The 56,166-nt window shown below is 72.9% G+C and carries 47 protein-coding genes and 1 tRNA gene (2 of these 48 only partly in view); 35 read left to right on the top strand and 13 right to left on the bottom strand.

Annotated elements, in window-relative coordinates:
• A protein-coding gene (locus ACFFIC_RS18100) for a GlxA family transcriptional regulator (RefSeq protein ID WP_377052882.1) crosses the window boundary here: on the bottom strand, positions 1–549 show its 5' portion. It extends 510 nt beyond the left edge of the window; the window shows 549 of its 1,059 coding nt (coding positions 1–549); it begins with the start codon at positions 547–549; its stop codon lies off the left edge, out of view.
• Positions 550–715: 166 nt separating this feature from the next.
• Between ACFFIC_RS18100 and ACFFIC_RS18095 the strand changes: the two genes are divergently transcribed.
• Positions 716–1,690, top strand: coding sequence for a Bug family tripartite tricarboxylate transporter substrate binding protein (locus ACFFIC_RS18095; protein WP_377052880.1), 975 nt, complete (start codon positions 716–718; stop codon positions 1,688–1,690).
• A gap of 248 nt (positions 1,691–1,938) precedes the next feature.
• Here ACFFIC_RS18095 and ACFFIC_RS18090 read toward each other — a convergent pair.
• Together ACFFIC_RS18090 and ACFFIC_RS18085 are read right to left on the bottom strand one after the other, a co-directional pair.
• A tRNA-Arg gene (locus ACFFIC_RS18090) sits at positions 1,939–2,015 on the bottom strand.
• A 59-nt stretch (positions 2,016–2,074) separates the two neighbouring features.
• Positions 2,075–3,304, bottom strand: a complete 1,230-nt coding sequence (locus ACFFIC_RS18085; RefSeq protein ID WP_377052878.1) for a glycoside hydrolase family 108 protein — start codon at positions 3,302–3,304, stop codon at positions 2,075–2,077.
• A 142-nt stretch (positions 3,305–3,446) separates the two neighbouring features.
• Here ACFFIC_RS18085 and ACFFIC_RS18080 point away from each other — a divergent pair, with 142 nt between their 5' ends.
• Genes ACFFIC_RS18080 through ACFFIC_RS18070 form a run of 3 tightly spaced genes read left to right on the top strand, consistent with a single transcriptional unit; the run spans position 3,447 to position 7,786 of the window.
• Positions 3,447–4,772, top strand: coding sequence for an aminotransferase class III-fold pyridoxal phosphate-dependent enzyme (locus ACFFIC_RS18080; RefSeq protein ID WP_456306943.1), 1,326 nt, complete (start codon positions 3,447–3,449; stop codon positions 4,770–4,772).
• A gap of 35 nt (positions 4,773–4,807) precedes the next feature.
• Positions 4,808–6,358 carry an ABC transporter substrate-binding protein gene (locus ACFFIC_RS18075; protein WP_377052876.1) on the top strand — a complete coding sequence of 517 codons (1,551 nt, stop codon included), beginning with the start codon at positions 4,808–4,810 and terminating at the stop codon, positions 6,356–6,358.
• 27 nt (positions 6,359–6,385) lie between these two features.
• Positions 6,386–7,786 (top strand): M20/M25/M40 family metallo-hydrolase, encoded by a 1,401-nt coding sequence (locus ACFFIC_RS18070; RefSeq protein WP_377052874.1) that lies wholly within the window; start codon positions 6,386–6,388, stop codon positions 7,784–7,786.
• On the opposite strand, the gene ACFFIC_RS18065 is transcribed toward ACFFIC_RS18070, so the two are convergent.
• Complete coding sequence (locus tag ACFFIC_RS18065) at positions 7,787–8,149, bottom strand: plasmid stabilization protein (RefSeq protein WP_377052872.1); 363 nt, start codon at positions 8,147–8,149, stop codon at positions 7,787–7,789.
• A 141-nt stretch (positions 8,150–8,290) separates the two neighbouring features.
• Here ACFFIC_RS18065 and ACFFIC_RS18060 point away from each other — a divergent pair, with 141 nt between their 5' ends.
• From ACFFIC_RS18060 to ACFFIC_RS18050, 3 genes are read left to right on the top strand one after another with little or no spacing between them, the layout of a single operon-like run.
• Entirely contained in the window at positions 8,291–9,262 is a 972-nt protein-coding gene (locus ACFFIC_RS18060) for a CobW family GTP-binding protein (protein ID WP_377052870.1), read from the top strand.
• A gap of 1 nt (position 9,263) precedes the next feature.
• Positions 9,264–10,304: a WD40 repeat domain-containing protein gene (locus tag ACFFIC_RS18055; RefSeq protein WP_377052868.1), complete on the top strand. Its 1,041-nt coding sequence runs from the start codon at positions 9,264–9,266 to the stop codon at positions 10,302–10,304.
• Positions 10,305–10,326: 22 nt separating this feature from the next.
• Complete coding sequence (locus ACFFIC_RS18050; RefSeq protein WP_377052866.1) at positions 10,327–11,148, top strand: aldo/keto reductase; 822 nt, start codon at positions 10,327–10,329, stop codon at positions 11,146–11,148.
• 80 nt (positions 11,149–11,228) lie between these two features.
• On the opposite strand, the gene ACFFIC_RS18045 is transcribed toward ACFFIC_RS18050, so the two are convergent.
• Positions 11,229–11,588 carry a hypothetical protein gene (locus tag ACFFIC_RS18045; protein WP_377052864.1) on the bottom strand — a complete coding sequence of 120 codons (360 nt, stop codon included), beginning with the start codon at positions 11,586–11,588 and terminating at the stop codon, positions 11,229–11,231.
• 164 nt (positions 11,589–11,752) lie between these two features.
• Here ACFFIC_RS18045 and ACFFIC_RS18040 point away from each other — a divergent pair, with 164 nt between their 5' ends.
• Positions 11,753–12,172, top strand: coding sequence for a DUF3775 domain-containing protein (locus ACFFIC_RS18040; RefSeq protein ID WP_377052862.1), 420 nt, complete (start codon positions 11,753–11,755; stop codon positions 12,170–12,172).
• Positions 12,173–12,175: 3 nt separating this feature from the next.
• Here ACFFIC_RS18040 and ACFFIC_RS18035 read toward each other — a convergent pair whose 3' ends face one another.
• Positions 12,176–12,892, bottom strand: coding sequence for a DUF1194 domain-containing protein (locus ACFFIC_RS18035; protein ID WP_377052860.1), 717 nt, complete (start codon positions 12,890–12,892; stop codon positions 12,176–12,178).
• A 72-nt stretch (positions 12,893–12,964) separates the two neighbouring features.
• Positions 12,965–13,711 carry a phosphoribosyltransferase gene (locus tag ACFFIC_RS18030; RefSeq protein ID WP_377052858.1) on the bottom strand — a complete coding sequence of 249 codons (747 nt, stop codon included), beginning with the start codon at positions 13,709–13,711 and terminating at the stop codon, positions 12,965–12,967.
• Between the two features lie 56 nt (positions 13,712–13,767).
• Between ACFFIC_RS18030 and ACFFIC_RS18025 the strand changes: the two genes are divergently transcribed.
• From ACFFIC_RS18025 to ACFFIC_RS18005, 5 genes are read left to right on the top strand one after another with little or no spacing between them, the layout of a single operon-like run.
• Positions 13,768–15,366, top strand: a complete 1,599-nt coding sequence (locus tag ACFFIC_RS18025) for an ABC transporter substrate-binding protein (RefSeq protein ID WP_377052856.1) — start codon at positions 13,768–13,770, stop codon at positions 15,364–15,366.
• Positions 15,366–16,379 carry an ABC transporter permease gene (locus ACFFIC_RS18020; protein ID WP_377052854.1) on the top strand — a complete coding sequence of 338 codons (1,014 nt, stop codon included), beginning with the start codon at positions 15,366–15,368 and terminating at the stop codon, positions 16,377–16,379. The genes ACFFIC_RS18025 and ACFFIC_RS18020 overlap by 1 nt, the downstream gene beginning before the upstream one ends.
• Positions 16,376–17,392, top strand: coding sequence for an ABC transporter permease (locus ACFFIC_RS18015; RefSeq protein ID WP_377052852.1), 1,017 nt, complete (start codon positions 16,376–16,378; stop codon positions 17,390–17,392). Before ACFFIC_RS18020 ends, ACFFIC_RS18015 begins: the two co-directional genes overlap by 4 nt.
• The gene (locus ACFFIC_RS18010) at positions 17,389–18,252 is read left to right on the top strand and encodes an ABC transporter ATP-binding protein (RefSeq protein ID WP_377052850.1); all 864 of its coding nucleotides are present in this window, start codon (positions 17,389–17,391) and stop codon (positions 18,250–18,252) included. Before ACFFIC_RS18015 ends, ACFFIC_RS18010 begins: the two co-directional genes overlap by 4 nt.
• Positions 18,249–18,986, top strand: coding sequence for an ABC transporter ATP-binding protein (locus ACFFIC_RS18005; RefSeq protein ID WP_377052848.1), 738 nt, complete (start codon positions 18,249–18,251; stop codon positions 18,984–18,986). Before ACFFIC_RS18010 ends, ACFFIC_RS18005 begins: the two co-directional genes overlap by 4 nt.
• Before the next feature lie 91 nt (positions 18,987–19,077).
• Here ACFFIC_RS18005 and ACFFIC_RS18000 read toward each other — a convergent pair whose 3' ends face one another.
• On the bottom strand, positions 19,078–19,647 hold the full coding sequence (locus ACFFIC_RS18000) for a sugar O-acetyltransferase (RefSeq protein ID WP_377052846.1): 570 nt from the start codon (positions 19,645–19,647) through the stop codon (positions 19,078–19,080).
• Between the two features lie 110 nt (positions 19,648–19,757).
• On the opposite strand from ACFFIC_RS18000, the gene dctP reads away from it, so the two are divergent.
• From dctP to ACFFIC_RS17955, 9 genes are all read left to right on the top strand, one after another.
• Positions 19,758–20,801, top strand: coding sequence for a TRAP transporter substrate-binding protein DctP (gene dctP / locus ACFFIC_RS17995; protein ID WP_377052844.1), 1,044 nt, complete (start codon positions 19,758–19,760; stop codon positions 20,799–20,801).
• Positions 20,802–20,818: 17 nt separating this feature from the next.
• Positions 20,819–21,331, top strand: a complete 513-nt coding sequence (locus tag ACFFIC_RS17990) for a TRAP transporter small permease (RefSeq protein WP_377052842.1) — start codon at positions 20,819–20,821, stop codon at positions 21,329–21,331.
• Positions 21,328–22,623 carry a TRAP transporter large permease gene (locus ACFFIC_RS17985; RefSeq protein ID WP_377052840.1) on the top strand — a complete coding sequence of 432 codons (1,296 nt, stop codon included), beginning with the start codon at positions 21,328–21,330 and terminating at the stop codon, positions 22,621–22,623. The genes ACFFIC_RS17990 and ACFFIC_RS17985 overlap by 4 nt, the downstream gene beginning before the upstream one ends.
• A 190-nt stretch (positions 22,624–22,813) precedes the next feature.
• Positions 22,814–24,049 carry an urea ABC transporter substrate-binding protein gene (gene urtA, locus ACFFIC_RS17980; protein ID WP_377052838.1) on the top strand — a complete coding sequence of 412 codons (1,236 nt, stop codon included), beginning with the start codon at positions 22,814–22,816 and terminating at the stop codon, positions 24,047–24,049.
• A gap of 47 nt (positions 24,050–24,096) precedes the next feature.
• Positions 24,097–25,650: an urea ABC transporter permease subunit UrtB gene (gene urtB / locus ACFFIC_RS17975; RefSeq protein ID WP_377052836.1), complete on the top strand. Its 1,554-nt coding sequence runs from the start codon at positions 24,097–24,099 to the stop codon at positions 25,648–25,650.
• Positions 25,647–26,744: an urea ABC transporter permease subunit UrtC gene (gene urtC, locus ACFFIC_RS17970; protein WP_377052834.1), complete on the top strand. Its 1,098-nt coding sequence runs from the start codon at positions 25,647–25,649 to the stop codon at positions 26,742–26,744. The genes urtB and urtC overlap by 4 nt, the downstream gene beginning before the upstream one ends.
• Entirely contained in the window at positions 26,741–27,478 is a 738-nt protein-coding gene (gene urtD, locus ACFFIC_RS17965; RefSeq protein WP_377052832.1) for an urea ABC transporter ATP-binding protein UrtD, read from the top strand. The genes urtC and urtD overlap by 4 nt, the downstream gene beginning before the upstream one ends.
• A 3-nt stretch (positions 27,479–27,481) precedes the next feature.
• A complete protein-coding gene (gene urtE, locus ACFFIC_RS17960) occupies positions 27,482–28,174 on the top strand; it encodes an urea ABC transporter ATP-binding subunit UrtE (protein WP_377052830.1) in 693 nt (230 codons plus the stop codon).
• A gap of 105 nt (positions 28,175–28,279) precedes the next feature.
• Positions 28,280–28,987 carry an SDR family oxidoreductase gene (locus ACFFIC_RS17955; protein WP_377052828.1) on the top strand — a complete coding sequence of 236 codons (708 nt, stop codon included), beginning with the start codon at positions 28,280–28,282 and terminating at the stop codon, positions 28,985–28,987.
• Here the strand turns inward: ACFFIC_RS17955 and ACFFIC_RS17950 are convergent.
• Positions 28,975–29,781, bottom strand: a complete 807-nt coding sequence (locus ACFFIC_RS17950; protein ID WP_377052826.1) for an enoyl-CoA hydratase/isomerase family protein — start codon at positions 29,779–29,781, stop codon at positions 28,975–28,977. The genes ACFFIC_RS17955 and ACFFIC_RS17950 overlap by 13 nt on opposite strands.
• Positions 29,782–29,923: 142 nt before the next feature.
• Between ACFFIC_RS17950 and ACFFIC_RS17945 the strand changes: the two genes are divergently transcribed.
• Positions 29,924–31,111, top strand: a complete 1,188-nt coding sequence (locus ACFFIC_RS17945) for a 4-hydroxybenzoate 3-monooxygenase (protein ID WP_377052824.1) — start codon at positions 29,924–29,926, stop codon at positions 31,109–31,111.
• A gap of 19 nt (positions 31,112–31,130) precedes the next feature.
• Here ACFFIC_RS17945 and ACFFIC_RS17940 read toward each other — a convergent pair whose 3' ends face one another.
• Positions 31,131–31,892 carry an SDR family NAD(P)-dependent oxidoreductase gene (locus ACFFIC_RS17940; protein WP_377052822.1) on the bottom strand — a complete coding sequence of 254 codons (762 nt, stop codon included), beginning with the start codon at positions 31,890–31,892 and terminating at the stop codon, positions 31,131–31,133.
• Positions 31,893–31,987: 95 nt separating this feature from the next.
• On the opposite strand from ACFFIC_RS17940, the gene ACFFIC_RS17935 reads away from it, so the two are divergent.
• The 6 genes from ACFFIC_RS17935 to ACFFIC_RS17910 all read left to right on the top strand — a co-directional run bounded on the left by ACFFIC_RS17935 (position 31,988) and on the right by ACFFIC_RS17910 (position 45,639).
• Positions 31,988–32,998 carry an NAD(P)-dependent oxidoreductase gene (locus tag ACFFIC_RS17935; RefSeq protein WP_377052820.1) on the top strand — a complete coding sequence of 337 codons (1,011 nt, stop codon included), beginning with the start codon at positions 31,988–31,990 and terminating at the stop codon, positions 32,996–32,998.
• A gap of 179 nt (positions 32,999–33,177) precedes the next feature.
• Positions 33,178–34,521 carry a glycosyltransferase family 4 protein gene (locus ACFFIC_RS17930; protein ID WP_377052818.1) on the top strand — a complete coding sequence of 448 codons (1,344 nt, stop codon included), beginning with the start codon at positions 33,178–33,180 and terminating at the stop codon, positions 34,519–34,521.
• A gap of 16 nt (positions 34,522–34,537) precedes the next feature.
• Positions 34,538–42,031 (top strand): SDR family NAD(P)-dependent oxidoreductase, encoded by a 7,494-nt coding sequence (locus tag ACFFIC_RS17925; protein WP_377052816.1) that lies wholly within the window; start codon positions 34,538–34,540, stop codon positions 42,029–42,031.
• On the top strand, positions 42,028–43,347 hold the full coding sequence (locus ACFFIC_RS17920; protein ID WP_377052814.1) for an aminotransferase class I/II-fold pyridoxal phosphate-dependent enzyme: 1,320 nt from the start codon (positions 42,028–42,030) through the stop codon (positions 43,345–43,347). Before ACFFIC_RS17925 ends, ACFFIC_RS17920 begins: the two co-directional genes overlap by 4 nt.
• Positions 43,348–43,415: 68 nt before the next feature.
• Positions 43,416–44,168: a formyltransferase family protein gene (locus tag ACFFIC_RS17915; RefSeq protein ID WP_377052812.1), complete on the top strand. Its 753-nt coding sequence runs from the start codon at positions 43,416–43,418 to the stop codon at positions 44,166–44,168.
• Positions 44,169–44,379: 211 nt separating this feature from the next.
• Positions 44,380–45,639 carry a capsule biosynthesis protein gene (locus tag ACFFIC_RS17910; protein ID WP_377052810.1) on the top strand — a complete coding sequence of 420 codons (1,260 nt, stop codon included), beginning with the start codon at positions 44,380–44,382 and terminating at the stop codon, positions 45,637–45,639.
• Here the strand turns inward: ACFFIC_RS17910 and ACFFIC_RS17905 are convergent.
• Together ACFFIC_RS17905 and ACFFIC_RS17900 are read right to left on the bottom strand one after the other, a co-directional pair.
• Positions 45,624–46,427, bottom strand: coding sequence for an SDR family NAD(P)-dependent oxidoreductase (locus ACFFIC_RS17905; RefSeq protein ID WP_377052808.1), 804 nt, complete (start codon positions 46,425–46,427; stop codon positions 45,624–45,626). The two genes, ACFFIC_RS17910 and ACFFIC_RS17905, sit on opposite strands and share 16 nt — an antisense overlap.
• Entirely contained in the window at positions 46,424–48,229 is a 1,806-nt protein-coding gene (locus tag ACFFIC_RS17900; protein WP_377052806.1) for a capsular polysaccharide export protein, LipB/KpsS family, read from the bottom strand. Before ACFFIC_RS17900 ends, ACFFIC_RS17905 begins: the two co-directional genes overlap by 4 nt.
• Before the next feature lie 120 nt (positions 48,230–48,349).
• Here ACFFIC_RS17900 and ACFFIC_RS17895 point away from each other — a divergent pair, with 120 nt between their 5' ends.
• The 5 genes from ACFFIC_RS17895 to ACFFIC_RS17875 are packed head-to-tail and all read left to right on the top strand — an operon-like array spanning position 48,350 to position 53,265.
• On the top strand, positions 48,350–48,763 hold the full coding sequence (locus ACFFIC_RS17895) for a hypothetical protein (RefSeq protein WP_377052804.1): 414 nt from the start codon (positions 48,350–48,352) through the stop codon (positions 48,761–48,763).
• Positions 48,760–49,587, top strand: coding sequence for an ABC transporter permease (locus ACFFIC_RS17890; protein ID WP_377052802.1), 828 nt, complete (start codon positions 48,760–48,762; stop codon positions 49,585–49,587). The genes ACFFIC_RS17895 and ACFFIC_RS17890 overlap by 4 nt, the downstream gene beginning before the upstream one ends.
• Before the next feature lie 16 nt (positions 49,588–49,603).
• Positions 49,604–50,254, top strand: coding sequence for an ABC transporter ATP-binding protein (locus ACFFIC_RS17885; RefSeq protein ID WP_377052800.1), 651 nt, complete (start codon positions 49,604–49,606; stop codon positions 50,252–50,254).
• Positions 50,223–51,398, top strand: coding sequence for a capsule biosynthesis protein (locus tag ACFFIC_RS17880; protein ID WP_377052798.1), 1,176 nt, complete (start codon positions 50,223–50,225; stop codon positions 51,396–51,398). The genes ACFFIC_RS17885 and ACFFIC_RS17880 overlap by 32 nt, the downstream gene beginning before the upstream one ends.
• Before the next feature lie 4 nt (positions 51,399–51,402).
• Positions 51,403–53,265, top strand: coding sequence for a polysaccharide biosynthesis/export family protein (locus tag ACFFIC_RS17875; protein ID WP_377052796.1), 1,863 nt, complete (start codon positions 51,403–51,405; stop codon positions 53,263–53,265).
• Between the two features lie 39 nt (positions 53,266–53,304).
• Here ACFFIC_RS17875 and ACFFIC_RS17870 read toward each other — a convergent pair whose 3' ends face one another.
• On the bottom strand, positions 53,305–55,653 hold the full coding sequence (locus ACFFIC_RS17870; protein WP_377052794.1) for a glycosyltransferase: 2,349 nt from the start codon (positions 55,651–55,653) through the stop codon (positions 53,305–53,307).
• Here ACFFIC_RS17870 and ACFFIC_RS17865 point away from each other — a divergent pair.
• Positions 55,652–56,166, top strand: the beginning of a protein-coding gene (locus ACFFIC_RS17865) for a glycosyltransferase family 4 protein (RefSeq protein WP_377052792.1). The gene runs 871 nt beyond the window's last position; the window shows 515 of its 1,386 coding nt (coding positions 1–515); its start codon is at positions 55,652–55,654; its stop codon lies off the right edge, out of view. The two genes, ACFFIC_RS17870 and ACFFIC_RS17865, sit on opposite strands and share 2 nt — an antisense overlap.

The following is a 56,166-nucleotide window of genomic DNA, read 5'->3' as shown; positions in this document are numbered from 1 at the left end:
CGTTACCCCGGCGGAGGTCCAGAGATGGCCGTCGCGTATGAAGATCGGTTCCGGATCGACGTTCAGCCCCGGGTGGCGCCGCGACAGCTCCGTGCAGAAGCGCCAGTGGGTGGTCACGCGCCGCCCTTCGAGCAGGCCGGCGGCGGCGAGGATGAAGGTTCCTGTGCAGACGCCGACGAGGCGTTCCGCCCTCGGGGCCAGGTGCCGCACCAGCGTTTGCAGCCGCCGGTCCGCGGCGCGCTCCCGCGCGCCCTCTCCGCCGATTACGATCAGCGTGTCGAGCGCCTCGGTGCCGAGCAGCGAGGCCTCGCTCGCCATCGGGTGGAAAGCAAGGCCGGCGGACGTCTGCGCGAGGCCCGGCCCGGCCACCACATGGCAGGCGACCTCATAGAGCGGCGTGGGATCCGCCCGGCCGCACCCTGTCGCGTGAAGCCGGCCTGCCTGAGCCAGCACCTCGGCGGGGCCGGCGAGGTCCAGCATCTGCACCGGGGCCGCGCCGAGGATGAGGACGCGGCGGGGTGCTGGGTCGGCTCTCTCCATGTGGGCCATGCTGCTGTGGCTCCGTCATGGCAGCAATGCCATTCTCCCCACCGATCCCGCCAAGCTGGGCGTGGCAGGATCGGTGGGCAAAACGTCATTGTTGCCGCCCGGGCGCCGCACCAGTCTCCCTTCGGGGAACCCGTGACACGGCCAGACCCATCCGCACGAGGTGTGCATGGCCTTGCAGATGACGATCGGACGCCGCCTGTTGCCCGGGCTGGGCGCGGCGCTGCTCGCGCGCCCAGCCCTCGCCTTCCCGGAGCGCACGCTGCGCATCATCTCGCCCTTCAACCCTGGAAGCCTGAGCGACATCGTGGCGCGCGCCCTTGCCCAGCCGCTGTCCGGCGTGCTGCGGCAGCCGGTGGTGGTGGAGAACCGGTTCGGGGCCGGCGGTGGGATCGGGGCCGCCGCCGCCGCCCGGGCTCCCGCCGATGGCCACACCATTTTCCTGGGCATGGTGGATGTGATGGCCGTCAATCCCTTCACCTACCGCAGCCTCGCCTACGACCCGGAGCGCGACTTCGCGCCGGTCAGCTTCGTCACCCATGTCCCGACCGCGCTCATCGCCGGTCCTTCACGCCCGGACATCAACAGCTTCGCGGACCTGGTCGCCGCCGCGAAGCGATCGCCGGGCGGGCTCTCCTACGCGAGCTGGGGCGTGGGCAGCACCTCTCAACTCTCCTTCGAGCGGATCGCACGCCCCGCCGGTACCAGCTTCCTGCACGTGCCCTTCACCGGAGCGGCGCCGGCCGTGCAGGCCGTCCTGGCTTCGCAGGTGGACGCGATGGTGCTCCCGGCAGGCGCGGCCGCCGCCATGGCGCGGGGTGGCGGCACCCGCCTTCTGGCTGTCGCATCGCCCGGGCGCCTCCCCCTGGTGCCCGATGTGCCGACGCTGGCCGAACTTGGCCTGCCGCTGTCGCTCAGTCTTTGGCAGGCGGTCTATGTGCCGGCTCGCACTCCGGTCCCGATCATCGCCCAGCTCAACGGCGCACTGCGGCAGGCGATGCAGGCGCCGGGCTTCGTGGAGGTGGTGCGGTCACAGGCGGGCAGCCCGGAGCCGGGCAGCCCGGAGGAGCTGGCAGCCTTTGAGCGCAGCGAGAGACAAGCCTGGGGGGCGGTGGTCAGGGAGCTGGAGATTCACCTGGAGTAAGCGCTTGGCGTGGCACCCGTGTGTGCTTGTGAGACGTTCCTGGCGCGCCCAGCGACGAGGCACGCCAGGGCACCCTGCTGCCTGCATGACGGCCGCGAGGCGCTCGAAGTGGCAAATGTCGTTTACGGTGGTGAATCCGACCGTGCCCGAACGGTGTTTGGCAACCGGACAGTGGTGCAGGATCTGGGGCCACGTGGCGGCGATCGGTCGGCCGGACGCCACCTAGCTTGTTATCCGACGTAAGGAATTGGCGGACCCGACACGATTCGAACGTGCGACCTTTGCCTTCGGAGGGCAACGCTCTATCCAGCTGAGCTACGGGTCCCCACAGGCTCCATAGCCCAGCCGCCCGCCGGGGGGAACCCCCGGCGGGCGGGCCGCGCATCAGGCCACCATCGCCATCGGCGCGGGCGCTGCGGCCGCGGCCATGGCGGCCTCGCGGGTGCGGTCCACCCGGCGTGTCCAACCACGGCCAAAGACCGCGAAGGTGTCGAGCGAGCGGTAATGGGCCATCCGGCCCTCCGCCAGTCGGGCGACGACGTCGGGGGCGCGGCAGGCGCGGGCGGCGGCCAGGGTGATCGGGCCGATCGAGCCATCCGCGGTCACGCCGACGCTGCGCTGGAGCAGGCGGATGCTGCGGCCCGGCCCGGCGTTCACTCCGAAATCCAGCACCATCAGATCGATGCCAGGGGGAAGCTCGGCGCAGCGCATGGGGATCCAGAAGCGGGCACGGTAGATTTCGCGGGCCTCGGCGCGGGTGAGGGCGCGCACATCCTCCTCGCTCACCTCGGCATCGCGGAACTCGGAAAGGGTGCGGCGGGTGATACCGAGGTTGGTGGCGCCGCCGGGATCGGCGGGGTTGTTGGAGAAACCACCCTCGGAGGCCAGCACGTGGTCGAGGCAGGCGTCGAAGCGATCCTCGGCCCGGCGTGGGGAGGACAGGAAGGAGACGGGGGTGGGCGGCTGGTTCGCGGGCGGGGCCGGATTCGCCGGCGCCGGGCTCTGCGCATGGCTTTGTGCCCGCGCTTCCTGAAGCCGCCCGACGATCGCGTCCTTGTCGCGGGAGGACTGGGACGAGCCGATCCAGAAGTTCACCACCGCGGCGAAGGCGGCGCCCAGGCTTCCCACGGTGATGTTGATCACGCTGGCGACCTGCGGATCGAAGCGGGAAGCGCCCCCGGGGCCTGTGTCCAGCGTCACCAGCAGGCCCAGCACCGCGAAGAAGCCGAGCACGACGAGGGTGGAGACGGTGGCCGGCCCCCAGGCGAGCCGGCTGCCGCCCTGGGCCAGCCTGGCCATGGTGGCTCGGGCCGACCGCGTGTCGGCCAGCATGGCGCGCAGCCGTTCCAGCTCCGCCTGGAAGCGCCCCGCCTCCTGCTCCGCCGCAAGCCGGGCGCCTTCGAGCGCGATCTCGGCCAGGCGGAGCCGGAGGGCGCCGGCCCTCTCGGGATCGGCCGCGAGGGCAGCGCGGGCGGCGGCGGGGTCGTCGGTGCCGGTGGCCTGCCGCACGGCGTCGGCGACGGAAGCGCCAACGGTGCCGGCCCTGTCGCCCGCGATCAGCCGGACGATCTCGGGCAACAGGGTCGCCGCGACCGCGATGAGGGGAAACGCCATGGAGTGCTCCTGCCGACGGAAGGTTCGGAACGCATCAGGAACATAAACTCATTGCGTCTAGGAAATCAAACCTTTTCGCCGGGGCGCCTTGTTTCATGCCCCTCCTCCGGGCCATCCTCCCCCCACGCCCGAAGGTGCCCCCATGAACGACATGTCCCCGCCCCGCCCGAACGACCTCGACTCGTTCTGGATGCCGTATTCCGACAACCGCCACTTCAAGACCAACCCGCGCATGCTCGCCCGCGCCGAGGGCATGTCCTACTTCACGCCCGAGGGGCGGGAGGTGCTGGACGGCACGGCGGGGCTGTGGTGCTGCAACGCCGGCCACGGGCGGCGCGAGATCGTGGAGGCCATCCAGAAGCAGGCCGCGATCATGGATTTCGCGCCCACCTTCCAGCTCGGCCACCCCATCGCCTTCGAGGCGGCGGCGCGCGTGGCCGAGATGACGCCGGACGGCATCGACCGCGTCTTCTTCACCAATTCCGGCAGCGAGAGCGCCGACACGGCGCTCAAGATCGCGCTGGCCTACCACAAGGCCCGCGGCCAGTCGCAGCGCGTGCGCCTGATCGGGCGGGAGCGCGGCTATCACGGGGTCGGCTTCGGCGGCATGTCGGTCGGCGGCATCGGCGCCAACCGCAAGCAGTTCGGCGCCATGCTGCCCTATGTGGACCACCTGCCGCACACGCATGATCCCGCGCGCAACGCCTTCACCAGGGGCATGCCGGAGCATGGCGTGGAACTGGCGAACAAGCTGGAGGACCTGGTCGCGCTGCACGGCGACACGATCGCGGCGGTGATGGTGGAACCGGTGGCCGGCTCCACCGGCGTGCTGGTGCCGCCCAAGGGCTACCTGAAGCGCCTGCGCGAGATCTGCGACAAGCACGGCATCCTCCTCATCTACGACGAGGTGATCACCGGCTTCGGGCGGCTCGGCACCGATTTCGGGGCGGAGCGGCTGGGCGTGGTGCCGGACATCATGACCATGGCCAAGGGGCTGACCAACGCCGCCGTGCCCATGGGGGCCGTCGCCTGCTCCAACGCCGTGTACGAGGCGGTGGTGGAGGGCTCGCCCGCCGGGATTGAGCTGTTCCACGGCTACACCTATTCCGGCCATCCGCTGGCCTCGGCCGCCGCCATCGCGACGCTGGCCCTGCACCGGGAGGAGGACCTGCCCGGCCGGGCCCGCGCCATCGAGCCCTACTGGGAGGAGGCCGCGCACTCGCTGCGCTCGGCACCGGGCGTGGTGGATATCCGCAATCTCGGCCTGATCGCCGGGATCGAGCTCAGCCCGCGCGAGGGCAAGCCGGGTGCGCGGGCCATGGACGTGTTCCGCCGCTGCTTCGACGACGGCGTGCTGGTGCGGGTGACGGGCGACATCGTCGCCCTCTCGCCCCCGCTGATCATCGAGAAGCCGCATGTGGACCGGCTGATCGGCACGCTCTCCGACGCGATCCACGCGATCGCCTGAGGGGCGGGGCGGAACGGAGGCGGAGGAAAACGGGAATGCGCTGGGCTGCGGGACTTGCGGTGATGATGGGCCTGTTGCTCTCGGCCACCCCGCCCCGGGCGCAGACCCTCACCTTCGGCAACAACGCCACCGTCACCAGCATCGACCCGCATTTCTACACCGCGACGCCGATCATCGAGGTGACGCGGGAGATCTTCGACGGGCTGACGGGAATGCGGGCCGATGGCAGCATCGGCCCGGCGCTGGCGGAATCCTGGGAGCCCGTCGCGCCCGACATCTGGGAGTTCCGGCTGCGGCCGGGCGTCACCTTCCAGGACGGCACGCCCTTCACCGCCGACGACGTGGCCTTCACCATCGAGCGCGTTCCGAACGTGCCGAACTCGCCGGGCTCCCTGGTGATCTTCACCGCCAGCATCGCGCGGGTGGAGGTGGTCAGCCCCCTTGTCGTGCGGCTGCACACCAGGGGCCCGGACCCGCTGGTGCCCGCGAACCTCGCCTGGGTGGGCATGCTCAGCCGCCGCATCCACGAGGGCGCGACGACGACGGGCTTCAACGAGGGCCGGCTCGCCATTGGCACCGGCCCCTACCGCCTGGTGTCCTTCACGCCGGGGGAGCGGGTGGAGCTGGCGCGGAACGAGACCTACTGGGGCCCGCCCCCGCACTGGGCCCGGGCCGTGAACCGCACCATCCGCAACGCCGCCGCGCGCTCCGCCGCGCTGCTCTCGGGCGACGTGGACGTGATCAACGGCGTGCCCACCGCCGACCTCGCCCGGCTGCGCGCCGACCCGCGCATCACGGTGGAGGAGACGGTGGGGCTGCGCATCGTCTACCTGCACCTGGATTCGCTCCGCGAGCGGACGCCCTTCGCCACCGGGCCGGGCGGGGAGGCCCTGGCCTCCAACCCGCTGCGCGACCTCCGCGTGCGCCGCGCCCTGTCGCTGGCGATCGACCGCGGGGCGCTGGCCGAGCGCGTGATGGAGGGCTCCGCCATGCCCTCGGCCCAGGTGGTGCGGGACGGGCTGAGCGGCTTCGTGCCGGGACTGGTGCCCGCCCACGACCCCGCCGCCTCTCGCCGGCTGCTCGCCGAGGCGGGCTTTCCCGGGGGCTTCCGCCTGACCCTGCACGGCCCCAACGACCGCTATCCCAACGACGCCCGCGTGCTGCAGGCCATCGGGCAGATGTGGCAGCGGGTCGGCGTGCAGACGGTGGTCGATGCCCAGCCCTGGACCACCTATTCCGCCCGCCAGGGACGGCAGGAGTTCACGGCATCCCTGATGGGCGGCACGGCCGTGACCAGCGAGGCCTCCTATCCGCTGCGCTCCATCCTGAACCTGCGCGACGCGGCGCGGGCCAACCGGCGCTACGACAACCCCGCCTTCGAGGCGGTGCTGGACGAGGCCGGGCGCACGCCGGACCCGGCCGCGCGGGAGCCGCTGCTGCGACGGGCGGTGCGGATGGCGATGGAGGATGTCGCCATCGCGCCGCTCTATATCCAGAAGGCCACCTTCGCCGCCCGGCGCGGGCTGGCCTTCGCGCCGCGCGTGGACGAGATGCTCAGCATCTCCGCCGTGCGGCCCGCGCCATAGGGCGCCATCATCCGGGGAGACTGGGTTGTGACGGGAACGAGGGACGGCGCGATCGCGCGCGCGCAGGCGGAATACGACGACGGCACCTTCCTGGACCGGCTGGCGAGCCTGGTGGCCGTGCAGACCGAGAGCCACCCGCCCGAGCGGAAGTCGGAGCTGGAGCGCTACTGCCACGAGGTGCTCGGCCCCATGGTGGCGGTGATGGGCTTCCGGACCGAGGTGCTGGACAACCCCGAGCCGATCCACGGCCCCGTGCTGGTCGCGACCCGCATCGAGGACCCGGCCCTTCCGACCGTGCTGTTCTACGGCCATGGCGACGTGGTGCGCGCCATGCCCGAGCGCTGGCGGCCGGGGCTGGACCCCTGGAAGCTTACCGTGGAGGGCGACCGGGTCTACGGGCGCGGCACCGTGGACAACAAGGGCCAGCACCTGCTGGGCATCGACGCGATGGGCGCGGTGATGGAGGAGCGCGGCGGACGGCTGGGCTTCAACGTGAAGATCATGGTGGAAACCGGCGAGGAGGCGGGCTCGCCCGGCCTGCTGCCCTTCATCCGCGCCCACCGAGACCTGCTGGCGGCGGATGTTTTCATCGCCCTCGACGGCCCCCGTGTCTCCCGCGTCGTGCCGGACATCATGCTGGGCACGCGCGGCGGCATCGCCATGGACCTCGTGGTCTCGCTGCGGGAGGGCGGGCATCATTCCGGGCACTGGGGCGGGCTGCTGAAGGACCCCGGGGTGATCATGGCCCACGCCATCGCCTCCATCATCTCGCGCGACGGCCGCATCCTCGTGCCCGGCTGGACCCCGGCCCATGTGCCCGAGGCGGTGACGGCGGCGGCGCGCGCCGTGGTCAGCGAGCCCCAGCCCGGCGCCCCCGTGCCGGAGCAGGACTGGGGCGAGCCCGGGCTTTCCAACGCCGAGCGGATCTATGCCTGGAGCAGCGCCATCGTGCTGGCCAGTATCTCCGGCCAGCCGGAAGGGCCGGTGAACGCCGTGGGCGGCACCGCCCGCGCCCGCATCCAGCTTCGCCACACCGTGGACGTGGACGGCGCCCAGGTGGTGCCGGCGCTCCGGGCCCACCTGGCCGCGCAGGGCTTCCACGAGGTGGAGGTGGTGCCGGTGACGGAGCGGGACATGTTCCTGGCCTCCCGCACCGATCCCGGCGATCCCTGGGTGCGGGTGGTGGAGGATTCCTTTGCCCGCACCGTCGGCCGCCAGCCCAACGTGATCCCGACCATCGGCGCGTCCGGTCCGTCGGAGTCCTTCAGGCAGGAACTGGGCGTGCCGGTGATCTGGATCCCGCACTCCTATGGCGGCTGCGGCCAGCACGGGCCGGACGAGCACGGGCTGGGCACGTTGTTCCGCGAGGGGCTGGGCCTCATGGCCGGCCTATGGTGGGACATCGGGGAAGGGCGCGGCCCCCGCTGATCAGCCCCCCTTCGCCTCGGCGTTCCGCTTGCGGGTGGCCGCCGCCTTCCGCGCGGAGGCGGAGCGCTCCTCGGGCGTGCGGGCGGAGGCGGCCTTCCTGGCCGACGCCGAGCGCATCGCCGCCGGGCGGGCAGCGTCGGCGGCCCCGCCCCGCTGTCCCCCGGTTTTCGAGGGCTGGGTGTTCATGGGCTTGCCGCGGCCCGAGCCGCTCTTCTTGCCGCCGCCCGTTTCCTTGTTGACGGTGGCCCAGGCCCGCGCCTCGGCCTCCTCCACGGGAACGCCGCGCTTCTCGTAGCCCTCCTCGATATGAGCGGCCATGCGCTTCTGTTTCTCGGTGTAGGCGGACTTGTCACCACGGGGCATCGGAGCGCTCCTCTCGCGGGATGATTCCGGGAACAACGCGGAAACCCCTCGGCCGGTTTGGCACCCCCCATGGCCCGCCGCCTCCGCGATACTATATAACGCCCCCAACCCGCCGACCTCCCCTCCCCGAGGCTCCCCATCATGTCCGATACCCTGCCCGTTCCCGTCACCGTCCTCACCGGCTATCTCGGGGCCGGGAAGACCACCCTCCTCAACCGCATCCTCACCGAGAACCACGGCCGCAAGTTCGCGGTGGTGATCAACGAGTTCGGCGAGATGGGCGTGGACCAGGACCTCGTCATCGACGCCGACGAGGAGGTGTTCGAGATGAACAACGGGTGCATCTGCTGCACCGTGCGCGGGGACCTCATCCGCATCCTCGGCGGGCTGATGCGCCGCAAGGACAAGTTCGACGGCATCATCGTGGAGACCACCGGCCTCGCGAACCCCGCCCCCGTCGCGCAGACCTTCTTCGTGGACGAGGACGTGAAGCGCGCGACGCGGCTCGACGCCATCGTGACCGTGGTGGACGCCAAGCACCTGCTGACCCGCCTGGGCGACAGCCCCGAAGCCGAGGAGCAGGTGGCCTTCGCCGACGTGATCGTGCTGAACAAGATGGACCTGGTGAGCACGGAGGAGGCCGACGAGGTCGAGCGCCGCATCCGCGCCATCAACCCGACCGTCGAGATCCGCCGCGCCACCAAGTCCGACGTGCCGCTCGACGCCGTGATCGGGCGCGAAGCCTTCAGCCTCGACCGCATCCTGGCGCGGGAGCCCGAGTTCCTCTCGGGCGACGACAACCACAGCCACGACAGCGCCGTGCAGTCCGTTTCCTTCGAGGTGGAGAAGCCGATCGACGCCGAGAAGTTCAACGCCTGGATCGGCGAGCTTCTGCAGACCAAGGGCCAGGACCTGCTGCGCACCAAGGGCATCCTGCACTACCAGGGCGACGACCGGCGCTTCGCCTTCCAGGCCGTGCACATGATCGCGGATGGCGACTACATCGGGCCTTGGAAGGAGGGCGATCCGCGCAAGTCGCGCATCGTCTTCATCGGGCGCGACCTGAACCGCCCGAAGCTGCGCCGGGGCTTCGAATCCACGGTGGCCGCCTAGCATGTCGGGCGTCGCGGAAGCGGACTTCCTGCTGGAGCAGCGCGGCACCGGGCGCGAGCTCGGCGCCTGGGTGGTGGGCGCGGTCTTCGGACGCGAGGGCCGCTCGGCCGGCTTCGCGCTCTCGGACGGCACGGTGCACCTGGCCAACCCCGCCGAGCACGCGGGCGAATGGAGACGGATCGAGGCGCATGACGGCGCCGCGCTCTCGCTCGCGCCCGACTGCGCGCAGGGGCTGCTCTCGGGCGGGGACGACGGCAAGCTGGTGCGCATCGCGCCCGATGGCGCGGTGGAGACGGTGGCCGGGTTCGGCACGATGAAGTGGGTGGATCACGTCACCACCCATGCCTCCGGCCTGCGCGCCGTCGCGGTGGGCAAGAACGTCCATCTGCTGGATGGCAAGGCGGCGAAGCTGAAGGTGCTCGGCCCGCATCCCTCCACCGTCGGCGGCATCGCCTTCGACGCCAAGGGCAAGCGCGTCTTCGCCTCGCACTACAACGGCGTGTCCTCCTGGTTCGTCGCCGCGAAGGAGGACAAGCCGCGCGTGCTGGACTGGAAGGGCAGCCACCACGCCGTCGCCGTCGCGCCCGACGGGCAGGCGGTGGTGACGGCGATGCAGGAGAACGCGCTGCACGGCTGGCGCCTCTCCGACAGCCAGCACATGCGCATGTCCGGCTATCCCGCGAAGACGCAGTCCATCGCCTTCACCGCGAAGGGCCGGTGGCTGGCGTCCTCCGGCGCGGATGCCGTGGTGCTCTGGCCCTTTTTCGGCGGCGGCCCGATGGGCAAGGCGCCGACGGAACTCGCGGGCGGCGATCAGGTGATCTGCACGCGCGTGGCCTGCCACCCGCAGCACGAGGTGGTGGTCGCGGGCTTCCAGGACGGGCTCGTGCTGATGGCCGAGATCGCCTCGGGCAAGGTGGTGCCGGTGGCTGCGCCCGGGCGAGGCGCCGTCTCCGCGCTGTCCTGGAACCCGGCGGGCACGCAGCTCGCCTTCGGGACGGAAACGGGATTCGCGGGGCTTCTGGACTTGGCGAAGGGCTGAGGCGTCCCCACCCTCCCCCGCCATGAGCGATCGCATCACCACACCCCGCCTCTCCATCCCGCGCCTGGGCCTCGGAACCTGGCGACTCTCGGGGGCGCAGTGCCAGGCCTCCGTGGAGTCGGCCCTGGCGATGGGGTACCGCGCCGTGGACACGGCGGAGATGTACAAGAACGAGGAAGCGGTGGGCGCCGGCATCAAGGCCTCCGGCCTGCCGCGTGGCGACGTGTTCCTGACCAGCAAGGTCTGGTGGGAGAACCTCGGCCGCATCCGGCAGCACTGCGAAGCCTCGCTGGAGCGCCTCGGCACCGGTTACCTCGACCTTTACCTGATCCACTGGCCCTCACCCGAGCTCGACCTGCCGCGCGCCCTGCACGACCTGGCGCGGCTGCGCGAGGACGGGCTGGCCCGCGCCGTCGGCGTCGCGAACTTCCCGGCCGGGCTGCTGAAGCGGGCCATCGAGACGGGCGTGCCGATCGCGGCGAACCAGGTCGAGTACCACGCGCTGCTGTCGCAGGACCGGCTGCTCGGGATCACGCGCGCCCAGGACATCGTGCTGACCGCCTATGCGCCGCTTGCGCAGGGCCGGCTGGCCTCCGATCCGCGGATCCAGGCCATCGCCGGGCGGCACGGGGTAACGGCCGCGCAGGTGGCGCTCGCCTGGCTGCTGCGGCAGGAGGGCGTGAACGTCATCCCCAAGGCCACGGGGCCGGAGAGCCAGAAGGCCAACCTCGAGGCGCTGGACCTCGCCGGGCGGCTGACGGATGCCGACGTGGCGGAAATCGATGCGCTGCCCAAGGACCAGCGCTTCGTGAACCCGGCCTTCGCGCCCGACTGGAACGCCTGAGGCCCGAACACTTCGGGCGCGGGCGCCTCGGGCCAGGTGGCCTGCCCGGCCGCCTCGGAGGCTTCGCGCCCTTCCCTTCCTCAGGTGTAGCGGACGGGATTGCCGGTGCCGGCCGGTGTCACGCAGAAGTGCACCGCGGGGCGCAGGACGGCTTCGGCGTCGAGGGCGGGAGTCTCCGTCCCCTCGGCGATCTGTGGGGTGCGCGGCGCGCGGCGCGCCTGGGCGGCGGCGCGGCGGGACTGGGGGTGCGCCTGGGCCGCGGCACGCTTGCGGACCGGCGTTTCGGCCCGGATCTGGCGGCCCGTGACGGCGATGGTGGCGTTGATGGGGGCTGCGGCGTCGCACAGGGCGGCGCTGACGAAGGCGGGTGTATCCGCAGCGCGTGCCACCGGCGAGAGTGCCAGCAGCCCGAAGAGTGCGATCGCGCCGATCTTCATCATCGCAGAACCCTTCAACGTAAGGATTTCAATAGGTTATTGCCACACGCTGCACCAACCTCTCGGAATGAACGCCGGGTCGGGAGCGTGAGTTTCGCGAAGCCGGAAGGCGGGTCGCGCGTTGGGCGGGCGGCAGCAAATTCTAACGGCGATTGGGGCACCCTTCGATGAGCGACAAACCCGGTGGAACTCCCCCGGAGGATGATGACGGTGAGGTGGAGCTCGGCATCAGCCTTTCGGCGGTGGCCAACATCATCGACGCCGCCCGTGCCTCGGAGGTGGCCGATGACGAGCTTGCGGACGAGGCCGAGACGGACCCCGTGGCTGCCAAGGCGGAGCCGGAGGGAGAGGACCTGGAAACCCAGTTGCAGGAGCTGAACGAGGACGAGCAGGCCTCGCTCATCGCCCTGGCCTGGGTCGGACGCGGCGACTACGAGCCCGACGAGTGGGAGGAGGCGCTGAACCTCGCGCGGGAGAAGCACGAGGCGGACCCGGCGGGCTATCTCACCAGCCTGGACCTGCTGGGCGACCTCCTGGCCGAGGGCCTGGCCGCCTTTGGCATCGTGGTGGAGGAGATCGAGCGCTAGGCGCTACCCGAAGGCGGGTCCGGGCAGGCCCGCGATCTCGCGCACGAGCTTGCGGCGCACGGCGTTGCCGAAGGCCTCGAAGTCTTCGGCGGCGATCAGGAAGGCGCCGTCGCCGCCGATCACGGAATCGCGGTAGTACTGGTCCAGCGGGATGGGGGATGGCCGGCCGAAGGTCGGGCGGTCGTTCATGATGGGCAGGCCGTTGATGGTGATCCCCTCCGCGACCAGCCGGTCGCGGGCAGCCTCCACGGGCATGCCGCTGTTGTTCACGCCGTCGCCGGACACGTCCACCACGCGGCGGGTGCCCTCGAAGGGCGATTCGGACAGGGTGCGGAGCGAAAAATCCAGGCCGCCCGAGATCGAGGTCCAGGACAGGGCCACGCGCGGGGCACGGGACAGGGCGCCGGCCCAGGCATCGGCATCCGCCTGGTTGCCGATGCGGGTCCAGGGGATCACCAGCCGCTGGTAGTCGGAGCCTGCCCATTCGACATAGGCCACCGCGATGGAGCCCGTCATGCCCGAGCGGATGGCCTCCACCACCCGGGCGTCGGTGACGGCGCTGCGGTAGCCCTCGCGCTGGAGCCGGGCCTCGTCGTCGTCGATGGAGCGGGACACGTCCACCGCGAGCACGAGAAGCAGGTCCACCGCCTCCTCCGCGCGCGGCGCGTCGAGGGGAAGCACGGCGGCACCGCTGGCCGCCAGGAGGGACCGACGCCGCATGCTGAACGTCCTCTTGCCTGGGATGATCGTTTGATCAGACCAGCGGCGGGCCGTCCGGTGCAATCCTTTTCGTCAGGCGAAATCGCTCGCGACGGACGGCGTGGCCGGGGGCAGCGTCACGACCGGCCGGGTGGATGGGTCCGGCGCCCAGCCGCCGGGGACGGGCCGGAACAGGGGGGTGGCGAAGGCGGCGCAGACGGGCGTGGCGGACGGCCAGGAGGGCACCCAGCCGTCGCCCTGGGCCATGGCCACGCCCAGCGCCACCGGGCGCACCCCGGCCGCGCGCAGCAGCGCCAGCCCGGCCAGGGCCGAGCGGCCCGTGCTGATCACGTCGTCCACCAGCAGCACGCGCCGTCCCGCCAGCCTCGGCAGGATGCGCGGGTCGAGCCACATGCGCCGCTGCCCCGGCGTGGTGGAGGACGAGACGGGAACGGAGAGCGCATCCTCGTACCAGCGCTTGCGGGAATAGCCGGCGGCGACCCAGTTCGGGTGGCCCAGTGCCTTCGCCACCAGCGGCGCCAGGGCGTGGCCCAGGGTGGGCAGGCCGCAGACCACCTCCGCCTCCAGCGGCCGCACGGCCTGGGCCAGCCAGGCGGCCAGGCGGCGCAGCACGGCGAAGGAGGCCTGGTTCAGGATCAGGCCGGTGACGGCCACCTCGCCATAGTCCCGCAGCGGCAGGCGGAGCGCGCTGCCGTCGGGCATGGGCAGGGCCGTGGCATCCCGGTGGGGCGGGGCGTCGGGCGCGGGTTCAAATCTCTGCCAGAACTCCATGGTGGCGCGATTGGCACGGGGGGTGCGAGCCGTCCAGCCGCTATCCAACCTTGCCGAACCACCGCGCCTCGGGCATCGCCCGCCTTCAAACCGGAGACTAGAGCATGATCCCCCGCCGCAGCCTCCTCGCCGCCTCCGGCGCCGCCTTCCTCTCCTGGGACGCGGTGATCCGCGCGGCCCATGCCCAGACGCCGCCCGGCGTCATCGTCATGGCCAAGCAGATCGACGACATCATCACGCTCGATCCCGCCGAGAGCTTCGAGTACACGGGCGGCGAGATCTGCGGCAACGTCTACCAGAAGCTCACCACCACCCCGAACGAGAACCCCTCCCGCCTGGAGGGCGACCTCGCGGAAAGCTGGACGGCGGGCGACGACGCGCGGACCTTCACCTTCCGCCTCAAGGCCGGCCAGAAGTTCGCCAGCGGCAAGGAGGTCACGGCGGAGGACGTGGTCTATTCCCTCCAGCGCGTGGTGGCGCTGAACAAGAGCCCGGCCTTCATTATCAACCAGTTCGGCTTCAACAAGGACAACATGGCGCAGGCGATCCGCGCCACGGACCCGCGCACGGTGGTGCTGACCACGGCGGAGCCCACCGCCACCTCCTTCCTGCTTTACTGCCTTTCGGCCGCCGTCGGCAGCATCGTGGAGAAGGCGACGGTCTCGGCCCGCGCCCAGGGCGATGACTGGGGCAATGCCTGGCTGAAGGGCAACTCCGCCGGCTCCGGCTCCTATCGCCTCGTTTCCTGGCGGGCGAGCGAGGCGGTGACGCTGGAGGCGAACCCCAACGCCGCCCATGCGCCGGCCACGCGGCGCATCATCATGCGCCACGTCGCCGACCCCTCGGCGCAGCTTCTCGGGCTTCAGCGCGGCGACTACGACATCGCCCGCAACCTCGCCTCCGACCAGATCCGCACCCTGAGCGGCGACAGCCGCTACAGCGTGGTGTCGCAGCGCAAGGCGAGCCTGCTCTACGTCGCGATGAACCAGAAGAACCCGATCCTGGCCAAGCCGCAGGTGCGCCAGGCCATCAAGATGGCGATCGACTACGAGGGCATCCAGCGCAACATCGTCCCCAGCAACTACGCCGTCCACCAGGCCTTCCTGCCCGAGGGCCTTCCCGGCGCGCTGACCGAGAAGCCCTTCAAGCTCGACGTGGCCGGCGCCAAGCGCCTGCTGGCGGAGGCCGGGCACGCGGACGGCTTCGATTGCGCCTTCGACTTCTTCTCCGGCGCGCCCGTGGGCGACATCGCCCAGGCGCTGCAGGCGAACCTGGCCGCCATCGGCATCCGCCCGCGGATGCTGCCCGGCGAGATGCGCTCGGTCATCACCAAGACCCGCGCGCGCCAGCACGACCTGGCGCTGCTGCGCTGGGGCTCGGACTACTTCGACCCGCACAGCAACGCCGAGGCCTTCAGCATGAACCCCGACAACGGGGACGACGCGCGCAACAAGACCCTCGCCTGGCGCTCCGCCTGGGCCATCCCGGAGCTGACGGCCCGCACGCTGGCCGCCGTGAAGGAGACGGACACGGAGAAGCGCGTGGCCATGTACGAGGCCATCCAGCGCGACCACCAGCAGCAGAGCCCCTTCGCGGTGATGCTGCAGGAGTTGGAGGTGGCGGTGACGCGCAACAGCCTCCGCGGCCTCAACATCGGCGTGCTGAGCGACCGCACGCAATACGCCCCGCTCGCCAAAGGCTGATGAAGGCCCGCCTCGGGGCGCTGGCGGCCACCGCCGCCAGCATCCCCATCACCCTCTTCGGCCTGGTGCTGGTCACCTTCTTCATCGGGCGCGTGGTGCCGATCGACCCCGTGCTGGCGGTGGTGGGCGACCGCGCGCCCGCCGACGTGGTGGCGCGCGCGCGGCTGGAGCTCGGCCTCGACCAGCCGCTCTACGCGCAGTTCTGGCGGTACCTGACGGATATCCTCACCGGCAATCTCGGCCGCTCCGTGATGACCTCCAACCCCGTCTGGGAGGACATCGCCCGCTACTTCCCCGCCACCTTCGAGCTTGCGACGCTGGCCATCATCGTGGCCGGCGTCCTCGGCATCGGGCTCGGCGTGCTCGCCGCCACGCGGCAGGGAAGCTGGGTGGACCAGGTGGTGCGCGTCTTCTGCCTCGCCGGCCATTCTCTGCCCGTCTTCGTCCTCGCCCTCGTCTCGCTCCTCGTCTTCTACGCCTGGCTCGGCTGGCTGCCCGGCCCCGGGCGGCAGGGCATCGTCTTCCAGGACATGGTGGAGACGCGGACGGGGCTGATGACGCTGGACGCCGCCCTCGCCAACGACTGGCCGGCGTTTTGGGACGCCGTCGCGCACCTCATCCAGCCCGCGGGCGTGCTCTCCTTCTTCTCGCTCGCCTATATCGCCCGCATGACGCGCGCCTTCATGCTGGCGGAGCTTCGCTCGGAATACGTGACCACCGCACGCGCCAAGGGCCTCTCCTGGCCGCGCATCGTCTGGCGCCACGCCTTCCGCAACACGGCGGTGCCGCTGGTGACGGTGATCTTCCTCACCTATGCCGGCCTGCTGGAGGGCGCGGTGCTGACGGAGACCATCTTCGCCTGGCCGGGCCTCGGCCAGTACCTCACGGTGTCGCTGCTGAACGCCGACATGAACGCGGTGCTGGGCGCGACCCTGGTGGTGGGCCTGATCTACGTCGTGCTGAACCTGCTGGCCGACCTGCTCTATCGCCTCATGGATCCCCGCACGCGATGAGCGATCCCGCCTCCCCCATGGCCGATGTTGCGACCGCGACGGCCGCGATCGAACCGATCGCGCCGGACGCCGTGCCCGAGGCCGCCGGCGCGCCCCCGCCCCCTCAGGCCGGCGCCGCCTCCGGCCGCCGCGCCTGGCTGCTGACGGATGCGCCGGCCTCCCGCGCCCAGGCTGCCTGGGGACGGCGCTACCAGGCCTGGCTCGCCTTCCGCCGCAACCCGCTGGCCATGGCGGGGCTGGGCGTGATCCTGCTCATGCTGCTCCTGATCCTGCTGGCGCCCGTGCTGGCGACGCACGATCCCGGTATCCAGGAGCTCGGCAACCGCCTCGCCGCGCCCTCGTCCGTCCATTGGCTGGGCACGGACGAGCTGGGCCGGGACGTCTGGTCGCGTCTGCTCTACGGCGGGCGGATCACGCTCGGCATGGTGGTGGCGGTGGTGCTGCTCGTGGCGCCGGTCGGGCTGCTGGTGGGCTGCGTGGCCGGTTACGCGGGCGGCCTCTGGGACCGGCTGCTGATGCGGGTGACGGACGTGTTCCTCGCCTTCCCGCGGCTCATCCTGGCGCTGGCCTTCGTTGCCGCCATGGGGCCGGGGGTGGAGAGCGCGGTGATCGCCATCGCGCTGACCGCCTGGCCCCCCTATGCCCGCCTCGCGCGCGCGGAAACGCTGACGATCCGCCACACGGACTACGTCGCCGCCGCGCGCATGACCGGCGCCTCGCCCGCGCGGGTCGTGCTGCGCCACGTCCTGCCGATGTGCCTGCCCTCGCTCGTCGTGCGCGTGACGCTCGACATGTCGTCCATCATCCTGACGGCGGCGGGGCTGGGCTTCCTCGGCCTCGGCGCGCAGCCACCCCTGCCGGAATGGGGCACCATGATCGCGACCGCCCGCCGCTTCATCCTGGAACAATGGTGGGTGGCGGTGATGCCGGGCGTCGCGATCTTCGCGGCCTCCCTCGCCTTCAACCTGCTCGGAGACGGGCTCCGCGACGTGCTGGACCCGAAGCAGCGATGAGCACCCCCATCCTCGCGGGCGAACCGCTCGTCGCCGTCCGCAACCTCCACGTCGACTTCCCCTCGGCCACCGGGGTCACCCAGGCGGTGCGCGGCGTCTCCTTCTCCATCGGGCGCGAGAAGCTGGGCATCGTCGGGGAAAGCGGCTCGGGCAAATCCGTCACCGGCCGCGCGCTGATGGGCCTGCTGCCGGGCTCCGCGAAGGTGCGCGCCGACGTGCTGCGCTTCGGCACCACCGACATCCTCCACACCTCCGAGCGCGAGATGCGCACCCTGCGCGGCGGCCGCATCGGGCTGATCCTGCAGGACCCGAAATACAGCCTCAACCCCGTGATGACCGCGGGCGCGCAGATCGCGGAGGCGCTCCGCGCCCACAGCCGCATCGGCCGGCGGGAGGCGCGCGACGCCGCCCTGGCGCTGCTGGAATCCGTGCAGATCCGCGATCCCCGCCGCGTCCACGACGCCTATCCGCACGAGCTGTCCGGCGGCATGGGCCAGCGCGTGATGATCGCGATGATGCTGGCGCCCAACCCCGAGCTGCTGATCGCGGACGAGCCGACCTCCGCGCTGGACGCCAGCGTGCAGGCGGAGATCCTGCGACTGATCGAGGAGCTGGTGGACCAGCGCGGCATGGCGCTGATGCTGATCAGCCACGACCTTCCCCTCGTTTCCCGCTTCTGCGACCGGGTGGCCGTGATGTATGCGGGACAGGTGATGGAGGAGCTGCCCGCCGCCGACCTCCAGCGCGCCACCCACGCCTACACGCGCGGCCTGCTGGAATGCCTGCCCAGCCTGGACCACAAGCGGGAGCGGCTCGCGACACTGAAGCGTGATCCTGCCTGGCTGGCCCCCCGCGCATGATCGACATCGCGAACCTCGACGTCCGCTTCGGCAACAACCACGCGGTGCGCGGCGTCTCCTTCCGCGTCGCCCCCGGCGAGACCTTCGGGCTGGTGGGCGAGAGCGGCAGCGGCAAGTCCACCGTGCTGCGTGCCGTGGCCGGGCTGATCACCGACTGGACCGGGCGGATCGCGGTGGACGGCAAGCCGCTCGGCCACAAGCGGGACCGCGCCTTCTTCCGCCTCGTGCAGATGGTGTTCCAGGACCCCTACGGCTCGCTCCACCCGCGCCAGACGGTGGACCGCATCCTGTCGGAACCGCTGGCGGTGCACGGCTTCGCGGATGCCGACGCGCGCATCCTCCGCGCGCTGGAGGAGGTGGCCCTGCCGCGCGCCGCGCGCTTCCGCTATCCCCACCAGCTCTCGGGCGGGCAGCGCCAGAGGGTGGCCATCGCCCGCGCGCTGATCGCCGACCCCCGCGTGCTGCTGCTGGACGAGCCGACCAGCGCGCTCGACGTTTCCGTGCAGGCGGAGGTGCTGAACCTGCTGGCCGACCTCCGCGCCGCGCGGGGCCTCACCTGCATCCTCGTCTCGCACAACCTCGCGGTGGTGGCCCATCTCTGCGGCAGGCTGGCGGTGATGCAGGGCGGGCGGGTGGTGGAGGAGCTGGACGAGGCGGCGCTGCGGGCGGGCCGCGCCGTGCACCCGCACACGCAGGACCTGATCCGCCTTTCGCGGGACCTGGAGGAGGCCTGATCCCGGGCCGGCCCGGCGGCCGGCGCGTCCCGCGGCATCCGGCCGGGCGGGTGTCCTTGGCCACCTTGCCCGCCGCCTTTGCCGCGGATGTTCAGGGCGCCCCACCCCGGCCGAGCGCCCGCACCACCCGCGCGGGGTTGCCCACCGCCAGCACGCCCGCCGGAAGGTCGCGGTTGACCACCGCGCCCGCCCCCACCACCGTGTCGTCCCCGATGGTCACCCCCGGCAGCACGATGCAGCCGCCGCCGAGCCAGACGTTGCGCCCGACCGTCACGGGATGCGCGCTCTCGATCCCCGCCGCGCGGGGGGCGGGCTCCAGCGGGTGGGTCGCGGTGTAGATCTGGACGGAGGGCGCCACCTGGCAGAAATCGCCCAGCGTGATCGGCGCGCAGTCCAGGAAGACGCAGCTGAAGTTGACGTAGCTGTTCGCCCCGATGCGGATGTTGCCGCCGTAGTCGCAGCGAAAGCCCGGCATCACCTGGGTGGCGGGCCCGATGAAGCCCAGCAGTTCCTCCAGCACGGCGCGCCGGGCGGGGTCGTCCTCGGGCGGCAGGGCGTCCATCCGCTGCACCAGGGCCCGGGCGCGGTGGCGCGCTGCCAGGAGGTCCGGGTCCATGCCGTTGTAGGGCAGCCCCGCCAGCATCTTCTCGCGTTCGGTCATGCCGCAGTTTCACCGGGTGGCGGGGCGGCGCCAAGCCGGACCTTGCCGCCGGGTCTTGCTGCCTGGGGCGCGCTCTCGCAAACTGGGCGCAACAAGTCCGTGAGGAAACGATGATCCCCCGCCTGAACCGCCGCGGCCTGCTCGGCGCGGCCGCCACCCTGCCCGCGCTTGCACTGCCGACGATCGGACGGGCCCAGCCGCGCTACAAGCCGGAATACAAGATCAGCGTGGTGGGCAACCGCCCCATCGCCCTGTCGGAATCGGCGTTCGTCTGGGCGGACCTGGTGAACCAGCGCTCCGGGGGGCGGCTGAACTTCAAGGTCTATCCCGGCTCCTCCCTGGTCGGCGGCGACCAGACGCGGGAATTGCTCGCGATCCGCCAGGGCGTGATCGACGGCGCCGTTTTCTCCACCATCAACATCTCCCCCCAGGTGAGGGAGATGAACCTCTTCTCCCTCCCCTTCCTGATGCCCAGCACCGCCGCCTTCGACGCGCTGGTGGGCGGCGAGGTCGGGCAGGCCCTGTTCAAGGCGCTGGCCGCGCGCGACATCGAGCCGCTGGCCTGGGGCGAGAACGGCTTCCGCGAGATCAGCAACTCCAAGCGCGCCATCCGCGCGCCGGCCGACCTGCGCGGCCTCAAGATCCGCTTCGCCGCCGGCGCCATCTTCTCCGAGATCTACGCGGCCATGGGCGCGAACCCCGTGCAGATGTCCTTCGCCGACCTCCAGCCGGCGCTCTCGACGGGGGCGGTGGACGGGCAGGAGAACCCGGTGAACCTGTTCCTCGGCTTCCGCATGGACAGCCTTGCGCAGAAGCACCTGACGCTCTGGAACTACTGCGCGGATGCCGGGATCGTCTCGCTTTCCAAGCCCGTGCTGGCCAGCCTGGAGCCGCGGGACCGCGAGATCGTGGTGGAGGCCGCGCGCGAGGCCGGGCAGGCCGGCAACAACGCGGCCCGCAAGGGGCTGGGCGCGAACGGCGACCGCTCCTCCCTCGAGGAATGCGCACGCCGCGGGGTGGAGGTGGTCGAGCTCTCCGCCGCCGAGAAGCAGGTCTTCGCGCGCGCCACCCGCCCGGTCTTCGACAAGTGGGCAGCCACCGTCGGCCCCGACCTGGTCCGCCAGGCCGAGGCCGCCATCGCCCGCGTGAGCTGAGCCCTTCCCGAGGCACCATGACCGAGCACGCAGACATCCAGGCCCCGGGCCTTCAGCTCGGGGAGGCGCCGCCGCGCATCCCCGTCACCGTTGAAGGCGCGCTGGCGGCCCTCGCCATGGGGACGCTCGCGGTCATCACCTTCGCCAACGTGCTCGTGCGCTACTTCACCAGCATCTCCTTCGCCTTCACGGAGGAGTACTCGGTCGCGATCATGGTGGTGCTGGCCTTTCTGGGCACCGCGGCCGCCTTCGCCGCCGACCGCCACATCCGCATGACCTTCTTCACCGAGCGCCTGCCGGTCCGGACGGCGCGCGGGATCGAGATCGGGCTCCTGCTCGTCTCGCTGGTCCTTTTCGCCGCGATCGGCTGGCTCGGCGCGCTCTACACCTGGGACGAGTACCGCTTCGAATCCCTCTCGGCCGGCCTCGGCGTGCCACAATGGCTCTACACGGTCTGGATGCCCGTGCTGTCGGCCGTCATCGTTCTCCGCATCGCCGGGCGCATGGTCCGGGTGGCGCGCGCGCCGTGATCCTGGAGGGCTCCGCGATCCTGCTGCTGGCCTTCTTCGGCCTGCTCTTCCTCGGCGCGCCCATCGGCGTCGCCCTCGGTGCCTCCGGCATCCTCGTCATCGGCATCGAGGGCCTGGGCATCATGGCCCTGCCCACGAATGTCTGGACGGGCATCGCGAAATACCCGCTGCTGGCCCTGCCCATGTTCGTCCTGGCCGGGATGGTGTTCGAGCGGTCGGGCGTCGCGAAGCGGCTGGTGGACTTCGCCGCCGCCATCGTGGGGCCCCGGCGCGGGGGCCTGGCCATCGTCTCCGTCCTTGTCTGCATGGTGCTCGGCGGCATCTCTGGCTCGGGCGCGGCCGATGCGGCGGCGGTGGCGGCGGTGATGCTGCCGCCCATGCTGCGGCAGGGCTACCCGCGCGCCTACACGGCCTCCCTCGTCGCGGCGGCGGGGTCCACGGCGGTGCTCATCCCGCCCTCCATCCCCTTCATCGTCTATGCCGTGCTGGTGCCGGGCGTTTCCGTGCCGGCGCTGTTCATCGGCGGCATGATACCGGGCATCCTGGCCGGGCTGTCGCTGCTGGTCCCGGCGGTCTGGCTGGCCAGGCGTGGCGGCTTCGGCCTGCCCGCGGCGGACGAGGCGCGCATCCCCCTCTGGCAGGCCTTCAAGGGCGCGATCTGGGGCCTCGCCGCCCCTGTGGTGATCCTCGGCGGCCTTCGCTCCGGCGCCTTCACGCCGACCGAGGCGGCGGTGGTCGCGGTCTTCTACGGCTTCTTCGTCGGCCTCGTGATCTACCGCACCCTCACCTGGCGCGACATCTACGCCGTGCTGCGCGCTTCGGCGGAGGTCTCGGCCGTCGTCCTCATCATCGTGGCGCTGGCCACCATCTTCGCCCATGCCGGCAGCACGCTCGGCGCCTTCGACGCGCTCGCCCAATCCCTGATCGGCATGACGAGCAACCCGACGGTCATGCTGCTGCTCATCACCGTGCTCGTGCTGGTGGCGGGCATGCTGATCGACGCGATCTCGATCTTCCTCGTCTTCCTGCCCATCCTGCTGCCCATCGCGAACACCTTCGGCTGGGACCTGACCTGGTTCGGCGTGATCCTGACCATGAATGTCGCGATCGGCGCCTTCACGCCGCCCATGGCCGTGAACCTCATGGTCACCTGCCGGGTCGCCGGCTGCTCCATGGAATCCACCGTGCCCTGGGTGCTCTGGTTCGTGGCGGCGATGCTGGGCGCGCTGCTTCTCGTCACCTTCGTGCCGGAGCTGGTGCTGTTCCTGCCGAGGATGAGCGGCGCGCTTTAGAAGCACCCATCCACCCGCTGCCCCCGGATCACGCAGGCACCGGCCGGCGCTGCCCAAGCCGGCGCCAGTTCCGTCGTGAATCGCCGGCGCGAAAGGTTGCAGGCCCTGGCACGCTTCTCGCAAAGGCGTGACGGCCCGGCCAGCCGCGGGGGAATCCGCGGGCGCACCGGCCTATCTGGGACGAACAAGAATGACGCTCTCCCTTACCCGCCGCGCCGCGCTGGCCGGCCTGGGTGGAGCGCTGGCGATGCCGGCGGTCCGCCCCTCCTTCGCCCAAGGGACGCCCATCAAGGTCGGCGTGCTCCACTCGCTTTCCGGCACCATGGCGATCAGCGAGACCGCGCTGCGCGACACGGTCCTGATGATGATCGACTGGGCCAATGCCCAGGGCGGCGTGCTCGGCCGCAAGCTGGAGCCGGTGGTGGTGGACCCCGCCTCCAACTGGCCGCTCTTCGCCGAGAAGGCGCGCGAGCTTCTCGCCGTTTCCAAGGTGGACGTCACCTTCGGCTGCTGGACCTCGGTGTCGCGCAAGTCTGTCCTGCCGGTGTTCGAAGAGCTGAACGGCCTTCTGTTCTACCCCGTGCAGTATGAGGGGGAGGAGCAGAGCAAGAACGTCTTCTACACCGGCGCCGCGCCGAACCAGCAGGCGATCCCGGCCACCGAGTACCTGATGGGCAAGGATGGCGGCGAGGCCAGGCGCATTGTCCTCCTCGGCACCGACTACGTCTATCCCCGCACCACCAACCGCATCCTCCGCGCCTACCTGAACAGCAAGGGCATCACCGATGCCGACATCATGGAGGAGTACACGCCCTTCGGCCATTCCGACTGGCAGGGCATCGTTTCCCGCGTGAAGCGCTTCGCGGGCGAGGGCAAGCGCACCGCCATCGTCTCCACCATCAACGGCGACGCGAACGTTCCCTTCTACCGCGAGCTGGGCAACCAGGGCATCAAGGCCGAGGACATCCCCTGCGTCGCGTTCAGCGTGGGCGAGGAGGAGCTGGCCGGCATCGACACCAAGCCGCTCGTCGGCCACCTCGCGGCCTGGAACTACTTCATGTCCATGCCGGGCAAGCCGAACGATGACTTCAAGGCGATGTGGCGCGCCTACATCAAGAACGACAAGCGCGTGACCAACGACCCGATGGAGGCCACCTATACCGGCTTCCGCATGTGGATGCAGGCCGTCGCCAAGGCCGGCACCACGGCGGTCGATCCCGTGCGCGCCGCCATGTACGGCCAGAAGGTGATGGCGCCCTGCGGCTACGAGGAGGAGATGCGCCCCAACCATCACCTCACCAAGCCCGTGGTGATCGGCGAGATCCAGGAGAACGGCCAGTTCAACGTCGTCCACAAGACGCCGAACGCCATCGCGGCCGAGAACTGGTCCCCCTTCATCCCCGAGAACGCCAGCCGCCGCGGCTGATGCAAGGAACAGGGCGGCGGGGCCCCTTCCCTGCCGTCCGATCCCCCATGGCCCGCGTCCTCCTCCTTCTCGCCTTCCTCCTGGCCGCGGCGATGCCCGCCGCGGCGCAGGACGCCTTCCTCGACGCCCTTCCCGGCCTCGCCGGCGGCTTCGCCGCCCAGGCGGAGGCGGTGGAGCGCCTCGGCGCGTCCGGCGACCCGCGCGCCCTGCCCGTGCTTCGCGCCCTTTCGGAAGGGCGGCTGCTGAAGCGCGACACGGCCATCATCCTGAACAACGCCGACGCCGCGACCGGCCAGCCCGCCGATGCCGCGGGGGCCGAGACCGTGCGCATCAACAACCGCGTCCGCTCCGCGCTCCGCGGGGCGCTGGGCCGCCTGCAACTCGTCTCCGCCAATCCCGACGAACGACTCGCCGCCGCCGAATCCGTGTTCCGCAGCCGCAGCGCCGAGAATATCCCTGGCCTGGAAGCCGCCATCGCGCGCGAGAGCGTGCCGCGCGTGCGGGAGCGCCAGGAGCTGGCCCTGGCCGCCTCCCGCCTCGTCGCGCCCGAGGCCGCGGTGAAGCGCCAGGGCATCGCGATCCTCGGCGGCGCTTCCTCCGAGGACGCGCGCGCCCTCCTGCTGGAAGCCCGCAACACGAACCCCGACCTCCTTCCCGAGATCGACGCCGCCGTCGCCTCCATCGACGCCCGCCTGACCTTCAAGCGCGCGGCCGAGACGTTGTTCCAGGGCCTTTCCCTCGGCTCCGTCCTGCTGCTGGCGGCGCTGGGCCTCGCCATCACCTTCGGCGTCATGGGCGTGATCAACATGGCCCATGGCGAATTCGTCATGCTCGGCGCCTACACCACCTTCGTGGTGCAGGAGGCCTGCCGGGGCACGCCATGGCTGCTGCCCTGGTCCCTCCCCCTCTCCGTCCCCGCCGCCTTCCTCGTGGCCGGCCTCGCCGGCGCCGCGCTGGAGCGCGGGCTGATCCGGCATCTCTATGGCCGCCCGCTGGAAACCCTGCTGATGACCTTCGGCGTCGGCATGATCCTCCAGCAGGCGGTGCGCCTGGCCTTCGGCGCCCAGAACCGCGAGGTCATCTCCCCCGCCTGGATGCAGGGCACCCTGTCGCTGCCCGGCGGCATCCTCATCACCCAGAACCGGCTCTGGGTCATCGTGTTCGCGCTTCTCGTGCTCCTGCTCGCGATCGCGGCCATCCGCCTCACCCGCTTCGGGCTGGAGATGCGCGCCGTGGTGCAGAACCGCCGCATCGCCGCCACCATGGGCATCCGCACCGGCCGGGTGGATGCGCTGACCTTCGCCTTCGGCTCGGGCATCGCCGGCATGGCGGGGGTCGCGCTGAGCCAGATCGACAACGTCTCCCCCAATCTCGGCACGGGCTACATCATCGACAGCTTCATGGTCGTCGTCTTCGGCGGCGTCGGCAGCCTCGTCGGCACGCTGGTCGGCTCCATGGGGCTCGGCGTGCTGAACAAGGTGATCGAGCCCTGGGCGGGCGCCGTGCTGGCCAAGGTCGCCGTGCTGGTGATCATCATGCTCTTCATCCAGCGCCGCCCGCGCGGGCTGTTCGCCCTCAAGGGCCGGGCGGCGGACGCATGAGCGAGATCGCCGCCGCTTCCGCACCGCGTGGCATCCCGGCACGGCTGCTGGTGCGGGGTGCCATCCTCGCGGGCATCGCCGTGCTGGCGCTGCTGCCGCTGCTGAACCAGCTTCCCCTTGGCAGCGCGCTCCGCGTTTCGGACTTCACCGTTTCCGTCACGGGCAAGTGGATCTGCTACGCCGTGCTGGCGCTCGCGATCGACCTGGCCTGGGGTTATGCCGGCATCCTTTCCCTCGGCCACGGCGCCTTCTTCGCACTGGGCGGCTACGCCATGGGCATGCACCTGATGCGGCTGATCGGGCCACGCGGCGTCTATGGCCACCCCGTCCTGCCGGACTTCATGGTCTTCCTCGGCTACCGCGAACTTCCCTGGTACTGGCTCGGCTTCGACCACTTCCCCTATGCCATGCTCATGGCCCTGCTCGTGCCGGGGGCGCTCGCCTTCGTCGTCGGTTGGCTCTCCTTCCGCAGCCGCATCACCGGCGTCTACTTCTCCATCCTCACGCAGGCGATGACCTACGCCCTCATGCTCGCCTTCTTCCGCAACGACATGGGCTTCGGCGGCAACAACGGCTTCACCGACTTCAAGGAGTTGCTGGGCGTGCCGCTCAACACCCAGGGCGCGCGCGCCGGGTTGTTCTATGCCGCCCTCGCGCTGCTGGCGGGCTCGCTGTTCCTGTGCCGCCACGTCGTCTCCACCAAGCTCGGCCGCGTCCTGGTTGCGGTGCGCGATGCCGAGAGCCGGGTGCGCTTCCTCGGCTACTCCGTCACCTCCTTCAAGCTGGCGGTCTTCGTGCTCTCGGGCATGATGGCGGGGCTGGCCGGTGCGCTCTACGTGCCGCTGGTCGGCATCATCAACCCCGGAGAGTTCGCGCCCGGCAACTCCATCGAGGCGGTGATCTGGGTCGCCGTCGGCGGGCGCGGAACGCTGGTCGGCGCGGTGCTCGGCGCCTTCTCCGTCAACGCCGTGAAAACCTGGCTCACCTCCTTCGCGCCGGACCTCTGGCTCTTCGTCCTCGGCGGCCTCTTCGTCGCCGTCACCCTGCTGCTGCCGCAGGGGCTGGTCGGCCTGTTCCGCAGGCGCGCCCGATGAGCGGGCCGGTCCTTTACCTCGACGGCGTCTCGGTTGTCTTCGGCGGCTTCCGCGCATTGAACAACCTATCCCTCGTCGTCGATCCCGGAGAGCTGCGCGCCGTGATCGGCCCCAACGGCGCGGGCAAGACGACCATGATGGACGTGATCACCGGCAAGACCCGCCCCACCGCGGGCGTCGTGACGTTCGGGGACCATGACCTGACCAAGATGGACGAGGCCGCCATCGCGAATCTCGGCATCGGCCGCAAGTTCCAGAAGCCCACCGTTTTCGACGCGCTGACGGTGTTCGAGAACCTGGAGCTCGCCCTGAAGGCCCCCCGCGACCCCTGGTCCTGCCTCCGCTGGCGCCTCGCCGCCGCCGCCCGCGCGCGGATCGGGGCGGTGCTGGAGGAGATCGGCCTTTCCGCCCGCGCGAGGGAACTCGCCGGCGTCCTTTCCCACGGCCAGCGCCAATGGCTGGAGATCGGCATGCTGCTGATGCAGGACCCCGAGCTTCTCCTGGTGGACGAGCCCGTGGCGGGCATGACCGACCAGGAAACCGAGCAGACCGCCGCCCTGCTGCGCCGCATCGCCGGCCGCCGGAGCGTGGTGGTGGTGGAGCACGACCTCGAATTCGTCCGCGCGCTCGGCGAGAAGGTCACGGTGCTGCACGAGGGCACGATGCTGTCGGAGGGCTCCATCGACGCCGTGCAGAACGACCCCCGCGTCATCGAAGTCTATCTGGGGCGCTGAGGGATGCTGAGGGCCACCGGCATCCGCCTCTCCTACGGCGCCAGCCTCTGCCTCCGCGGCGTGGACCTGGCCGCCGATCCCGGCCGCATCACCTGCGTCCTGGGCCGCAACGGCGTGGGCAAGTCCTCCCTCATGCGCTCCGTCATGGGGGTGGAGCGCATCTCGGCCGGGCGGATCGAGTGGGAAGGGCGCGACATCGCGAACCTCTCCCCCGCCGACCGTGCCCGCGCCGGCATCGGCTACGTCCCCCAGGGGCGGGAGATCTTCCCCTTCCTCACCGTGCAGGAAAACCTCGAAACCGCCCTCGCCGCCGCCCCGCGTGGCAGCAAGGTGTCCCCGGAGGTCTTCGACCTCTTTCCCATCCTCCGCCAGTTCCTCCGCCGCCGCGGCGGCGACCTGTCGGGCGGGCAGCAGCAGCAGCTCGCCATCGCCCGGGCGCTGACCGCCCGCCCCCGCCTGCTGATCCTGGACGAACCCACCGAGGGCATCCAGCCGAGCGTGATCAAGGACATCGCTCGCGTCATCCGCCACCTGGCGCGGGACCGGAACATGGCGGTGGTGCTGGTGGAGCAGTATTTCGAGTTCGCCCGCGACCTCGCGGACCGCATCACGGTGATGGTCCGCGGCGAGGTCGCGCTGGAGGGCGAGGTCGGCGCGCTCGGGGAAGAATCGGTCCGGCGGCTGCTCACGGTCTGACGAAAGGCGGGGCGGGGTGGAGGGGCCAGGGGGACCCTCCGCCCATGCCCGCAAACCGGAGACGCCCGCCCCGCGTTCCCCGCCCGGCATCCGAGGGACGGGTTCATGGCGGAAGGAAAGCGCGTCGCGCTGGTCACCGGCGGCGCGAAGGGCATCGGGCGCGGCATCGCGCAGCGCCTGGCCGCCGATGGCTGGCACGTCGTCACCGCCGACACCGAGGCCGAGGGCCCGCCCGGGGCCGCCCGCCACGTCCGGGCCGACATCGGCGACGAGGCCGCCGTCCGCGCCCTGGTCGATGGCATCGCCGCGACCGAGGCCCGGCTGGACGGCCTCGTCTGCAACGCCGGCATCATGGTGCGCAAGCCGCTGCGCGACCTTTCGCTGGAGGAGTGGTCCCGCGTCATCGGCACCAACCTGACCAGCACCTACCTGCTGGCCCGCGCCAGCGAAGCCCTGCTGCGGCGCGCCCGCGGCGCCATCGTCACCATGGCCTCCACCCGGGCGCACCAGTCGGAGCCGGACACCGAAAGCTACGCGGCCTCCAAGGGCGGGCTGGTGGCGCTGACCCATGCCCTGGCGATCAGCCTCGGCCCCGATGTTCGGGCCAACGTCATTTCCCCCGGCTGGATCAACGTGCGGGAGGAGACGCTGAGCAAGGCGGACAACGCCCAGCACCCCGCCGGGCGCGTGGGCAGGCCGGAGGACATCGCCGCCCTCGCCGCCTGGCTGCTCGGCCCCGAAAGCGGCTTCGTCACCGGCGCCGAGTTCATCTCGGACGGCGGGATGACGCGGAAGATGATCTACGAGGACTGAGTGGCCAGCCAGGCCGGCGCGCGGCGCTCGCGGAAGGCCGCAATGCCTTCGTCGGCCTCCCCGCTCGTGGTGCAGCGGGCGAAGGCCTGCGCGCCCGCCTCCGCATAGCCCTCCGGCACGGCGCCGCCGAGGGCCGCCAGCATCGCCTTCGTTTCCGCCAGCGCCCCGGGGGCGCCCTGCATCACGTCCGCCATCGTCGCCGCCACCAGGGCGTCCAGCGCCGCGGCGTCGGGCGCCACCTGGTGCACCAGTCCGATCCGCCCGGCCTCGGCGGCGTCCATCACATGCCCCTGCAGCACCATGCGCGCCGCCTGGCTGCGCCCGGTGCGGCGGACGATCCAGGGCAGGATCTGCGCGGCGACCAGCCCGCGCCGGGCCTCCGGCGCCGCGAAGCGGGCATCGGCGCTGGCGAAGGCGATGTCGGCCGCGCAGACGAAGCCCAGGCCGCCCGCGAAGGCCGATCCCTGCACGGCCGCGATCACCACCTGCGGCAGGGCGGCGATGGCCGCGAAGCGCGCCCCGATGGCCCGGTTGCGCTCCAGCTGCGCCGCCATGCGCTGTGCCTCCGGCAGGGGCTCGCCCACCTCGCCCAGGTCGAGCCCCGCGCAGAAATGTCCGCCCGCGCCCGAGAGCACCAGGATCCGCGCCGAGCGGTCCTCCCGCAGCTCCGCAAGAAGCGCATCGATCGCCGCCGACAGGGCGCCGTTCAGGGCGTTGCGGCGGGCGGGCCGGTTCAGCACGGCGCGCACGACGCCCCCCTGCCGCGTCACCAGAAGCGGGTTCTCGTCGCTCATCGGCGTTTCCTCCATGCTCTCGGCCCGTCATGCCGGGGCGGCGGAGGGTGGGCAAGGCGGCCCCTTCCCAGGCCGGGGTTTCAATCGATATGAGTCATAAGATCAGGCCCGCCTCCCGGCCCCCGTCCAGGAAAGAACAGCCATGTCCCAGCGCACCCAGGTCGGCATCGTCGGTTGCGGCCCCGCCGGCCTCTTCCTGTCCCACCTCCTCCACCGCGCGGGGATCGAGAGCGTGATCGTCGAGAACCGCTCGCGCGAGGCCGTGGAGAGCACCATCCGCGCCGGGGTGCTGGAACACTGGGTGACCGACCTCATGCGCCAGATGGGCCTGGGCGGCCGCATGGACCGCGAGGCGCACATCCACAGCGGCATCACCCTGCAATACGGCCGCAACCGCTTTCACCTGGACATGACGGAGCTGACCGGCGGCAAGCAGGTGACGGTCTATGCCCAGCACGAGGTGCTCTGCGACCTCATCGCCGGGCGGGTGGCGGATGGCGGCGTGATCCATTTCGAGGTGACGGAAACCGCCTTCCACGATGTCGCGACCGATGCCCCCCGCATCGCCTTCCGCCATGCGGACGGCACGCCGGACGAGCTGCTCTGCGACTACGTCGTGGCCGCCGACGGCTTCCACGGACCCGGGCGCAAGGCGATTCCGGAGGGCGTCCGCCAGGAATACAACAAGAGCTATCCCTTCGGCTGGCTCGGCATCCTCGCCCATGCGCCGATCTCCTGGCACGAGCTGATCTACGCCCGGCACGAGGACGGCTTCGCGCTGCTCAGCACGCGCTCGCCCGAGATCCAGCGCATGTACATCCAGTGCGACCCGGCGGACGACATCGCCAACTGGCCGGATGCCCGCATCTGGGGCGAGCTGCACAAGCGCCTGGAGATCGCCGGCAACTGGCACCTCTCGGAGGGGCAGATCTTCCAGAAGGGCATCATCCCGCTGCGCTCCTTCGTTTGCGAGACGATGCGCCACGGCCGTCTGTTCCTGGCCGGGGACGCCGCCCACATCGTGCCGCCCACGGGCGCCAAGGGGCTGAACCTGGCGGTGGCCGACGTGCTGGTGCTCTCCCGCGCGCTGGAGGACGCAATCCGGCACAACCGGACGGAGCGCCTCGACGCCTATCCCGCCACGGCGCTGCGCCGCATCTGGAAGGCCGAGCGCTTCTCCTGGATGATGACCACCATGCTCCACGTGGATGCCGCGGAATCGCCCTTCGAGCACCGCATCCGCATGGCCGACCTCGACTTCCTGTCGGGCTCGCGCAATGCCCAGGCCGCGGTGGCCGAGAACTACGTCGGGCTGCCCTTCGACGCCTGAACCCGCGGGGCGCCCCCGCTCACATCACCACGCCGCCGCTGACGTGGATGGCCTGCCCGGTGACGTAGCCCGCCCCCGGCGAGGCCAGGAAGGCCACCGCCGCCGCCACGTCCGCGGGCGTGCCCAGGCGCCGCATCGGGATGCGCGGCAGGATCGCCTCCCAGGCCCCGGGGTCCAGCGCCGCGTGGGTGCCCGGGTCCTTCTGCGTGAAGCCCGGCACCACCGCGTTCACGGTCACGTCGGGCGCCCATTCCACCGCCAGCGACCGCACCAGCGCCTCCACCCCCGCCTTGGCGGCGGCGCTGGCGGGAAAGGTGGTCGTGTCCGTGCGGAACAGGTGCGCGACAAAGGAGGACACGGCCACCATCCGCGCCAGCCCCCCTTCCCGCCCGGCCCGCAGCAGGTGCGGCCCCGCCGCGCGCGCGAGGCGCAGGAAGCCCCAGAGCACGGTGTCGGCGCTGCGGGCGAAGGCCTCGTCCGTCAGGGCGGAGACCGGCGTGCGGTCGGCGAAGCCGGCATTGGCCACCACCACCTCCAGCCCGCCCAGCGCCGCGGCGGCTTCCTCCACGAGCCGCGCGGGGGTGGCGGGGTCGGTCAGGTCGCCCATCAGCACCACCGCCCGCGCCCCGGCGGCGCGCAGCTCCCGCGCCACCGCCTCGGCCCCCGCCCGGTTGGCGCGGGCATGCACGGCGATGCCGGCCCCGGGCAACGCCAGGGCGCGCGCGGTGGCCGCCCCGATCCCGCTGGAGGCGCCCGTGACCAGGATCCGCCGTTCCGCCATTCGCCATTCCCCCATGCCCGCGCCGCCCCCCCGCATGGACGGCGGCGCCCCTGCTGCGCAGGATGCCGCGCCATTGGCCAAGGGGGGAGAGGCGCATGACGATCACGGTGATGCAGGCGGAGGGGCTCTACCCGGACGATGTGGTGGAGCGGGAGGTGCTGGGCCCCGACGTGCGCATCCTCCAGCCCCCCGGCGGCGCCAGCCTGGCGGAGGTGCCGGACGCCCTTTGCGCCGAGGTGGAAGGGCTCTTCGTGTTTCGCCACTGGCTGGGCGCGGCCGACATCGCACGCTTTCCCCGCCTGCGCTGCGTGGTCCGCATGGGCGTGGGCTATGACCGGCTGGACCGGGCCGCGCTGGCGGCGCGGGGAATCGCTGCCTGCAACCTGCCGGACTACGGCACCACCGAGGTCGCCGACCACGCCATCGCCCTGGCGCTCGCGCTCCGCCGCGGCCTGCTGCTGCACCACGAGGCCCAGCGCGCCGACCCGCCCGCGGCCTGGGAGCCGATCGGGAGCCCGCTGATCCAGCGCCCCTCCACGCGCGTCTTCGGCGTGCTGGGACTCGGCCGGATCGGCACGGCGGCGGCGCTGCGGGCCAAGGCCTTCGGCTGGCGCGTGGTGTTCCACGACCCCTTCCGCCCCAACGGCACCGAGCTCGCGCTGGGAATCGGGCGCGCCCGGCGAATCGAGGACCTGTTCGCCGAGGCGGACACCCTGTCCATCCACACGCCGCTGACCCGCACCACGCGGGGCCTGGTGGACCGCCGCCTGCTGGGGCTGCTGCCACCGGGCGCCGTGGTGGTGAACACCGCCCGCGGCCCCGTGCTGGAGCTGGACGCGCTGGAAGCCGGGCTGCGCGAGGGCCGGATCGCCGGCGCCGGGCTCGACGTGCTGCCGGAGGAGCCGCCGGGCGCATCCGTCCCCCCGCTGCTCGCGGCCTACCGCGCCCGCGAGCCCTGGCTGGCCGGACGTCTGATCGTGACGCCCCACAGCGCCTTCCACTCGCCGGAGGCCCTGGCGGACATCCGGCGCAAGAGCGCCGAAACGATGCGGGACGTGTTGATCGAAGGAAAAGCGACCAACGTCATTTCGCCTGGTGACGAGTAGGGAGAGGCCCTATAACGTAATCGTGAGTTAAGGGATCTGGCTGGCACCACGGGTGCAGTGCCGTGGCCGCGCCGGAGAACGACGGGTTTCTCAGTGTTTTTGCCGGCTTCGGTAAAGGCCCGTGGCAGCTGGCCGAACCGCCGCGGTAAAGATTTGTTGATAATCGAAGGGGTGAGCCAGTGCCGCGTGGAGAGGAGAGCATCGGGTCCGACCGCCTCCGGCCCGCCCGGATGCCCCATGTGATCCTCGACGTGTCCCGCCTCCTGGCCTGCGGCACCAAGGCCGCCCCCTCCGGGATCGACCGGGTGGAAATGGCCTATGCCCGCCACTGGGCCTCCGCGCCGGAGGGACGCTGCACCTTTGTCGCCCAGGCCATGCTCGGGGACCACGTCGCCTTGCCCTGGCGGGCGGTGGTGGGCCTCGTCGCCTCCCTCGGCGATGCCTGGCGGCTGGGCGATCCCTCCGGCCAGCAGGCGCGCCGGGCCCGCCGGCTGGCGGTCGCGCTGCGCTGGCGGGTGATGGCCGGGATGGGCCAGCGCGAGCTGGCCCGCCGCCTGCGCGAGCCGGACGCCAAGACCTTTCTGCTCGTTTCCCACCGGGCGCTGGACCGCGAGCGCCCGATCCGGAGCATGCGGGACGCGGGCTGCACCTTCGTGCCCCTGATCCACGACCTGATCCCCACCACCCACCCGGAATATGCACGCCCGGGCCAAGCTGAGCGGCACCTCCGGCGCATCCGCACCACGGCGGCGCTGTCGGATGCCATCATCGTCAATTCCGCGCACACCGAGGCGGCGCTGCGCCCGCATCTCGGCGGCCGCGGCTCGCCGCCCTCCGTGCTGGTGGCGCCGCTGGGCATCGACCCGCCTCCCGCCCCGGCCATGGCCCTGCCGGCGGACCCGTATTTCGTGGTGCTCGGCACCATCGAGCCGCGCAAGAACCACCTTCTGCTGCTGCACCTGTGGCGCGACATGGCGGCCCAGATGGGCGGGCGCGTGCCGCACCTGGTGGTGATCGGCCGCCGTGGCTGGGAGAACGAGAACGTCATCGACATCCTGGAGCGCTGCGACGCACTCCGGGGCGTGGTGCGCGAGGTCGGCCAGGTTTCGGACCGCGAGGTGGGGGAACTGCTGCGCGGGGCGCGCGCCCTGCTCTTCCCGTCCTTCGCCGAGGGCTATGGCCTGCCGCTGGCCGAGGCCCTTGCGCTCGGCGTGCCGGCCATCTGTTCGGACCTCCCGGCGCTGCGCGAGGTCGGCAACGCCGTGCCCGACTACCTGGACCCGCTGGACGGCCGGGCCTGGCGCGACGCGATCCTGGATTACGCGGCCCCCGGCAGCGCCGCGCGCGAGGCCCAGATGGCCCGCCTGTCCGGATGGAGCGCCCCCTGCTGGAACCGGCACTTCGAGGCCGTGGACGAGATGCTGGCCCGGCTGGCCCTCCACCGCGTCCGCTCGCCTGCTCGCGCGGCGGAAGGGGGATGGCTGCGCGCCCGTCCCGCTGGCCCGGGCGGGGCCGTCACCTGAGCGCGGAGGCCAAGCCGTGAGCGGAGTGGGAACCAAGTCCGGAAGGCCGCCGCGCGGCGGAGTGCACGGCGGGAAGAGCCGGCGTGCCACCCCGCCCGCCCGCCCGGCCGCGCCCGAGCCGGTGGCGATCATCGGCGCCGCCTGCCGCTTTCCCGGCGCGCCCGACCTCGACGCCTTCTGGACGCTGCTCGAGGAAGGCCGCGACGCCGTCGGGACGCTGCCCACCGACCGCTTCAGCCAGGACTGGTTCTTTCATCCACGGCGGGAGGAGCCGGGCCGCGCCTACAGCTTCGCCGCCGGCCACCTGGGCGACGTGTCCGGCTTCGATCCCGGCCATTTCGGCCTTTCCCCGCGCGAGGCGATGGAGGCCGACCCGCAGCAGCGGCTTCTGCTCGAGGTCGCCTCCGAAGCGCTGGAGGATGCCGGCTGGCCCGCCTCCGCCGTGGCCGGGCGCGAGGTCGGGGTTTTCGTCGGCGGCTCCTCCACCGACTACGCGGAGCTGCGCCTGTCCGATCCGGCGGGCGTGGACCGGCACTTCATGACCGGCAACACCCTGTCGATCCTGGGGAACCGGATCACCAACGTGTTCGACCTTCGCGGCGGCGCGCAGACGGTGGACACCGCCTGCTCCTCCTCCCTGGTCGCGCTTTCTGCCGCGGTGGACGCGCTGCGGGCCGGGCGGGTGGAGGCGGCGCTGGTGGGCGGCGTGCAGCTCCTGCTCTCGCCCTATGCCTTCACCGGCTTCTCGCGCGCCTCCATGCTGTCACCCACCGGGCGGTGCCGGGCCTTCGCCGCCGGGGCGGACGGCTATGTGCGCGGCGAGGGCGCGGGCATGGTGGTGCTCAAGCCCCTCCGGGCCGCCCTCGCCGACGGCGATGCCGTGCGCGGCGTGATCCTGGCGGCCGGGGTGAACACGGTGGGCCGCTCCATCGGCCTGTCCCTGCCCGACCCGCAGGCGCAGGCGGGGCTGCTGCGCCGGGTGCTGGCGGAAGCCGGCCTGCCACCCGGCCGGGTCGCCTATTTCGAGGCCCATGGAACCGGCACCCAGGCCGGCGACCCCGTCGAGGCCTCGGCGATCGGCGAGGTTCTCTCGGGTGCCGCGCGCGCCGGGGCGCTCCCGGTCGGCTCGGTGAAAACCAACATCGGCCACCTGGAAACCGCCTCCGGCATGGCGGGGCTGCTCAAGGCCCTGCTGATGCTGGAGAAGCGGGTGATCCCGCCCAGCCTGCATTTCGACGAGCCCAGCCCGCGCATCGACTTCGGCGCGCTCAACATCCGCGTGCCCACCGCTCCCGAGCCCCTGCCGGGCCGCGCGCCGGTGATCGGGGTGAACTCCTTCGGCTTCGGCGGCACCAACGCCTCCCTTCTGCTCGGGCCCGCCCCCGCGCCGCGGCGGGCGGCGAAGGCCGCGCCCGCGGCGGAGGCGTTTCCGCCCCTGCTGCTCTCGGCCCGCTCCGCCGCCAGCCTGCCCCGCGCCGCCGAGGCCTGGTCCGCCGCCCTGCGCGCCGCCCCGGCCTGCGCCCCCGCCCTGCTCCGCGGCCTGGCCCGCCACCGCGACCTCGGGCCGCACCGCCTGGTGCTGCGCGGCGCCGATGCCCAGGCCCTGGCCACCGGGCTCGACGCCTTCGCGGCCGGGGAGTCCGCGGGCGTGCAGGGCGTGGTGCCCCCCGGCTTCCTCGGGCGCGACACGGTCGCCTTCGCCTTTTCCGGCAATGGTTCGCAGTTCCCGGGCATGGCGCGGGAGGCCATGGCCCATTCCCGCCCCTTCCGCGAGGCGGTGGAGGCCGCGGACGGCCACCTGGCGCCCTGCCTGGGCTGGTCCGTCGCGGCGGCCCTGGCGGATGGGCTTTCTGCCGAGGCCCTGGCCGCGACGGAAGTGGCCCAGCCCCTGCTCTTCGCCGTGCAGCACGGCCTCGTCGGCGCCATGGCGGATCAGGGCATCCGCCCGGGCCTCGTGTTCGGCCATTCCGTGGGCGAGGTGGCGGCGGCGCTGGCGGCCGGCGTCCTGGACCTGCCCGGCGCCGCACGCCTGATCGTGGCGCGCTCGGCGGCGCAGGCGCGCACGCGGGGCCGGGGGCGCATGGCCGCCCTCACCGCCACGGAGCAGGAGGCCGCGCCGCTTCTGGCCGAATGCGGCCCGGGGCTGGAGATCGCCGCCCGCAACGCGCCGCGCGCCCTCACCGTCGCCGGCCCCGTCGCCGCCATCGCCCGCCTGGCCGCCGCCGCCCGGCGGGAGCGCCTGGGGCTGGTGGTGCTCGACCTCGACTACGCCTTCCATTCCGCGGCCATGGACGAGGTGGCGGGTGGCCTGGCCGCCTCGCTGGAGGGGTTGCGCCCGGCCATGCCGCGGATTCCCTTTCTGTCCACCGTCACCGGCGCCGCGCTCGATGAGCCGGCCGATGCGGGCTACTGGTGGCGCAACCTGCGCGCGCCCGTGCGTTTCGCCGAGGCCGCCGCCGGGGCCGGTCGCCTGGGCGCCGGGCTGGTGATCGAGATCGGCCCGCACCCGATCCTGCAATCCTACCTGCGGGAGGCCCTGCGCGGCGCCAAGGCCGAGGCCGAGGCGCCGGTGCTGGCCAGCCTGTCCCGCCGCGACCCGCCGGGCGATCCCATCCCCGGCATCGCGGACCGGGCGACGGCACTGGGCGCGGACCCGCGCTCGGCCCCCGCCTTCGCCGGCCCCGCGCTGCGCCGGGGGCTGCCGGCCACGCCCTATGCCCGCGCGCGGCACTGGTTCTCCGCGACGCCCGAGGCGGCCCGCCTGCACGACCCCGTGCTGGACCATCCGCTGCTCGGCTTCCGACGCGACGCCGCCCCGGCCGAGGGCGGCGGCGCCACCTGGACCCGCAACCTCGACGCGGCCCTGATGCCCTGGCTCGGCGACCACCGTCTCGGCGAGGAAGCGGTGCTGCCCGCCGCCGGCATGGTGGACATGGCGCTCGCCGCCGCCGCGCTGCGCTTCCCCGACGCGGAGGCGCTGGAGGTTTCGGGCCTGCAGATCCTGCGCCCCCTTCTCATCCCCTCCGGGGAGCGCGAGGCGGGCAGCCAGGAGCTTCGCTTCCGCCTGGCCGACGACGGCACCTTCCGCCTGGAGTCCCGCCGCCGGATGAGCGGCGAGGGCTGGTCGCTCCACGCGCGCGGCCTGCTGCGCGCGGCCACCCTCGGCGCCTTGCCCGATGCCGCCGCGCCGCCGGCGGGTGGGCGCCGGGTGGAGGAGGCGGCGCTGCACGCGGCGGCCGCCCGTTGCGGCCTGGAATACGGCCCCGCCTTCCGCCCCGTCCAACATGTGGTGCTGTCCGAGGCCGGCGCCGCCGCCGAGGTCTCGCTGTCCCTGCCCGCGTCCGCCCCGCCCGACCAGGGCTTCCTGCTGCATCCCGTGCGGCTGGACGGCGCCCTGCAGGGGCTGATCGCCCTGCTGGCCGAGCACCGTGGCATCGGCGCCCCCCATGCCCCACAGGGCGAGGCCCTGGTTCCCGTGCGCTTCGAGCGCCTGGTGCTGCGCCGCGGCGCGGCGCCCGCGGTGCGCGCGGGGCTGGCCCTGACCTATGCCGGCCAGCGCGCGGCGGAAGCGCGGCTGGTCCTGGAGGACGCGGCCGGACGCGCGGTGGCGGTGGCCGAGGGCGTGTGGTTCCAGCGCGCCCGCCTGGGGCGCGCCGGCGCCGAGATGGTCGTCTTCCGCATGGAGGACCGTCCCGCCCCCGATCCCGCCCTGCCGGCGCCCGAGCCCGCGCTGGAGGCCGCCCTGGCCGCCGCGGAGGCGCGCGACGAGGCGCTCGGACTGTCGGAATCCGCCCTGCTCATCGAGGCCTACATCGCATCGGCCGTGTTCGCGGCCCTGGCCCGGGCGGAAACAGCCCCGGGCCAGGGCAGGCGCACGAAGCCGGGCGGGGACGCGGGCAGCACGGTGGTGCCGGCCAACCCCTATGCCGCCGCCATGCTGCGCGCCCTGGAGGAGGACGGCCTCGCGGCCCGGGAGGGCCACGCCTGGCGCCTGCTGCCGAGCGACGACATGCCCCTGCCGCAGGATATCTGGCTTTCCGTGCTGATGGAGCGCCCGGTGCTGGCGCAGGACCTGGCGGTTCTGGCGCTCGCAGCGGAGCGCCTGCCGGAGGCCATGGCCGGCCGCTTGCCACCGGACACGCCGCCCCTGGCCCTTTCGGAGGAATCCGCCGCCCGCGTCAGCCTGGCGCAGGTGATGGCGGACGCCGCCGGCGCCATCGCGGCCGCCTGGCCGGCCGAGCGGCCGCTGCGCGTGCTGGACCTCGGCGGCCCCGCCCTCACCATGGCGCTCTCGGCGCGCCTCGCCCGCTCGGGGCGGCGCGTGCTGCACATCATGGCGGGGGAGCCCCGGCCGGCGCCGCCGCCGCAGGAGATGACGGACGTCTCGGCGATCGAGTGGAGCCCCGAAAGCGGCGGCGCCGCGCTTCCGGCCGTGGACCTCGTGATCGGAATCAACGGCGCGCTGGCCGGGGGGATCGGCCCCGGCATCCTGCCCCTGCTCGCCCCCGCGCTGGCGGAAGGCGGAGCCCTTCTTCTGGCGGAGCCGCAGCCCGGCCGGGTGATGGATTTCCTCCAGGGCCAGGACACGGTGAACTGGTCCCGCCCGGCCCCGTGCGGCCCCGATGCCTGGCGCGGGACGCTGGAGGCCGAGGGCTGGCTCGCCGGAAGGGTGGAGCCGCTGCGCGCCTCGCCCATCCCCGCCCTGCTGGTCGCCGCCCGCCGGCCCGCGCCGGCCCTGGCCCATGACGGGCCCGCGCTGGCAGAGGGCCGGCGCGCCGTGCTGGTCTCCGATGCCGGGGCCGCGCCTCTGGCCGAGGCCCTGGCCGACCTGCTGGGCCGCAACGGCGCCAGGGTGGAGCGCCACCGGCTGGAGGACATCCAGGCCCTGCCCCCCCGCGTGCTGCGCGATGCGGCGGTGGTCGCGCTTGCCAGCCCGGCCGCCCGCGCCACCACCCTCGCCACCACGCTGTCGGGGATCGTCCGCCTGGCGGAAGCATCGGCGGGCACCGCATCGGCCCTCACGCTCGTGGCGCAGGGGGATCCGCAGCTTCCGGCGGCCGAGGCCGTGCGCGCCCTGGCGCGGGTGCTGTGCAACGAGATGCCCTACCTCGCGCCGCGCCGCGTGTTGGTGGATTCCGCCCTCGCCCCCTCCGCCGCCGCGCGCCGCCTCCTGCCCGAGATCCTCTCTCCCGGCGCGGAGCCCGAGCTTGTGCTGGGCCTGTCCGGCCGGCGCGTGCCGCGGGTGGCGCTCGGCGCCCGGCCCGGCCCGGCCCGGCCCGCGCGCCTGGCCGTGCGCCAGCCCGGCGCGCTGTCGTCCCTCGCCTGGGAGCCGATGGAGGCGCTGCCCGCCCCGGGCCCGGGCGAGGTGCGGCTGCGCGTGGAGGCGGCGGGGCTGAACTTCCGCGACCTGATGTGGGCCCAGGGCCTGCTGCCCGAGGAAACCCTGAAGGACGGCTTCGCGGGGGCCGGGCTGGGCATGGAATGCGCGGGCGTGGTGGAGGCGGCCGGCCCCGGCGCGCCCTTCCGCCCGGGCACGCGCGTCTTCGGCTTCGCCCCCCGCGCCCTGGCCAGCCGCGTGCTGACCCGCGCCCAGGCCCTGGCCACCATCCCCGAAGGCATGGGCTTCGCCGCGGCCGCCACCATTCCCGTGGCCTTCCTGACCGCCGTCTATGCCCTGGAAAGCTGCGCCCGGCTTTCCCCGGGGGAGCGCGTGCTGATTCATGGCGGTGCGGGCGCGGTGGGGCTGGCGGCGCTTCAGGTGGCCCAGGCCGCGGGCGCGGCGGTCGCGATGACCGCCGGCACCGAGGCCCGCCGCGCCTTCCTGCGCGCGGCCGGCGCCGACCTCGTGCTCGACAGCCGCTCGGCCGGCTTCGACGACGCGCTGCGCCGCGCCTGGCCCGAAGGCGTGGACGTGGTGCTGAACTCCCTCGCGGGGGAGGCGATGGAGCGCAGCCTGGCGCTGGTAAAGCCCTTCGGGCGTTTCGTGGAGCTGGGGAAGCGCGACTTTGCCGAGGACCGCCGCATCGCGGTGCGCCCCTTCCGCCGCAACGTCACCTATTTCGGCGTGGACGTGGACCAGCTTCCCTCCGCCCGGCCGGACGAGGCGGCGCGGCTGCTGGAGGCGATCCGCGGCCGGCTGGCCACGGGCGACCTGCGCCCCCTGCCCTATGCCCGCCGCGGGGCGGAGGATGTGGAGAGCGCCTTCCGCCTGCTCCAGGCCAGCGGCCATATCGGCAAGATCGTGGTGTTCCCCCCGCGCGGCGACGCGACCGCCCCCACCCCCTGGTCGCCCGGCGCCGGCACCGTGCTGGTGACGGGCGGCACGGCGGGCTTCGGGCTGGAATGCGCCAAGTGGCTGGCGGCCAACGGCGCCGCGCGCATCGCCCTTCTTTCCCGCCGCGGCCCGGCCGCGCCGGGGGTGGGGGAGGCCATCACCGCCCTTTCCGCCCTCGGCGCGCGGGCCAGCGCCCATGCGGTGGATGCCGCCGACCGCGCGGCCCTGGGCGCGCTGCTGAACACGCTGCGGGCGGAGGGGCCGATCACCGGCGTGGTGCACGCGGCGGCGGTGTTCGACGATGGCGCCGCGACCGGCATGGACGCCGCCCGCTTCGCCCGCAGCCTTTCCCCCAAGCTGGAGGCGGCGGAGAACCTGGACCGGCTGACGGCGGGGGACCCGCTGAATCTGTTCCTGCTCTTCTCCTCGGCCACCACCGCGCTCGGCAATCCCGGCCAGGCCAACTACGTGGCCGCCAACGCGGCGCTGGAGGCCCTGGCCCGCCGCCGCCGCGCGCGGGGGCGCCCGGCCCTGGCCGTGGGCTGGGGGCCGATCGCCGATGCCGGTGTTCTGGCGCGCGATGCCGCCACCGCCCGCACCCTGTCCCGCCGCCTGGGGGTGGAGCCGATGGCCGCGCGCGAGGCGCTGGAAGCCCTGCCCGGGCTGATCGCGGGGGCGGCTCCGGTGGTGTCGCTGGCCCGCCTTTCCTGGAAGCGCGCGGGCTCCGCCCTGGCCGTGCTGCGCGAGCCCGCCTTTGCCGCGCTTCGCGGCGAGGCGGAGGAAGCGGATGCCGGCATCGCCGACATGCGCGCCCATCTCGCCGCCCTGCCCGCCGCCGAGGCCCAGTCCATGCTGGCGCGCATCGGCGCGGAGGAGATGGGCCGCATCCTGCGCCTGCCCGCCGACAGCATCGCTCACGACGCCCCCGTGGCCCGGCTGGGGCTGGACAGCCTGGGCGGGCTGGAGCTGCGTGGCGCGCTGGAGGCGCGGCTGGGCATGCCCGTGCCGCTTTCGGCGGTGACGGAGGACCTGACCGTCGCCGGCCTCGCCGCGCGCATGGTGGAGGGGCTCTCGGGCGGCGCGCGGGAGGCGCAGATGGACGCCCTGCTCGACAGCTTCGAGCCCGGTGCTTCCCCGTCCGGGCCATCGCCCGCGCCGGAACCGGGGACGCTCCGCGCCCTGGCCCCCGAAGGGCGGGAGGCGATCTCCGCCGGGGCGGGGGAGACGCGGCCGTGACGCAAGGCATCGGACTTTCGGCAGCGGCCCGCCTGGCCCTCCTGCAGCGTCTGTCCAAGCGGCGCGCGCGGCAGGAGGAAAGCGGGGCCGTGGCCGGCGCGCGCTCCTTCGGCGACCTGCCGGCGCTGCGCGACTTCGAGATGATGAAGACGGCGATGGAGGCGCTCGACCTCCCCAATCCCTTCTTCCGCCCCCATTCGGGCGTGGCCGCCGACACCACGGTGATCGGCGGGGCCGAGTACCTGAACTTCTCCTCGTACAACTACCTCGGGCTGAACGGCGATCCGCGCGTCAAGGCGGCGGCGCACGCCGCGATCGAGCGCTACGGCGTCTCCGCCTCGGCATCCCGCATCGTCTCGGGCGAGCGCCCGCCGCACGCGGCGCTGGAGGCGGCGCTGGCCGCGCATTACGGCACGGAGGCCGCGCTCTGCCTCGTGTCCGGCCACGCCACCAACGTCACGGTGATCGGCCACCTGATGGGCCCGCGCGACGTGATCCTGCACGACGCCACCATCCACAACTCCTGCGTGGAGGGCGCGCGGCTTTCGGGGGCGAAGCGCATCGCCTTCGCCCACAACGACGCCCAGGCCGCCGAGCGCGAGCTGGCCGCCGCCCGCCGCGGGGCCGCCCGCGCGCTGATCGTGATCGAGGGCCACTACTCCATGGACGGGGACGTGCCGGACCTCGCCCGCTTCGTCGAGGTCGCGCGCCGGCACGACGCCTGGCTGATGGTGGACGAGGCGCATTCGGTCGGCGTCCTCGGCCCCCGCGGCCAGGGCATCTTCGAGCTGCAGGGCGTGGACCCCGCGGGGGTCGACATCTGGATGGGCACGCTGTCCAAGACGCTGTCCTCCTGCGGCGGCTACATCGCGGCGCGGCGGCAGCTGATCGACTGGCTGCGCCACACCGCGCCCGGCTTCGTCTACTCGGTCGGCCTCGCGCCGGTGCTCGCGGCCTCGGCGCTCGAATCCCTTCGCGTGCTGGCGGAGGAGCCCTGGCGCGTGGCCCGGCTCAACGGCAACGCCACCCGCCTGCGCGACGCGCTGCGCGCGCGCGGGCTGGATGCGGGTGCCTCGGGCGGGCACGCCATCGTGCCGCTGATGACCGGTTCCTCCATCCGCGCGGGGCGGCTCTCGGCCGAGCTGTTCGCGCGCGGGATCAACGTGCAGCCCATCACCTTCCCGGCCGTGCCGGAGCGCGCGGCGCGGCTGCGCTTCTTTGTTTCCTCCGAGCACACGGCCGAGCAGATCGACCGCACGGCCGCTGTTGTGGCGGACACCTGCGCGGGCCTCGCCCCGGTGGAGATGGCGGGCTGAGCGGGCAGGCAGGCCGCCCGCCCCGGATCGCCCTCCTCACCCTTGCCAGCGCCGCGAGCGCGGAGGCGGTGGCCGCCTTCGCGCGGGGACACCGCGACAGCCTCGCGCTTGTCGGACTTTCCAATCCCTACCGCCGCAACGCGGGCGGGCAGATCGGCCAGGCCTTGCGCCACCTGCGCCGGTCCGGTCCCCGGATGCTGGGCTATCTCGCGGTGAACATGGCCCTGCCACGTCTGGCCTCCGCGGTGTCGCCCGGCCCTGGCCCGCTCGCGCGCCTGTGCCGGGAGGAGGGCGTGCCGCTGGTCGCGGTGGAGGACGTGAACGGCCCGGCCTTCCACGCGGCGCTGCGAGCCTCCGGGGCGGAGCTGATCGTTTCCTTCCACTTCGACCAGATCCTGTCGGCCGAAACGCTTGCGCGGGTTCCCCTGGGCGGGATCAACGTCCACCCCTCCCTCCTGCCCCGCCACCGGGGGCCGATCCCCGCCTTCTGGGCCGGCCTGGAAGCGGAACCGGCCTTCGGCGTCACGGTGCACCGGCTGGTGCCGCGGATCGACGCCGGGCCCGTGCTGGCCCAGCGCGCCGTGGCCCTGCCGCCGGGCTGCACGGCCTCGCGCGCGGCGCGCCTGCTGCACCTGGCCGCCGTTCCGCTGGCCTCCGCCGTGCTGGCCGGGCTCGCGCGGGGCGGGGTGGAGGAGTGGCGGGCGGAGCCGCTGCCCTATTGCCCCTTCCCCAGCCGGGCCGACCTCGCGCGGGGCCGCGCGCGCGGGCATCGCCTGCTGGGGCCGGGCGATGTCCGGGCCGCGTTCCGCGCCCGGCTCTGACCGTGCGGCGCTGCGGCGCGCAGAAAAAATTGTCGCCCCGACCAGGCAGTGCGGGGGCACGAAACTCGGAAAAGCGCCGCCGAGTCCACGTAAACAGGCGGTCGTGCCGGGCAGCGCCCCGCGCGCGTTGCCGATGCGGTCGCCCGCGCAAGGCCCGCGCAAGGCCCGCGGAAGGATTGTCGCGCCCGCGCCCGGCGCATAAGGGTGGCCTGTGCCACAGGAACCCGATAGCACCGCGGGCCAGAGGCGTTTCCTGTTTCTGCAGGGACCGATCACCCCGTTCTTCGACGAGGTCGGCGCCGGCCTGCGCCGCCTCGGCCACGCGGTGCACCGGATCAATCTCTGCCTGGGCGACAAGCTGATCTGGCGCGGACCGGGCTCGGTGGACTTCACGGAACGGCCCGCCGAGTGGCCGGCCTTCATCGCCGCCTTCCTGGACCGGCACGCGGTCACGGACATGGTGCTGCTGGGCGAGCAGCGCTTCTACCACCGGGAGGCCATCGCGGCGGCCCATGCGCGGGGCGTCGGGGTGGTCGCCACCGATTTCGGCTACCTCCGACCCGACTGGATCACCCTGGAACGCGACGGCATGAACCGGGAAAGCCGGTTCCCGCGCGAGCCCGGGGCCATCCTCGCCCTGGCCGAGAACCTGCCGCCGCCCGACCTCGCGGTGCGGCACCGGGACAGCTTCCTCAACCAGGCCGCCTGGGACGTGGCCTACCACCTGGTGTCGCTGATCCCCGGCTTCTTCCGGCATTACGACAGCCACCAGATCTATCACCCCGTGCAGGTCTATCTCGGCACGCTGTTCCGCATCGTCACGCGGCGGCGGGCCAACCGGCGGGCGGACGGCATCATCGCCGCGCTCAAGCGGCAGGGCGGGCCGCTCTTCCTGATGGCCATGCAGATGGAGACCGATTTCTCCGTCCGCGCGTACTCGCACTACCCGGATCTCGACACGGCGATCGAGGAGGTGACGCGGTCCTTCGCCGCCCACGCGCCTGCCGGCGCGCAGTTGCTGGTGAAGGTGCATCCGCTGGATCCGGCGGTGAAGAACTGGCACCGGCGGGTGAACGGCATCGCGCGCCGGGCGGGCGTGCCAGGCCGCGTGCATTATCTCGGCGGCGGCAACCTGGGCGACATCACCGAGAGCGTGCAGGGCGTCGTCACCATCAACAGCACGGTGGGCCTCCGCGCCATCGTGGACCGCCTGCCGACGCTGGCGCTGGGCGATGCGCTCTACAAGGTTCCGGGCCTTACCCATGCGGGCACGCTGGACAGCTTCTGGTCGGAGGGACGGCCGCCCGACCCCGCGCTGCGCGAGGCCTTTCTCCGGGGCATCGCCCACTGCCTGCACGTGCGCGGCGCCTATTACGCGCGCCCCGGCCTGGATGTGGCGGTGTCCGCAGCCGTGCACCGGCTGCACCACGGCCTGATCAACCGGCCCGTGCTGGATCAGCTTCCGGACTGATCGGCCGGGGGCGCCGCGATCCGGAAGCGCAGCAGCCCCGCCGCGCGGTCCGCCAGCGGCGCCGGCAGCAGGGAAAGCGCGCGCAGCCCGAGCGCAAGGGGAAGCGGAAAGACGCAGCTCGGCCGCCCTGCCCGCAAGGCGCGCTCGATCCGCGCCGCCGCCCCCTCCGCCGAGAGGGAGAAGGGGCGTGCCCCCTGCCAGGCCCGGCCCATGTCGCTGTTGAAGAAGCCCGGCGCGACCAGCGTGACGCCCACGCCGCTGCCGAGCAGATCGGCGCGGATCGCCTCTCCCCAGGCCCAGAGCCCGGCCTTGGAGGCGCAGTAGCCGGGGCTGTCGGGCAGGCCGCGGAAGGCCGCCACCGAGGCCACCAGCCCGATCCGCCCGGCCCGGCGCGCCCGCATGGCCGGAAGAAGCGGCCCGACCAGGTTCACCGCGCCCAGGAGGTTCACCGCAACCTGCGCCGCGACATCGGCCACGCCCTCCGCCGTGCCGTCCGGGCGGCGGCCCGCGGCGATGCCGGCATTGGCGATCACCAGCGCGCTCGGCGCCGCCGCGTCCCAGTCCAGCACGGTGCGGGCGACGGATGCGGCGTCGCGGATGTCGAGCGCCGCGACACGCACGGCCGCGCCCCGCCCCGCGCAGACGGTGGCGGTGTCGCGCAGCCCGGCCTCGCCGCGCGCCAGCAGCCCCAGCGTGACCCCGGGTGTCGCGAGCCGGCGCGCCAACGCCGCGCCCAGCCCGCGCGAGGCGCCGGAGATGATGATGCCGCCGCGGAACGCTCCGTTCATCGCCGCCTCCCGATCCGTGCCAGCACGCCGCGCACGAAGCCTTCCACGCCACGATGGATCGTCAGCGGCGAGATGCGCCAGGCGGAGGGGTCCTCCAGCCGGTCGAGCATCACCTCGGGCGAACAGGGCAGCAGCGTCACGGGATCGACGTAGCGGGGGTAGAGGATCAGGGCGGCGGCCACCAGCTCGTCGAGGGAGCGGGCTACGCCGCGCCGGCCGGGCGGCAGCGGCGCGCGATCGGCGGTGAGGCCCCAGCCGGCATAGAAGGGCTGGCCCCAGCAGGTGACGGAAACGCCGCGCAGAAGCGCCTCGAAGCCGGACAGCGAGGTCAGGGTGTGGAGCGCGTCCACATGGGGCAGCAGCGCCGGCAGAGGCACGCCGGCCGCCACCGAATCCGCGAGCCCCGCCAGGTCGGCGGCGCGCAGCCGGCCGCGGCGGAACCCGGCCTCGAGGTCCGGATGCGGCTTGTAGAGGATGAAGGCGTCCGGCTCCGCCCTCCGCACCGCCTGCAGCAGCGCGAGGTTCGAGCGGATGGCGCCCCCGCCGAGGCGGACCGAGGCGTCGTCCTCCACCTGCCCCGGCACCAGCACCACGCGACGCCCCGCCGGGATCACCGGCAGCTCGCCCCGGGCGGCGAGGTTGTACTTGGAGACGCCGCGCCGGACGATCTCCGCGCGCAGCGCCGCGGCGCGCGCCAGGAGGTCCGGCGCGAAGCCGCCCTCCGCGAGCATCGCCTCCAGCGTGGAAGGCTGGCGCGGGTCGTAATGGGCGCCGCGCGCGTCCAGGCTGTAGGAGGCGCCCGGCAGGAAGCGCGCGCCCAGGCCGCGGGAGCGCACGAAGCCGTCCTCCAGGAGGCGCAGCTCCACGCCCTGCCGGCGGATCGTTGCGGCGAGGGGATCCGGGCTGGCGGCGGCCCAGGCGACGATGGCACCGCCCTCGGCCCGCGCGCGGCCGAGGGCGCGGGCGACGTTGTTCGTGAATTCCGGCGCGCCGGTCTCCTGCGCCAGCAGCGCCGCGACCTGCCGGCGCTTCCAGCGGGCGATGCCGATGCACGCGGAGATGCCGCGGTTCGCCCGCGCGGCCGCAGCCCATTCCGCCAGCAGGGCGAAGCCCTCCGCACGGGTGCAGGGGCGGCGGCGGAAGGGATCGGCCGCGCGGATGCGGGCCAGCAGGGGCAGGAGATGCTGTCCCGGCCGGTCGTGCGGCACGCGGGCGGCCTCGGCCAGGGCGGCCATGAAGGGGCTCGCGCCGTGCAGGAAGGCGGCGGCGTCGAGAAGGGTCCAGGGCGAGAGCGGCTGCGGCAGCAACTGCTCGCCAGGCTTCAGGGGAAGGGAGGACGGGCCGAGCAGGAGCGGGGCGGCGGGATGAGCGAATGGGTCGCGCGCGACGAGCACCGGGCGGCCTGAACGCCGCGCCGCCGAAAGCGCCGACCTGAAAGCAGAAGCCAAGACTGAATCGCAAGGATCTATCACCAGGGCCATACCCCCGGCAAGGCCCAGCGATGCCGTTCCGGGATCCGACATGCCGGGCCGGCCGCCCAGGCGGTGCTCTGCGATCATCGCGGCCAGGGCCTCGGCCTCGCCCGGCGCCAAGGACCCGGGCACCTCGGTCACGATCAGCGGGGGCATGTCCCGCCCGCCGAAACTTGGGGGCGCGAACGGAGCCAAACCGAAGCGCGGCGCGGTTTTCGTGAGGTTTGCGACGCCCGGCGGCCAGAAGGCCGGCAGGTGCGGCCAGCGTTCCAGAAAGGCGGGTGAGAGGATATTCGGCAACAGCGCGGCGGAATGGTCGAAAGCCGTCATGGAGTTTTTGCCTGCTGCAACGCGGTGCGGTAAACTTCTCGTATGATACATGCCACGGCCAACCGGATGGCGGGAATCCGGTCCGCGCGCCTTTCCCGGCTTGTTTCCGGGCTGGGGCGCATGGCGGCGCACCTTCCCGCCGTCCCGCTCCTCGTGTTCCTGGCTGGCTGCTCGGCCAATGTCGCCGAGCCGAAGTGGTGGAACCCGGCGGGGCTCGGCGCCGCCCCCGTTTCGCCGCCGCCCGCCACGGGCGTGGTGCTGCCGGCCCGCCCGGCGGACCCGGTGGCGGCCTTCGCCGCCCGCGCGCAGCCCGGCCAGGCCGAAACCGTGGTGATGGCCGACGGCAGCCGCACTGTGTCGGCCCGCCTGGTGCGCGGCTACAACGCCGCCTCCGGCCGGGAATGCCGCGAGGTCCAGTTCGGCTCCTCCGCGATGCCCGGTGGCGCACCGGGGGCGACCTACTGCAAGGATCCCTCCCAGGGGTGGGTGCAGGCCCGGGCGCTGCTGCGCGGCGGCGCGGTTTATCGCCCGTGAGCGCCGGGGTCTTCGTTCCCGCGCCGCCGGAGCGGCGGGCCAGGCGGCACTGGCTGATCGAAGGCCCGGCCACCCAGGGGCGCGTCATCGGCGCCCTTCTGATGCGCGAGATGCAGACCCGCTTCGGGCGGCACAACCTCGGCTTCCTCTGGCTGTTCTTCGAGCCGCTGCTGCTGGGCACCATGGTGGGGCTGATGCATTCCGCGCACGGCAAGAGCATGCCGGGCGGGGTGAACCCCTTCCTCTTCTCCATCGTCGGCTACGTGCCGTTCTTCATGTTCCGCTCGGTGGTGAACCGCGCGGGCAGCGCGCTGCACTCCAACCTCACCCTGTTGTTCCACCGCCAGGTCACGCCGGTCGACGTGATGATCGCCCGCAACCTGCTGGAGGCCGCCTCCGTGATCGGGGTGATCGCGCTGATCATGGCCATGTCGGCCTGGTGGGCGGAAGTCTGGCCCGCCGATGTCGGGATCATCTTCCTCGCGCTGCTCCTGATGTTCCTGCTGTGCCACGGCCTCTCGATGATGCTGGCGGCCGGCGTGTCGCGCTGGGAGGGGCTGGACCGCGTGATCCACCCGATCACCTACCTGACGATGCCGCTCTCGGGCGCCTTCTACGCACTGGCCTGGCTGCCGCCCAGCCTGCAGGAACTGCTGCTGTGGAACCCGCTGGTGAGCATCCACGAGGCGATCCGCCACGGCATGTTCGGCAACGCCTTCCCGTCCTACTTCGACCTCGAATACGTCGTCCGCTGGATCCTGGTGGTGAACCTGCTCGGCCTCGCGGCCCTCAGGAGCGCACGGCGCAAGCTCGAGATCTTCTGAGCGGGGATCGCAGCGCATGGCCCTGATCCTCGAGAACGTCTGGAAATCCTATCCCGTGCGCGGCGGCCGGCGGGACATCCTGCGCGGCATCAGCGCGACGATCGAGCGCGGCGACGCGGTCGGCATCCTCGGCCGCAACGGCGCGGGCAAGTCCACCCTGATGCGAGTCATGTCGGGCGTGGAGACGCCGACCCAGGGCCGCGTGCGGCGGGAAATGTCCGTCTCCTGGCCGCTCGGCTCGGGCTTCGGCCTCCAGGCCAGCCTGTCGGGGGCCGACAACGCCCGCTTCATCGCCCGCATCTACGGCCAGGACGTGCGCGAGACGCTCGACTTCGTGCAGGACTTCTCGGAGATCGGGCAGTACTTCTTCGAGCCGGTGCGCACCTATTCCGCGGGCATGATGGGCCGCCTGCTGATGGGCCTGTCCTTCGCCGTGAAGTTCGACTGCTACCTCGTGGACGAGATCATCTCGGCCGGCGACCAGCGCTTCGTCGCGCGCTGCCAGGCCATGCTGGAGCAGCGCCTGGGCAACGCCTCCCTCCTGATGGTGTCGCACTTCGCCGACCACATCAGGCAGTACTGCCGCACCGCCGTCGTGCTCCGGAACGGCCTCCTTGAGCTGTATGAGGATCTCGATGAAGGTATCGCCGTCTATCAAAGCCTTTGACGCCGCTTCGCCGGGCGTTTCCCGCCCGGCGAAGCGGCCCTCGGCGCTGCTGCGGACGCTGCGCAGGTGGCGCGGGCTGCTGCTGGTGGTCGCCCTGCCGACCGCGCTGGCCGTCGGCTACTACGGCCTCGTCGCGGCCAACCAGTATGCCAGCGAGGCCCGCTTCTTCGTGCGCGGGCCCAGCTCGGGCGGCGGCTCGATGGGCGCGCTCGGCGCCATGCTCGGCAGTGCCGGCTTCAAGGCCGTGCCCGAGGATTCCATGGCGGTGAGGGAGTTCCTCCGTTCCCAGGACCTCGTGCGGGAGTTGCGCAAGTCGGTGGACCTGGTGGCCATCTGGCGCCGGCCGGAGGCCGACCTCGTCGCCCGGCTCTGGTCGGACGAGCCGACGATCGAGAGCCTGACCCGCTACTTCCGCCGCATGGTGGTGTCCGAATACGACACGGAATCCAGCACCGTCTCCGTCCTGGTCCGCACCTTCCGCGCCGAGGATTCCCGCCTGCTGGCCGAGGCGCTGCTCCGCGCCTCCGAGAACCTGGTCAACCGCATCAGCGACCGCCAGCGCGGCGATGCGGTGGGCGACGCCCGGCGCGAGGTGGAGATCGCCGAGCGGCGCGTGATCGCCGCCCGCGAGGCCCTCACCACCTTCCGCCAGGACGGCCGCGCCATCGACCCCTCGCGCGAGATCGCGGCCAACATGGAGGCCGTGACCAAGCTGGAGGCCGCCCTCAGCCAGACGCGGGCCGAGTTGCAGGAGAAGATCGCCTTCATGCGGGCGGACAACCCGCAGATGGCCGTGCTGCGCAACCGCATCGCCTCGCTGGAGGTGCAGATCGGCGCCGAGCGCCAGCGCCTGACGGCCGGCACGGCGGCGGCGCCGCAGCAGCTCGCGGGGTATGAGCGGCTGATGCTGGAGCGCGAGTTCGCCGACCGCCAGCTCGCCTCCGCCGTCACCAGCCTGGAAGCCGCCCGCGCCGACGCGATCCGCCAGCACCTCTACGTCGCCCGCATCACCGAGCCGCAGGAGGCGGAAAGCGCGCAGTATCCGAAGGCCTTCTTCACCATCGGCAGCCTGCTGGCCGTGCTGCTCGTGATCTACGGCATCGGCTCCCTGATCTTCGCCGGCTTCCGCGAACATGCGTCGTGACCGGATGCCTGTCCGAACCAAGCAGAACGAGATACCCCAGGCCAACATGATGCAGACCGGAACCACGCTGGCCGCGGCGATGCGGGACCAGGCCGGGGCGAGGCGCCGGCCCGCCCGGATGCTGGTGCTCCTCGCCACGCTTCTCGCCTCGCCCGCTGCCCTGACCCAGGCCACCACCCAGGCCCGGGCCCAATCGCCGGCCGACCTGCTGGGCCAGCCCGTTCCAGGCCGCCTCGGGCCCATGCTGGCCCAGGCCGCGCCGATGCAGGCAACCGACACGCTGCTGCCCAGCGCCACCACGACCTCCCGCGCGGGCACCGCGACGGAGGCGGAGGGCGGCCCCGTGGTCAGCGGCCCGCTGGGCGATCTCAGCCGCCGCTCCGGGCCCTCATCGGCGGTGTTCGGCGCGAGCCTCTTCAACCGCGCCGCTCCTTCCCCCGCGGATGCGCCCAACCCGAACTACCGCATCGCCGTGGGCGACCGCGTGTCCGTCCGCGTCTGGGGCGCGGTGGAATCGGAGGCCATCGGGATCGTGGACGGGGACGGCAACCTGTTCCTGCCGGGCATCGGCCCCATCCGCATCGCCGGCACCAGCGCGGGCAGCCTGCAATCGGCGGTCGAGGCCGAGGTGCGGCGCATCTACACGCAGCAGGTGCAGGTCTATGCCGTGCTGCTGAACGTCAACCGGATCGGCGTCTTCGTCACCGGCTTCGTCCGCTCCCCCGGCCGCCACACCGGCACCGGCATGGAAAGCGTGATCGACTACCTCATGCGCGCCGGCGGGGTGGACCCCGCACGCGGCTCCTTCCGCGACATCGAGATCCGCCGCGGCGGCCGCACCGTGCAGCGCGTGGACCTCTACCCCTTCCTGCTGACCGGCCGCCTTCCCTCGCACCTGTTCGCCGAGGGCGACACCATCGTGGTCGCCAAGCAGGGCGCGCTGGTGAGCGTGGACGGGGCGATCCGCAACAACTACCTCTTCGAGGTGCCCGGCCGCGCCATGCCGGGGGAGGAGCTGGTGCAGCTCGCGGCACCGCTGCCCTCCGCCACCAACGTGGTGGTGCGCGGCACCCGCAACGGCCAGCCCTGGTCGCGCTACACCACGGTCGCGGAACTCCGCCGCATCTCGCTGCTGGACCAGGACGTGGCCAGCTTCATCACGGACGCCCCGGCCCAGACCATCCGCGTGACCATCGAGGGCAGCCGCATCGGCCCCTCCGTGCTGATCGCGGACCGCGACATCGGCCTGTGCCAGCTGCTCGACCACGTGGCGGTGGACCCGACCATGGCGGACACGCAGTCGGTCTTCCTGCTGCGCCCGCGGCTTGCCGCGCAGCAGATGCGCACCATCAACGAGACGCTGGACCGGCTGGAGCGGCAGCTCTTCAACGCCTCGTCCTCCACCACGGGCGTGGCCGAGATCCGCGCGAGCGAGGCGCAGCTCGTCTCGCAGTACATCGCCCGCGCGCGGCGCATCCAGCCGGAAGGGCGCCTCGTCGTGTCCGACGGCACCGGCCGCTGCACCGACACGCGGCTCGAGGACGGCGACACGGTGGTGGTGCCCGAGCGCAGCGAGACGGTGATGATCGCCGGCGAGGTGACCACGCCCCAGGCCGTGCTGTGGCGCCCCAACCTGCGCATCGAGGACTACGTCCAGCAGGCCGGCGGCTTCACCCAGCGCGGCAACGCCTCCAACATCATGATCCGCCGCGCGAGCGGGGAGATCGTGCTGGAACCCCGCGTCGGCCCCCGTCCGGGCGACGAGCTGATCGCCCTTCCCCGCCTGGACCCCAAGCTGTTCCAGGTGACGCGGGACGTGTTCCAGCTGATCTACCAGACCGCGCTGGCCGCGCGGGTGTTCCAGTAGGGCCAGGGGCCGGGGGCGCGTCCCCCGGCTCCGCCCGCTTCAGGAGACGGGCACCAGGATGCGGTTCTCCAGGTAAGCCAGCCGGTCGGCCGGCGAGGCGCCCCGCATCACCGCCACGGCCACCACGCCCACGCCCACCATCCGCTCGCCCGCGAGCGCGGAACCCTCCTCGGTTTCCAGGGCCAGGCGCAGCGCCGGGCCGCCCGCCCCGACCTCGATCGCCAGTTCCTCCGTCGTCCCGGCGGGGCATTCCGCCGTGGCGGGCGCAGCGCCTTCCCGATCCAGGCTCACCCGCAGAAGCCCCTGCGCGCCGGGCGCGGGCCGGAGTGCGAGGGCGACGCGCGCCGGCCCTTCCCCGGGCGCGGCCAGGCGCAGCACGGCCCGCCCGGGAAGCGTCCAGGCGCCCCAGTCCTCCACCGGATGCCAGTTGCTGCCGTGCAGGAGCGCCTCCGCCCGGCTGAGCGCGGGGGCGGGGCCGGGCACGCCGCCATGGCCGATACGGACGGGGCGGCAGGCCGGCAGCGGCGGAAGGGGACACGGCGGTGCCGCCGCACCCAGGCGCGCGGCGGCAGCCAGAAGCTCCGCCGCAACCTCCCCCCAGGGGCGCAGGCCGCCGTGGCGCGGGATGCGCGCGGCGGCGGCGGCCAGCCGGGCGGGGTCCGCGACCAGCCCTTCCGCCACGGTGGCGAGGTCGCCTGCGCTGCCGGGGGTGAAGAACACCGCGCCCCGCCGGCCGCTCTCGGCCAGGGCGGGGATTTCCGACACCAGCGGCACGCGGCGGTGAAGAAGCGATTCCGAGACGGGCAGGCCCCAGCCCTCGTGCTGGCTGGGATACAGGGTGAAGAGGCAGCCGCGGTAAAGCCGGTCCAGCGCGCCGTCATCCACCCCGTGCAGCAGGCTGACACGGGCGGCCAGCGCGGCGTCGGCGGCCAGGGCTTCCAGCACCGGCCCGTCCCCCTCCGCGCGGCGCCCGACGAGGACCAGGCGCGGCGTGCCGGCCTCTCCGCGCCGGTCCAGAAGGATCCGCCAGGCGCGGAGAGCCAGGAGGTGGTTCTTCCGCGGCTCCAGGCTCGAGACCATCAGGACATAGGGGCCCTCCGGCAGGTCCGGATGCGTGGGCCGGCCCGCACCCGGCGCGGCCGCGCGGCGGCGCCCGATGGCCAGGGCTCGCGTGGGCTGGGCTCCGGCCGGGAGTGGCACCTCCGTTTCCGCCGGCGGGTCGGCGGCGCGGCCGTCGGGCGTCACCACCACCGCCGGCGGCGCCGGCCATTCGGGCAGGTGGCGCGCCATCAGTTCGCGGTACTCCCCGGCGGTCGCGCGGGACACGGCGATCACGCCGTCCGCCAGCACCGGCAGGGCGGAGAACCAGCGGCCGAACTCCGCCCGCAGCCCCGGCGAGGCGTGCTCGGGCAGAGTCAGGGGGCCGCAGTCATGCAGCACCGGCACATGCCGCGCCCCGGCCGCCCGCGCGCCCCGCAGGGCTGTCGCGTGGCGCGGCAGCCACCAGGCGCTGCCCAGCGTGATCAGCGTGGCGCCCGCGCCGACGCGCAAGGCCTGGCCCTTGCGGCGCAGCGAAAGCAGCACCCCGACGGCCTCCCGCCAGTCCGGCGCCTCCGGGTCGGCGCCGGTCCGGGACAGGTGGTGCAGGCGGTGGAACAGCGGCGAGGGCAGGAAACGCCAGGCGCCCTCATCCGGGTGCATGGCGCAGAGCACGGCATCCCCGGCGGCCGCCGCGATCTCGGCCTGCACGCGCTGGATGCCGCTCGGCGCCCGGCGGTGGGCATACCAGGCGACGAGGTCCGAAAGGTCCAGCAGCGGCCCGGCCGCACGGGGCGGGGGGAGGCTGTCCATGGTGCCGAGCCATTCCGCCCAGGTGGCCCCGGCCGCCGGGTCCAGCCGCAGGGCGCGGCCATAGGCCTCCGCCGCGGCGCCCCGCCGGCCCAGCAGCTTCAGCGCGTGGCCGACCTGCAGGTGGATGTCGGCCTCGTCCGGGTCCATGGCCTCCGCACGCCGGTAGAGCGCCAGCGCGGCGGCGGGATCGCCGCTCTCCTTCAGGCAGTGGCCGTGCTGGACCAGGATGCCGCGGTCGTCGGGGTGCAGGCGGAGAAAGGCGGCATAGGCGGAGGCGGCCTCGGGCCAGCGCCGGGCGTCGCGGGCAGCGTCCCCGCGCGCGAGCAGGACGCCCGGCTCCTCCGCCGGGGGGTCCTCTGATCCGTGCCGGCCTGCATCGGAACCGTCCTCGGCCACCGCCTCCGTCACCCCCGCGCCACTCCCCCGCCAAATCGTCCGCAGTGCCGGACCATGCCCCGCCGGGGCCACGGAAACCAGCGGCCCGCGCGGGTCCGGCGCATTTCGGCAGGGGCGAAGCTGGGCTAGCATGGCGGCCATGCGCCCCAGAATTCTGATCGACGGCTTCAACCTCGCCCTGGAGCAGGGAACCGGCGTTTCGACCTATGCCCGGAACCTTTCCTACCGGCTCGGCAGCCTGGGCGCGGAGGTGGAGGTTCTCTACGGGCGCGCCGTGAACGCGAAGCTCAAGCCGTTGCTGCGCGAGGTCGCCTTCTTCGACGATCCCAGCCAGCGGATGATCAGCACGCGCCGCTTCCGGCAGGTGCGCCGCATGCTTTTCGCCGGGGTGAACGAGCAGGTGGCGGCGGTGCCGGTGACGGGGCAGGTGGTGATCGACACCTATGCCGCCCGGCTGCCGCATTTCGACCGGCTGTGGAACGCGGAAGACCTTTTCGTCCGCACCCACAACCACTTCAAGCTGCTCAAGCGCGTGGTGCCCGTGCGCACGCCCGGCCCTCCGCCCGCCCTGGTGCACTGGACCTATCCGCTGCCGATCCGCATGCCCGGCGCGAAGAACATCTACACCTTCCACGACCTCGTGCCGCTGCGCCT

Source organism: Muricoccus vinaceus (assembly GCF_042433125.1).
GTDB lineage: Bacteria > Pseudomonadota > Alphaproteobacteria > Acetobacterales > Acetobacteraceae > Roseomonas > Roseomonas vinacea.
This window is presented reverse-complemented; position numbering and strand designations above follow the sequence as displayed.

What these genes read in the sequence shown, in the direction of transcription:
- ACFFIC_RS18095 (WP_377052880.1), top strand. Translation starts at nt 716, where the DNA reads ATGGCCTTGCAGATGACGATCGGACGCCGCCTGTTGCCCGGGCTGGGC.
- ACFFIC_RS18085 (WP_377052878.1), bottom strand. Translation starts at nt 3,304, where the DNA reads ATGGCGTTTCCCCTCATCGCGGTCGCGGCGACCCTGTTGCCCGAGATC.
- ACFFIC_RS18080 (WP_456306943.1), top strand. Translation starts at nt 3,447, where the DNA reads ATGAACGACATGTCCCCGCCCCGCCCGAACGACCTCGACTCGTTCTGG.
- ACFFIC_RS18075 (WP_377052876.1), top strand. Translation starts at nt 4,808, where the DNA reads ATGCGCTGGGCTGCGGGACTTGCGGTGATGATGGGCCTGTTGCTCTCG.
- ACFFIC_RS18065 (WP_377052872.1), bottom strand. Translation starts at nt 8,149, where the DNA reads ATGCCCCGTGGTGACAAGTCCGCCTACACCGAGAAACAGAAGCGCATG.
- ACFFIC_RS18060 (WP_377052870.1), top strand. Translation starts at nt 8,291, where the DNA reads ATGTCCGATACCCTGCCCGTTCCCGTCACCGTCCTCACCGGCTATCTC.
- ACFFIC_RS18055 (WP_377052868.1), top strand. Translation starts at nt 9,264, where the DNA reads ATGTCGGGCGTCGCGGAAGCGGACTTCCTGCTGGAGCAGCGCGGCACC.
- ACFFIC_RS18050 (WP_377052866.1), top strand. Translation starts at nt 10,327, where the DNA reads ATGAGCGATCGCATCACCACACCCCGCCTCTCCATCCCGCGCCTGGGC.
- ACFFIC_RS18045 (WP_377052864.1), bottom strand. Translation starts at nt 11,588, where the DNA reads ATGATGAAGATCGGCGCGATCGCACTCTTCGGGCTGCTGGCACTCTCG.
- ACFFIC_RS18040 (WP_377052862.1), top strand. Translation starts at nt 11,753, where the DNA reads ATGAGCGACAAACCCGGTGGAACTCCCCCGGAGGATGATGACGGTGAG.
- ACFFIC_RS18035 (WP_377052860.1), bottom strand. Translation starts at nt 12,892, where the DNA reads ATGCGGCGTCGGTCCCTCCTGGCGGCCAGCGGTGCCGCCGTGCTTCCC.
- ACFFIC_RS18025 (WP_377052856.1), top strand. Translation starts at nt 13,768, where the DNA reads ATGATCCCCCGCCGCAGCCTCCTCGCCGCCTCCGGCGCCGCCTTCCTC.
- ACFFIC_RS18020 (WP_377052854.1), top strand. Translation starts at nt 15,366, where the DNA reads ATGAAGGCCCGCCTCGGGGCGCTGGCGGCCACCGCCGCCAGCATCCCC.
- ACFFIC_RS18015 (WP_377052852.1), top strand. Translation starts at nt 16,376, where the DNA reads ATGAGCGATCCCGCCTCCCCCATGGCCGATGTTGCGACCGCGACGGCC.
- ACFFIC_RS18010 (WP_377052850.1), top strand. Translation starts at nt 17,389, where the DNA reads ATGAGCACCCCCATCCTCGCGGGCGAACCGCTCGTCGCCGTCCGCAAC.
- ACFFIC_RS18005 (WP_377052848.1), top strand. Translation starts at nt 18,249, where the DNA reads ATGATCGACATCGCGAACCTCGACGTCCGCTTCGGCAACAACCACGCG.
- ACFFIC_RS18000 (WP_377052846.1), bottom strand. Translation starts at nt 19,647, where the DNA reads ATGACCGAACGCGAGAAGATGCTGGCGGGGCTGCCCTACAACGGCATG.
- dctP (WP_377052844.1), top strand. Translation starts at nt 19,758, where the DNA reads ATGATCCCCCGCCTGAACCGCCGCGGCCTGCTCGGCGCGGCCGCCACC.
- ACFFIC_RS17990 (WP_377052842.1), top strand. Translation starts at nt 20,819, where the DNA reads ATGACCGAGCACGCAGACATCCAGGCCCCGGGCCTTCAGCTCGGGGAG.
- urtA (WP_377052838.1), top strand. Translation starts at nt 22,814, where the DNA reads ATGACGCTCTCCCTTACCCGCCGCGCCGCGCTGGCCGGCCTGGGTGGA.
- urtB (WP_377052836.1), top strand. Translation starts at nt 24,097, where the DNA reads ATGGCCCGCGTCCTCCTCCTTCTCGCCTTCCTCCTGGCCGCGGCGATG.
- urtC (WP_377052834.1), top strand. Translation starts at nt 25,647, where the DNA reads ATGAGCGAGATCGCCGCCGCTTCCGCACCGCGTGGCATCCCGGCACGG.
- urtD (WP_377052832.1), top strand. Translation starts at nt 26,741, where the DNA reads ATGAGCGGGCCGGTCCTTTACCTCGACGGCGTCTCGGTTGTCTTCGGC.
- urtE (WP_377052830.1), top strand. Translation starts at nt 27,482, where the DNA reads ATGCTGAGGGCCACCGGCATCCGCCTCTCCTACGGCGCCAGCCTCTGC.
- ACFFIC_RS17955 (WP_377052828.1), top strand. Translation starts at nt 28,280, where the DNA reads ATGGCGGAAGGAAAGCGCGTCGCGCTGGTCACCGGCGGCGCGAAGGGC.
- ACFFIC_RS17950 (WP_377052826.1), bottom strand. Translation starts at nt 29,781, where the DNA reads ATGAGCGACGAGAACCCGCTTCTGGTGACGCGGCAGGGGGGCGTCGTG.
- ACFFIC_RS17945 (WP_377052824.1), top strand. Translation starts at nt 29,924, where the DNA reads ATGTCCCAGCGCACCCAGGTCGGCATCGTCGGTTGCGGCCCCGCCGGC.
- ACFFIC_RS17940 (WP_377052822.1), bottom strand. Translation starts at nt 31,892, where the DNA reads ATGGCGGAACGGCGGATCCTGGTCACGGGCGCCTCCAGCGGGATCGGG.
- ACFFIC_RS17935 (WP_377052820.1), top strand. Translation starts at nt 31,988, where the DNA reads ATGACGATCACGGTGATGCAGGCGGAGGGGCTCTACCCGGACGATGTG.
- ACFFIC_RS17905 (WP_377052808.1), bottom strand. Translation starts at nt 46,427, where the DNA reads ATGAACGGAGCGTTCCGCGGCGGCATCATCATCTCCGGCGCCTCGCGC.
- ACFFIC_RS17900 (WP_377052806.1), bottom strand. Translation starts at nt 48,229, where the DNA reads ATGACGGCTTTCGACCATTCCGCCGCGCTGTTGCCGAATATCCTCTCA.
- ACFFIC_RS17895 (WP_377052804.1), top strand. Translation starts at nt 48,350, where the DNA reads ATGGCGGCGCACCTTCCCGCCGTCCCGCTCCTCGTGTTCCTGGCTGGC.
- ACFFIC_RS17885 (WP_377052800.1), top strand. Translation starts at nt 49,604, where the DNA reads ATGGCCCTGATCCTCGAGAACGTCTGGAAATCCTATCCCGTGCGCGGC.
- ACFFIC_RS17880 (WP_377052798.1), top strand. Translation starts at nt 50,223, where the DNA reads ATGAAGGTATCGCCGTCTATCAAAGCCTTTGACGCCGCTTCGCCGGGC.
- ACFFIC_RS17875 (WP_377052796.1), top strand. Translation starts at nt 51,403, where the DNA reads ATGCCTGTCCGAACCAAGCAGAACGAGATACCCCAGGCCAACATGATG.
- ACFFIC_RS17870 (WP_377052794.1), bottom strand. Translation starts at nt 55,653, where the DNA reads ATGGCCGCCATGCTAGCCCAGCTTCGCCCCTGCCGAAATGCGCCGGAC.